Source organism: Daejeonella sp. H1SJ63, from assembly GCF_029360775.1.
Lineage (GTDB): Bacteria > Bacteroidota > Bacteroidia > Sphingobacteriales > Sphingobacteriaceae > Daejeonella.
Map to the genome: position 1 here is coordinate 690829 of NZ_JARKMZ010000028.1, position 57671 is coordinate 748499.

At 37.2% G+C, this 57671-nt stretch carries 50 protein-coding genes and 1 riboswitch (2 of these 51 only partly in view); of the genes, 23 read left to right on the forward strand and 27 right to left on the reverse strand.

Annotated elements, in window-relative coordinates; all coding sequences use genetic code 11:
• The 5 genes from P2W72_RS10755 to P2W72_RS10775 all read left to right on the forward strand — a co-directional run.
• Positions 1-383 carry the 3' portion of a deoxyribodipyrimidine photo-lyase gene (locus tag P2W72_RS10755; RefSeq protein WP_276362062.1) on the forward strand. It extends 919 nt beyond the left edge of the window, so the window shows 383 of its 1302 coding nt (coding positions 920-1302); the start codon falls outside the window, past its left edge; the stop codon is at positions 381-383.
• A gap of 200 nt (positions 384-583) precedes the next feature.
• Entirely contained in the window at positions 584-3130 is a 2547-nt protein-coding gene (gyrA, locus tag P2W72_RS10760) for a DNA gyrase subunit A (protein WP_276362064.1), read from the forward strand.
• 2 nt (positions 3131-3132) lie between these two features.
• A complete protein-coding gene (locus P2W72_RS10765; RefSeq protein ID WP_276362067.1) occupies positions 3133-4239 on the forward strand; it encodes a hypothetical protein in 1107 nt (368 codons plus the stop codon).
• A gap of 5 nt (positions 4240-4244) precedes the next feature.
• Positions 4245-5420, forward strand: a complete 1176-nt coding sequence (locus P2W72_RS10770; protein WP_276362069.1) for a hypothetical protein — start codon at positions 4245-4247, stop codon at positions 5418-5420.
• Between the two features lie 329 nt (positions 5421-5749).
• A complete protein-coding gene (locus tag P2W72_RS10775) occupies positions 5750-5950 on the forward strand; it encodes a cold shock domain-containing protein (RefSeq protein ID WP_276362073.1) in 201 nt (66 codons plus the stop codon).
• Positions 5951-6041: 91 nt separating this feature from the next.
• Here the strand turns inward: P2W72_RS10775 and P2W72_RS10780 are convergent, their stop codons facing one another.
• Positions 6042-7388 (reverse strand): PhoH family protein, encoded by a 1347-nt coding sequence (locus P2W72_RS10780; RefSeq protein WP_276362076.1) that lies wholly within the window; start codon positions 7386-7388, stop codon positions 6042-6044.
• 1403 nt (positions 7389-8791) lie between these two features.
• Between P2W72_RS10780 and P2W72_RS10785 the strand changes: the two genes are divergently transcribed.
• Positions 8792-10906 (forward strand): FUSC family membrane protein, encoded by a 2115-nt coding sequence (locus tag P2W72_RS10785; protein WP_276362079.1) that lies wholly within the window; start codon positions 8792-8794, stop codon positions 10904-10906.
• Here P2W72_RS10785 and P2W72_RS10790 read toward each other — a convergent pair.
• The 5 genes from P2W72_RS10790 to P2W72_RS10810 all read right to left on the reverse strand — a co-directional run bounded on the left by P2W72_RS10790 (position 10903) and on the right by P2W72_RS10810 (position 15798).
• Positions 10903-11550, reverse strand: coding sequence for a DsbA family protein (locus P2W72_RS10790; protein WP_276362081.1), 648 nt, complete (start codon positions 11548-11550; stop codon positions 10903-10905). The two genes, P2W72_RS10785 and P2W72_RS10790, sit on opposite strands and share 4 nt — an antisense overlap.
• Before the next feature lie 9 nt (positions 11551-11559).
• Entirely contained in the window at positions 11560-12561 is a 1002-nt protein-coding gene (gene bioB / locus P2W72_RS10795) for a biotin synthase BioB (protein WP_276362084.1), read from the reverse strand.
• Between the two features lie 84 nt (positions 12562-12645).
• On the reverse strand, positions 12646-13995 hold the full coding sequence (mgtE, locus tag P2W72_RS10800) for a magnesium transporter (RefSeq protein ID WP_276362087.1): 1350 nt from the start codon (positions 13993-13995) through the stop codon (positions 12646-12648).
• A gap of 67 nt (positions 13996-14062) precedes the next feature.
• A complete protein-coding gene (corA, locus tag P2W72_RS10805; protein ID WP_276362090.1) occupies positions 14063-15187 on the reverse strand; it encodes a magnesium/cobalt transporter CorA in 1125 nt (374 codons plus the stop codon).
• Positions 15188-15189: 2 nt separating this feature from the next.
• The gene (locus P2W72_RS10810) at positions 15190-15798 is read right to left on the reverse strand and encodes a WbqC family protein (RefSeq protein ID WP_276362093.1); all 609 of its coding nucleotides are present in this window, start codon (positions 15796-15798) and stop codon (positions 15190-15192) included.
• Positions 15799-15909: 111 nt separating this feature from the next.
• Between P2W72_RS10810 and P2W72_RS10815 the strand changes: the two genes are divergently transcribed.
• Positions 15910-16809 carry a lysophospholipid acyltransferase family protein gene (locus P2W72_RS10815; RefSeq protein ID WP_276362096.1) on the forward strand — a complete coding sequence of 300 codons (900 nt, stop codon included), beginning with the start codon at positions 15910-15912 and terminating at the stop codon, positions 16807-16809.
• The gene (locus P2W72_RS10820; protein WP_276362098.1) at positions 16793-17809 is read left to right on the forward strand and encodes a glycosyltransferase family 2 protein; all 1017 of its coding nucleotides are present in this window, start codon (positions 16793-16795) and stop codon (positions 17807-17809) included. The genes P2W72_RS10815 and P2W72_RS10820 overlap by 17 nt, the downstream gene beginning before the upstream one ends.
• Here P2W72_RS10820 and aroQ read toward each other — a convergent pair.
• The gene (gene aroQ, locus P2W72_RS10825; RefSeq protein WP_276362100.1) at positions 17804-18217 is read right to left on the reverse strand and encodes a type II 3-dehydroquinate dehydratase; all 414 of its coding nucleotides are present in this window, start codon (positions 18215-18217) and stop codon (positions 17804-17806) included. The two genes, P2W72_RS10820 and aroQ, sit on opposite strands and share 6 nt — an antisense overlap.
• A gap of 49 nt (positions 18218-18266) precedes the next feature.
• Between aroQ and xerD the strand changes: the two genes are divergently transcribed.
• Positions 18267-19166: a site-specific tyrosine recombinase XerD gene (gene xerD / locus P2W72_RS10830; protein WP_276362103.1), complete on the forward strand. Its 900-nt coding sequence runs from the start codon at positions 18267-18269 to the stop codon at positions 19164-19166.
• A 2-nt stretch (positions 19167-19168) separates the two neighbouring features.
• On the opposite strand, the gene P2W72_RS10835 is transcribed toward xerD, so the two are convergent.
• Both P2W72_RS10835 and prmC read right to left on the reverse strand, forming a co-directional pair.
• The gene (locus P2W72_RS10835) at positions 19169-20221 is read right to left on the reverse strand and encodes a nucleoid-associated protein (protein ID WP_276362106.1); all 1053 of its coding nucleotides are present in this window, start codon (positions 20219-20221) and stop codon (positions 19169-19171) included.
• Between the two features lie 15 nt (positions 20222-20236).
• A complete protein-coding gene (prmC, locus tag P2W72_RS10840; protein WP_276362108.1) occupies positions 20237-21106 on the reverse strand; it encodes a peptide chain release factor N(5)-glutamine methyltransferase in 870 nt (289 codons plus the stop codon).
• A gap of 115 nt (positions 21107-21221) precedes the next feature.
• Here prmC and ribD point away from each other — a divergent pair, with 115 nt between their 5' ends.
• The 4 genes from ribD to P2W72_RS10860 are packed head-to-tail and all read left to right on the forward strand — an operon-like array spanning position 21222 to position 24646.
• A complete protein-coding gene (gene ribD, locus P2W72_RS10845) occupies positions 21222-22271 on the forward strand; it encodes a bifunctional diaminohydroxyphosphoribosylaminopyrimidine deaminase/5-amino-6-(5-phosphoribosylamino)uracil reductase RibD (RefSeq protein ID WP_276362111.1) in 1050 nt (349 codons plus the stop codon).
• A 1-nt stretch (position 22272) separates the two neighbouring features.
• Entirely contained in the window at positions 22273-23112 is an 840-nt protein-coding gene (locus P2W72_RS10850; RefSeq protein WP_276362114.1) for an EamA/RhaT family transporter, read from the forward strand.
• A gap of 5 nt (positions 23113-23117) precedes the next feature.
• Positions 23118-23723, forward strand: a complete 606-nt coding sequence (locus P2W72_RS10855) for a YigZ family protein (RefSeq protein WP_276362116.1) — start codon at positions 23118-23120, stop codon at positions 23721-23723.
• Positions 23724-23779: 56 nt separating this feature from the next.
• Positions 23780-24646: a nucleoside phosphorylase gene (locus P2W72_RS10860; protein ID WP_276362119.1), complete on the forward strand. Its 867-nt coding sequence runs from the start codon at positions 23780-23782 to the stop codon at positions 24644-24646.
• An 11-nt stretch (positions 24647-24657) separates the two neighbouring features.
• Here P2W72_RS10860 and P2W72_RS10865 read toward each other — a convergent pair whose 3' ends face one another.
• The 3 genes from P2W72_RS10865 to mqnE are packed head-to-tail and all read right to left on the reverse strand — an operon-like array spanning position 24658 to position 27193.
• Positions 24658-25377, reverse strand: coding sequence for a menaquinone biosynthesis protein (locus P2W72_RS10865; protein WP_276362121.1), 720 nt, complete (start codon positions 25375-25377; stop codon positions 24658-24660).
• Positions 25374-26003 (reverse strand): histidine phosphatase family protein, encoded by a 630-nt coding sequence (locus P2W72_RS10870; RefSeq protein ID WP_276362124.1) that lies wholly within the window; start codon positions 26001-26003, stop codon positions 25374-25376. The genes P2W72_RS10865 and P2W72_RS10870 overlap by 4 nt, the downstream gene beginning before the upstream one ends.
• Positions 26000-27193 carry an aminofutalosine synthase MqnE gene (gene mqnE / locus P2W72_RS10875; protein WP_276362126.1) on the reverse strand — a complete coding sequence of 398 codons (1194 nt, stop codon included), beginning with the start codon at positions 27191-27193 and terminating at the stop codon, positions 26000-26002. The genes P2W72_RS10870 and mqnE overlap by 4 nt, the downstream gene beginning before the upstream one ends.
• A 291-nt stretch (positions 27194-27484) precedes the next feature.
• Here mqnE and P2W72_RS10880 point away from each other — a divergent pair, with 291 nt between their 5' ends.
• The 4 genes from P2W72_RS10880 (at position 27485) to P2W72_RS10895 (ending at position 32742) form a co-directional block, all read left to right on the forward strand.
• On the forward strand, positions 27485-28618 hold the full coding sequence (locus P2W72_RS10880) for an aminotransferase class I/II-fold pyridoxal phosphate-dependent enzyme (protein ID WP_276362129.1): 1134 nt from the start codon (positions 27485-27487) through the stop codon (positions 28616-28618).
• A 122-nt stretch (positions 28619-28740) separates the two neighbouring features.
• Positions 28741-28846, forward strand: a riboswitch (SAM riboswitch).
• Between the two features lie 238 nt (positions 28847-29084).
• Positions 29085-30389, forward strand: coding sequence for an O-acetylhomoserine aminocarboxypropyltransferase/cysteine synthase (locus P2W72_RS10885; RefSeq protein ID WP_276362131.1), 1305 nt, complete (start codon positions 29085-29087; stop codon positions 30387-30389).
• A 57-nt stretch (positions 30390-30446) separates the two neighbouring features.
• Positions 30447-31508, forward strand: a complete 1062-nt coding sequence (gene metX, locus P2W72_RS10890; protein ID WP_276362134.1) for a homoserine O-acetyltransferase — start codon at positions 30447-30449, stop codon at positions 31506-31508.
• A gap of 1 nt (position 31509) precedes the next feature.
• Positions 31510-32742, forward strand: a complete 1233-nt coding sequence (locus P2W72_RS10895; protein ID WP_276362136.1) for a homoserine dehydrogenase — start codon at positions 31510-31512, stop codon at positions 32740-32742.
• A gap of 38 nt (positions 32743-32780) precedes the next feature.
• Here P2W72_RS10895 and P2W72_RS10900 read toward each other — a convergent pair whose 3' ends face one another.
• Genes P2W72_RS10900 through P2W72_RS10915 form a run of 4 tightly spaced genes read right to left on the reverse strand, consistent with a single transcriptional unit; the run spans position 32781 to position 38777 of the window.
• On the reverse strand, positions 32781-33452 hold the full coding sequence (locus P2W72_RS10900) for a GDSL-type esterase/lipase family protein (protein WP_276362139.1): 672 nt from the start codon (positions 33450-33452) through the stop codon (positions 32781-32783).
• 47 nt (positions 33453-33499) lie between these two features.
• Complete coding sequence (locus tag P2W72_RS10905) at positions 33500-34855, reverse strand: dihydrolipoamide acetyltransferase family protein (protein ID WP_276362141.1); 1356 nt, start codon at positions 34853-34855, stop codon at positions 33500-33502.
• Between the two features lie 54 nt (positions 34856-34909).
• Entirely contained in the window at positions 34910-36157 is a 1248-nt protein-coding gene (locus P2W72_RS10910) for a competence/damage-inducible protein A (RefSeq protein WP_276362144.1), read from the reverse strand.
• Between the two features lies 1 nt (position 36158).
• Entirely contained in the window at positions 36159-38777 is a 2619-nt protein-coding gene (locus tag P2W72_RS10915; RefSeq protein ID WP_276362146.1) for a putative LPS assembly protein LptD, read from the reverse strand.
• A 56-nt stretch (positions 38778-38833) separates the two neighbouring features.
• Here P2W72_RS10915 and P2W72_RS10920 point away from each other — a divergent pair, with 56 nt between their 5' ends.
• Both P2W72_RS10920 and P2W72_RS10925 read left to right on the forward strand, forming a co-directional pair.
• Positions 38834-39700, forward strand: coding sequence for an N-acetylmuramoyl-L-alanine amidase (locus P2W72_RS10920; RefSeq protein WP_276362149.1), 867 nt, complete (start codon positions 38834-38836; stop codon positions 39698-39700).
• A 77-nt stretch (positions 39701-39777) separates the two neighbouring features.
• A complete protein-coding gene (locus P2W72_RS10925) occupies positions 39778-40722 on the forward strand; it encodes an MlaD family protein (RefSeq protein ID WP_276362151.1) in 945 nt (314 codons plus the stop codon).
• Position 40723: 1 nt separating this feature from the next.
• Here the strand turns inward: P2W72_RS10925 and P2W72_RS10930 are convergent, their stop codons facing one another.
• The 4 genes from P2W72_RS10930 to P2W72_RS10945 all read right to left on the reverse strand — a co-directional run bounded on the left by P2W72_RS10930 (position 40724) and on the right by P2W72_RS10945 (position 44049).
• Positions 40724-41635, reverse strand: a complete 912-nt coding sequence (locus P2W72_RS10930) for a ribonuclease Z (protein ID WP_276362153.1) — start codon at positions 41633-41635, stop codon at positions 40724-40726.
• 19 nt (positions 41636-41654) lie between these two features.
• Complete coding sequence (locus P2W72_RS10935; RefSeq protein ID WP_276362155.1) at positions 41655-42032, reverse strand: STAS domain-containing protein; 378 nt, start codon at positions 42030-42032, stop codon at positions 41655-41657.
• Positions 42033-42076: 44 nt separating this feature from the next.
• Positions 42077-43024, reverse strand: a complete 948-nt coding sequence (locus tag P2W72_RS10940; protein ID WP_276362158.1) for a phosphoribosylaminoimidazolesuccinocarboxamide synthase — start codon at positions 43022-43024, stop codon at positions 42077-42079.
• 62 nt (positions 43025-43086) lie between these two features.
• Entirely contained in the window at positions 43087-44049 is a 963-nt protein-coding gene (locus tag P2W72_RS10945) for a PhoH family protein (RefSeq protein ID WP_276362160.1), read from the reverse strand.
• 103 nt (positions 44050-44152) lie between these two features.
• On the opposite strand from P2W72_RS10945, the gene P2W72_RS10950 reads away from it, so the two are divergent.
• The 4 genes from P2W72_RS10950 (at position 44153) to P2W72_RS10965 (ending at position 48632) form a co-directional block, all read left to right on the forward strand.
• A complete protein-coding gene (locus P2W72_RS10950; RefSeq protein ID WP_276362162.1) occupies positions 44153-44932 on the forward strand; it encodes an SAM-dependent chlorinase/fluorinase in 780 nt (259 codons plus the stop codon).
• Between the two features lie 17 nt (positions 44933-44949).
• Positions 44950-45216: an antibiotic biosynthesis monooxygenase family protein gene (locus P2W72_RS10955; protein WP_276362163.1), complete on the forward strand. Its 267-nt coding sequence runs from the start codon at positions 44950-44952 to the stop codon at positions 45214-45216.
• Between the two features lie 115 nt (positions 45217-45331).
• Complete coding sequence (locus P2W72_RS10960) at positions 45332-47200, forward strand: ABC transporter transmembrane domain-containing protein (protein ID WP_276362164.1); 1869 nt, start codon at positions 45332-45334, stop codon at positions 47198-47200.
• A gap of 40 nt (positions 47201-47240) precedes the next feature.
• On the forward strand, positions 47241-48632 hold the full coding sequence (locus P2W72_RS10965) for an MBL fold metallo-hydrolase (RefSeq protein ID WP_276362165.1): 1392 nt from the start codon (positions 47241-47243) through the stop codon (positions 48630-48632).
• Positions 48633-48634: 2 nt separating this feature from the next.
• Here the strand turns inward: P2W72_RS10965 and P2W72_RS10970 are convergent, their stop codons facing one another.
• The 7 genes from P2W72_RS10970 to rpsO all read right to left on the reverse strand — a co-directional run.
• Positions 48635-49870 carry a DUF1015 family protein gene (locus P2W72_RS10970; RefSeq protein WP_276362166.1) on the reverse strand — a complete coding sequence of 412 codons (1236 nt, stop codon included), beginning with the start codon at positions 49868-49870 and terminating at the stop codon, positions 48635-48637.
• A gap of 45 nt (positions 49871-49915) precedes the next feature.
• Entirely contained in the window at positions 49916-50875 is a 960-nt protein-coding gene (locus tag P2W72_RS10975; protein WP_276362167.1) for a D-2-hydroxyacid dehydrogenase, read from the reverse strand.
• 60 nt (positions 50876-50935) lie between these two features.
• Complete coding sequence (serC, locus tag P2W72_RS10980) at positions 50936-52006, reverse strand: 3-phosphoserine/phosphohydroxythreonine transaminase (protein WP_276362168.1); 1071 nt, start codon at positions 52004-52006, stop codon at positions 50936-50938.
• A gap of 77 nt (positions 52007-52083) precedes the next feature.
• Complete coding sequence (locus P2W72_RS10985) at positions 52084-54507, reverse strand: carboxypeptidase-like regulatory domain-containing protein (protein WP_276362169.1); 2424 nt, start codon at positions 54505-54507, stop codon at positions 52084-52086.
• An 89-nt stretch (positions 54508-54596) separates the two neighbouring features.
• Complete coding sequence (gene rpe, locus P2W72_RS10990) at positions 54597-55250, reverse strand: ribulose-phosphate 3-epimerase (RefSeq protein ID WP_276362170.1); 654 nt, start codon at positions 55248-55250, stop codon at positions 54597-54599.
• Positions 55251-55381: 131 nt separating this feature from the next.
• Positions 55382-57526 carry a polyribonucleotide nucleotidyltransferase gene (pnp, locus tag P2W72_RS10995; protein ID WP_276362171.1) on the reverse strand — a complete coding sequence of 715 codons (2145 nt, stop codon included), beginning with the start codon at positions 57524-57526 and terminating at the stop codon, positions 55382-55384.
• 122 nt (positions 57527-57648) lie between these two features.
• Positions 57649-57671, reverse strand: the final stretch of a protein-coding gene (gene rpsO / locus P2W72_RS11000) for a 30S ribosomal protein S15 (protein ID WP_276362173.1). Its footprint extends 256 nt past the window's final position; 23 of the gene's 279 nt are visible here — the last part of the coding sequence; its start codon lies off the right edge, out of view — the gene reads right to left on this strand; its stop codon occupies positions 57649-57651.

A 57671-nucleotide genomic window follows, 5' to 3' on the forward strand; every position in this document is an offset into this window, starting at 1 on the left:
CTTTAGTTGATGCCGGAATGAGACAGCTTAATGAAACCGGATTAATGCATAATCGGGTAAGGATGATCACAGCCGGATTTCTTTGCAAACATTTACTGATAGACTGGAGATGGGGTGAGGCATATTTTGCCCATAAATTACTTGACTATGACCTCTCCGCAAATAATGGCAACTGGCAATGGGCGGCAGGAAGCGGTTGTGATGCAGCGCCATATTTCAGAATTTTTAATCCTTCAGCACAAACACTGAAATTTGACCCAAAACTATCATATATCAGAAAATGGATACCAGGCTTCAGGGCCGATTATCTTATCCCGGTAGTAGACCATGAGTTTGCCAGAAAAAGAGCTTTGGAAGTTTATAAACAGGGCGTATTGGAGTAGAACTATTTCAATATTCTGATTCACTTTGCGTTCCTTATCATCTCATAGAAAAAGACTAATTTCTGCCCGAATATTTTTCCTTCGTGGCCTTTTAAACCACGAAAATTACTAACTTCGCACTTAGGTAAATGTGAATATTTTTTTACGGCAAATCAATTCATGCCTGAGAATTTAAACAATTAATCAGAACCAATTATAACATGGCTGAAGATACAGAAAATGATAATTTAGTACCCGAGAACGACAGAATAATTCCAATTAATATTGAAGAGGAAATGAAATCCGCTTACATCGATTATTCGATGTCAGTAATTGTTTCCAGGGCTCTTCCCGATGTTCGCGATGGACTTAAGCCGGTTCACCGGAGAGTGCTTTATGGCATGTTGGATCTGGGTGTAACGAGCACTAAGCCCCATAAAAAATCTGCCCGTATTGTAGGGGATGTTTTAGGTAAGTATCATCCGCATGGTGATTCTTCTGTTTATTTTGCCATGGTTCGTATGGCTCAGGACTGGAGTTTGCGTTATCCGATGGTTGACGGGCAAGGTAACTTTGGATCAATTGATGGTGACTCTCCGGCAGCAATGCGTTATACTGAGGCACGTTTAAAGAAACTTGCTGAAGAAATGCTGGCAGATATCAATAAAGAAACTGTTGATTTTCAGCTTAATTTTGATGATACACTGGAAGAACCTACTGTTCTTCCATCCCGTATTCCAAACTTACTGGTAAACGGCGCTTCGGGTATTGCAGTAGGTATGGCAACCAATATGCCTCCTCATAATTTGACTGAAGTTGTTAATGCAACGATAGCATACATTGGTAATAATGAGATAACCGTGGCTGAACTCATGCATTATGTTAAAGCCCCTGATTTCCCGACAGGAGGAATTATCTATGGTTATTCTGGTGTTCAGGAAGCATTTGAAACAGGCAGAGGCAGAATTGTAATGCGTGCCAAGGCCGAGATCGAAGTTTATAAAGGTGATCGCGAACGGATCATTGTGAATGAGATTCCGTATCAGGTCAATAAGGCTAATATGATCGAGCAAACTGCGGGCCTTGTTAATGATAAGAAGATTGAAGGGATCAGTGAGATCAGGGATGAATCTGACAGGGATGGAATGCGTATCGTTTACGAGATCAAACGCGATGCGAACGCCTCTGTAGTACTAAATAACCTTTTTAAATATACCGCACTTCAAACTTCATTCAGTGTAAATAATATTGCTTTGGTTAATGGTCGTCCGATGATGTTAAATCTCAAGGATCTGATCAGGCATTTTGTTGATCACCGTCATGAAGTTGTTATCCGCAGAACTAAATTTGATCTTGCAGAAGCAGAGAAAAGAGCACATATCCTTGAAGGATTACTTATAGCACTGGATCATCTGGATGAAGTGATCAAATTGATACGGGCTTCAAACAGTCCGGATGATGCACGTGTAGGTTTGATGGAAAGTTTCAATTTATCCGACCTTCAGGCAAGAGCTATCCTGGATATGACTTTACGTCGTTTAACAGGACTTGAGCGTGATAAGATCAAAGAAGAATATGCAGAGTTAATGAATACCATTGAGTACTTAAAATCAGTTCTGGCTGATGAAGGTTTACGTATGCGTATCATTACCGAAGAGCTTGTTGAGATCAGAGATAAATTCGGTGATGAACGCCGCACATCCATAACCCACTCTGCAGAAGATATGCGTATGGAAGACTTCATCGTTGATGAAGAAGTTGTGATTACTATTTCTCATGAGGGATATATCAAACGTACCCCATTAACTGAGTACCGTAAGCAGGGCAGAGGTGGTAAAGGTTCTATGGGATCTCAGTCAAGAGATAAAGATTTCATAGAGCATATGCTTATTGCTTCTAACCATAATTACATGCTGTTCTTTACTGAAACCGGTAAGTGCTTCTGGCTTAGAGTATTTGAAATTCCTGAAGGTACAAGAACCAGTAAAGGAAGGGCAATTCAAAATGTGATTAATATTCCGAAAGAGGAAAATATTAAAGCATACATTAAAGTTGTAAATCTGAAAGATCAGGATTATCTGGACAACAACTTTATCATCATGTGTACCAAAAAGGGTACTATTAAAAAGACTTCGCTGGAAGCATATTCCCGTCCGCGTGCAAATGGTATTAATGCTATCAATATTAATGATGGCGATCAGTTATTGGAGGCATGTCTGACAAACGGAGAAAGTGAAATTGTGATGGCTTTACGTTCAGGAAGAGCTATCCGTTTCAATGAATCTACTGTCCGTCCTATGGGAAGAACCGCAACAGGAGTACGTGGTGTTACCCTTGCTCATGATAAAGATGAGGTTGTAGGTATGATCAGTATCAATAATCCTGAAATAACAGTACTGGTAGTTTCAGAAAATGGTTATGGTAAACGTACAGATATTGAAGATTATCGCGTTACTAACCGAGGAGGTAAAGGCGTTAAAACTATCAATGTAACTGATAAAACAGGCGAACTTGTTGCTATTAAGGATGTTACAGATAATGATGACCTGATGATTATTAATAAATCAGGTATTGTAATCAGAATAGGGGTTGGTGATCTTCGTGTAATGGGAAGAGCAACTCAGGGTGTAAGATTAATTACTCTGAAGGGCGACGATTCCATTGCGTCCATTGCAAAAGTTGAACGCGAGGAGGAAGATGAAGATAATCAGACCGGAGAGGAAGGAGAAATAAGTGATTCTGAGACCGGAGTTCCAGAAAATGAATAAATATGAATAAAGTATTCATACTTCTTGTTGGTATTGTATTTCTGACCCTTGCGAAAGCAGGGGCTCAGACACCTGTTACCAAAGATGCAATGAATAATTTTGCGCAATATACCTCCGGTAAGGATATTAAAAAGCTGGAGAATGCCCGTAAACTTATTGATGATGCTTATAAAACAAAATCAGATTCCAATACTTTTAAGAATAACCTGATTAGAACATTGGTTTATTCTACGCTGGCAAGGGTCGACTCAAACCTCAAATATTCGTATAAAAAAGATCCTTTAGAGGTTGCCCTTCATTCGCTAAAGTTTATCAATAACTCCAAATACAGAGAGGATGCAATTGCTGAAATAACTTATATAGAAGCACAGTTAAGGCAGACTTACCTTTACAGAGCTAATACTTCTTTTAAAAACAGGAAATATGCAGATGCTTTAAAGTATTTCACGATTCTCGATTCCATAGATAAAGACAATATCTCCATTACTCATAATCTTGCATTGCTTTGTCAGGAATTGGGTTATTATCAGAGGTCTGCAGGATATTATGAAAAAATGATCTCAAAAAGACCTAAACCTGAATATTATATGGTCTTAGCAAACATTTATGAGACATTAAATGATGAAAGAAATACTATCCGGGTACTTAGCGAGGGAAGTAATGCTTATCCTGCAAACCGTGATCTTGTTTTTAAATTATTGAATATTCTTCTAAACCGAAATGAGTATGGGGATATTATTAATTTTACCACTCAGGCTCTGAAATTAGATGAGAATAACATTAATTTGAACTATCTGGCAGGCTTTTCGTATGAGATGACCGGTAATATTCCAAAAGCAGAGGAGTATTATAAAGCAATATTAAATATCAATCCGAATAATTATGAAGCAAATTATGCGTTAGGATTACTTTACTTAAATTTATATCTTAAAGACAAGGGGAAAGATAATTTAATGTATTTATCTAAATTTTACCTGACCAAGGCAAATGAGATAGATCCATACGAACTAAAATCGCTTACATCATTGTCTATTTTGTATAAACATAACGGCGAAACTACTGAACTACAAAAAATCAATAACAGAATAAACCAACTCAAATTAAATTAAATAACATGAAAATTAAATCTTTCATTTTAGCAGCTGTTTTTTCAGCTTCTTCTTTACTTGCCTTTGCACAGAAAGGAGAGCTTGCAAGTGCTAAAAGTAACTATGAAAAATTCCTGGGATTAAAGGAAGCTAATTCAATGATGTTAGCTGTTCCTAATCTGCAAACTGCAAAATCATCTGTTGATAAGGCAGTGGTTCATCCTAAAACTTTAGAAGATCCTGCAGCATGGACTTATAAAGCATTGATTTATGGCGAATTAGCTTTACTTGATACAGTTCCTGCAAGTTCTAAACCATTAATTGAAGAAGCGAAAGCAGCACATAAAAAAGCAGTTGAATTAGATAAAGCCGGCGAGAACAAAGCTAACCTTGATAATGCATCAAGTGCAATTTTCAGCCAATATGAATTAAATCAGGGTGTTAAAGCATATCAAACCAGTAGTTTTGCTGATGCCTATACTTATTTCAATAATGCTTTGGCATTCCGTCCGGGTGATACTACAATCACTTATTATGCAGGTTTATCAGCTATAAATGCCAAAAATTATAAGGATGGTATTAAACGTTATGAAGACCTGATCAAAACTAATTTTTCTGCTAATAAATCAATTTATCTTGATCTGTCCCGTTTATACACCATGGAAGGCGACACAGCAAAAGCTATTAGCATTGCTTCTGAAGGCGCAAGTAAATTCAATGATTCACAATTAGCTACTCAGGAAATTGAATTAAGCCTGATGTCAGGAAAGCAAAAGGAAGTAATTACCAAAATTTCTGATCAGGCAGCTAAAAATCCAAGCAATAAATTGTATCCATATTACTTAGGTATAGCATACAGCACTATCGGTGAGGCTGTTAAAGCTGAAGAATCTTACCTTCAAGCCATTAAAATTGACGGAAACTTTGCAGATGCATATATTAACGTGGGTGGTGTTTTATTAAATAAGGCAATTAATTTATTTAATAAAGCAAATCAGCTTCCTCAGAATCAGCAAAAGGAATACGATGCAATGATTAAAGCTGCAGGTGAAGACCTTGAAAAGGCATTTCCTTATATAAGCAAGGCCAATGAACTTGATCCTAAGTCGCGAATTGCACTTGAAAATTTAAAAACATATTACATAATTAAAAAGAATCAGGCTAAGGTTGATGAGATATCAGCCCAGATTGAAAAGCTTTAATTCTTAATATATCGGTTTTAAAGAGCTTAAACAATAACGTTTAAGCTCTTTTTTTATTTATCTGTTTTAACAGGGGGCGGTATGAATATTTCAAATAAGATATTTCCTTTGGAGAACAATATATGGTCATAGAGTACTTTAAGAAGGGGGTAGATAAATATTTTATTTAACATAATATTAATTATAAGACAATAAATATTTTGAAAACAAAGACCGAAACCTTAAAAATGATGGTTAGAAATGCACTACTCAAAATAATAGACTGAAAATAATTCTTAGGTTGTCAATCTATTTAATTACCTTTGATTATTATATTAATAAATAACACAATGCAAAAAGAAGGTACAGTAAAGTTTTTTAACGAAACTAAAGGGTTCGGATTCATCGTTCCCGCAGAATCAGGTGATGAGGATGTTTTTGTTCATTCATCTGGTCTAATTGATCAAATCCGTGAGAACGATAAGGTTCAGTACGAAGTAGAGCGTGGCAAAAAAGGCCTTAACGCTGTTAATGTGAAAGTTGTATACTAATCAACATATATCATTGAACAAAGAAAAGCATGTCGAAAGACGTGCTTTTCTTGTTTAATATCAAAAATATCAGCTGATTTTATATAATTTATTAAAGTAAATCATTCGCAAGATTGGCAAGTTCACTTCGCTCACCCTTCTGTAAGGTAATATGTGCATACAGAGGATGATTTTTAGCCTTATCAATCAGATAAGATAATCCGTTACTTTCAGCATCCAGATATGGAGTATCTATCTGATAAATATCACCGGTAAATACAATTTTAGTCTCTTCACCAGCTCTTGAAATAATTGTCTTTATCTCGTGTGGTGTAAGGTTTTGAGCTTCATCTACAATGAAGAATATCTTGGTAAGGGTCCTTCCTCTTATATAAGCCAGTGGTGCAATGCTTATCTTTTCAGTTAGTATCAGTTCATCAATTTTAGCCTGTGTCTTTTCATCGTCAGCATGCTGATCTTTTATAAACTTTAAATTGTCCCATATAGGTGCCATATATGGATCAATTTTAGATTTGATATCACCAGGCAAGAAACCAATATCTTTATTGCTTAAAGGTACAATTGGTCTGGTAACAAAGATTTGCCTGTAATTTTTTCTTTGCTCAAGAGCACTGGCTAAAGCCAGCAATGTCTTACCTGTTCCTGCATTTCCCTGAATAGTTACAAGTTTAATTGCCGGATCCATTAAAGCATGTATAGCAAATGCCTGCTCCGGATTTCTTGGTTCAATGCTGTAAACTGATCGCCTGGGTATATACTGAAACACCTCATTTTTCTTATCATAATATGCGGAAACTGATCTGCGCTTATTTTTAAGAATGAGAAAACAACTTTCGCCAGGTAATTTGAAATTTGCTTCTGATACCGATATAGAACCTGATTTAACGAGTAAAGTCGAAAGTTTATCATCAAACTTATCTATTACGGTTTTTCCGGTATAAAGCTCTTCAACATTTTTAACCTTTCCGGTTTCATAGTCCTCTGAATAAAGGTTTAAAGCCTTTGCTTTTAATCTCAGACAGATATCTTTTGAAACCAAAATAACCTTTTTTTCAGGATGTTGTTCCTGCAGATTAAGAGCCGAATTTAATATCCTGTGATCAAATTTACCTTCACCGAAAACCTTTTCAGCATTAACTTTACCAGGAATGTCGTCCATAACCACCTTAAATTTGCCTCTGCCCTTCCCTTTTAACGGTACCCATTCGTTAATCAATTTGTTCCTGGAGATATCATCCATCAGCCTGATAAAACTTCTGGCTTCATAATTTCTGGTATCGTTACCACTCTTAAGATTATCCAGCTCTTCAAGTACCTGAATAGGAATTGCGACATCGTGTTCCTTAAAATTTTGGAATGCATCATGATCGTAAAGTATCACCGATGTATCGAGCACAAATATCTTAGCCTGAACCTTTATTGAATTATCTTTAGCCATCTTAACCAAATTTAGAGAAAATCGACCGAAGCTGAGTATACCTTGAAAATTTGTATAAAAAGAAAACGGAGACCATCCTCTTGCGATTCAGATCTCCGTTTCAACTTTTTTTGCAACCGTAGCTGCTCAAAAGTATTAAGTCTTCATTACTTTAATCGGGCCGCTACATCAGTTTTTTCAAACTTTTTGTTTTCGATTCCCTTTACTTTTTCATTGCAAGCATTCCGTGAAATGTTTACAACATAGGCAATGCCTGTCTTTTGAGATATTGTCTGCCAAACTTAACCTTTCGGCCAAATACTGGTTTTCAAAATTAAATTATCCGTAATCTGATGAAGCCCTGGAGCTTCGGATTCGTTAGGATATTATTTCAGGCTATCAAAGTACGAGCGACTTAACAATACTAATGTAAAGTTAATAAACGCACTTGTCAAGAAAAATCGATTGCTAATTTTAAACAAATTATTAACAATTAAATCGATGTTATTAACAATTAAATCGATTGTAAAATTGTATAAATAATTGTTTATAAGAATATTAACAAGAAAACTTCAAGTTTATTAACATATAGTTACTATTAAGTTTCTATACATTTTGATAAAAATTAAGTTTTATGAATTTGCTCAAATCTTCCTGAAAAATATGTTTTTCTTTAAAACTTTAGCGTGCAGGCAATATCATAAAAATCAGGCTTGAATATAAAAAAGAAAACGGAGATCATCATCTTGCGATTCTGACCTCCGTTTCAACTTTTTTCACAACCGTAGTTGTTCAAAAGCATAAGATGTCCGTGGTTTAACCGGCTCATGGTTTAACATTCTTTCGAACGCAATTACCTGTCACCTTCATTATCCTTACAACCTCTTCCATAGAATAATGTTGTAACTCAATTTCTGCCTGTCATTCTGACTTCAAAACTTCAGCCCTTCATCTTGCGATTTCGAACATCAGGTTCTGAGTTTAAATAATCCGGGAAAAACTGAAGTCCGAAAACTCAGCATTCCTATGGATCTTTTTTCAGGCTGTCAAAAAACGTGCGTCTTATTATAACTAAGGTAACAGACAATATTTCTATGTCCAAATATTATCAGAATATTTTATAAACAGCTTATAAACAATTAATTATCATTTATTAACATCCAATAAGCTTATAAAAAGCACTTAAATTGATCTGTTTTTAAGCTTTCCGGTAAATTCTGATAAAATAATTAACTATCTGATAATTAGAAGTTTTAAACATTTTCCTGATTCTTTTAAATAAAAAAACAAAAAATATTCTTGTATTTAATTTTGTCTTCCCTGAAAGCTTAACATAATTAAACAAATACACCGGCAGATTTATAATCTAAATAGAGTATTTTAGCTGATAAGCAATCATTCTGCTTTCCTCATTCATAATCAGTATGAAGCAATCGCGTGAGATTAAATCTTTTATTTTCGGTCAGTATTTTACTGATGGATTGCGCATTACTATAGGGGTACTACTCCCCTCTCTAATATTTTATCATCTTAATTTGCTGTCTGTTGGATTAACCATTTCCCTTGGAGCAGTTTGTATCAGTATTGCAGATACTCAGGGTCCGATTAATCATAAGCGAAATGGGATGCTCTATTGTAATATTCTGGTATTTCTTACAGCTCTTCTTACAGGACTTTTAAATCGCTATCCTGTCCTGATTGGACTTGAAATACTCGTTTTATGTTTTCTGTATTCCATGCTCTCTGTTTATGGCAACAGGGCATCTTCCATTGGTACAGCGGCCTTACTCATCATGATACTTACCATAGATCAGGAAGCCATTTCCTCGAATGGTGTTTGGAAACATTCATTATATATTCTTTGCGGGGGTATCTGGTATATGATTTTAAGTTTATCATTATCTCAGATCAGACCTTTCAGACTTGCTCAGCAGGCAATGGGTGAATGCATCAGGGAAGTTGCCAGGTATGTAAAACTGAAAGCTGATTTTTATGATATACATAGTGATTTTGATGAAAATTATAAAAAGCTTGTTGCCCAACAGGTTATAGTTCATGAACAGCAGGATTCAGTCAGGGAACTCCTGTTTAAGACCAGAATAATGGTCAAGGAATCGACGCCTGTGGGACGCTTACTCATTGTGGTATTTGTTGATATTGTAGACCTTTTTGAACAAACAATGGCTACACATTATGACTATCAGGCCATCCGCAACACTTTTGGAAAGACGGAATCATTACATGAATTCAACAGGATTATCATAAAAATGGCTGATGAGCTTGAAAACTTAAGCTATTATATCATAAGTAATGATAAACCTCAGCCATTATACGATTTCAGACCCGAACTCGAGAAATTAAAAGCCGGTATTGATAAAACTGAAGAATCAGGTATAAATGTACTGGTGCTTAAGAAAATTCTGATCAATGTCAGAAATATGCTGAACAGGGTTGAGAAAATATATGCCTATTTCAATCAACAACAAATCAGCAACTTAACTGATGTTGATTACAGTAAATTCGTATCGCATCAGGACTATGATACAAAAATATTAAAAGAAAATTTCAGTCTTAAATCGTCTGTTTTCAGGCATTCTGTCAGAGTATCATTAATGTGTTTTACAGGATTCCTTATTTCAAAGCTCTTTCCTGTCGGATACCATAGTTACTGGATACTGCTAACTATTCTTGTTATCTTAAAACCTGCCTACAGCCTGACCAAACAAAGAAATATAGAACGGGTTATCGGAACAGTAATTGGAGGATTGCTGGGTGCATTGATTTTGTATCTGGTTAAAGATCAAACCAGCAGATTTATATTACTGATGATCTTTATGGTTGGAACCTATAGCTTTCAAAGGCTGAATTATATTGTAAGTGTCTTATTCATGACACCATATATCCTGATTCTTTTCAGTATTCTCGGTGCCAATAACATTAATATTGTTAAGGAAAGAGTTTTGGACACCTTTATCGGATCGTTCGTTGCCTTGATATCAAGTTTTGTGGTATTACCCAATTGGGAATATTATCAATTAAAGGATATAATGAAGGATGTATTGATTGCTAATTACAATTATCTGTATCAGGTGGCTCAAAAATTAAGTGGTAAAACACCGGATATAACCTCATTTAAACTGGTCAGGAAGGATGTGTATGTAAGTTCAGCCAATCTGGGAAGTGCGTTTCAGCGTATGTTATCAGAGCCTAAAAGTAAACAGCAGAATATCAAAGACATTCATAAATTCGTGGTTCTGAACCATATGATATCATCCTATACCGCCACTCTGATTATGAATTTGAATCAATATGAGTCAACTATTGCAGATATTTCTCACATAAGAATGATCCGTAAATCTTTATATTCTTTATCAGAACTGATCAAGGCTATGGGTGTAACTGATTTTAAGGAACTTGAAATCAATGTCCCTGAGATTGCTTCTGTGCCAAACCGGTCTAATGATTCAAAATTACTTTATGAGCAGTTGGAGCTAGTTAATAAACTAATTCAGGATATCCAGAAATTGAATAAAATTTAAATACCTGCTTCCTTTATTACATTATTAATCCTTAATTCGAGGGTCTCCGGATCAGTATAACCTTTCGCGATCAGGTAGAAGGAAGTTTCGCTTAATTGCATCAGTACTGCCGGGAATGATTCAACTCTGAGCTGTTTAGCGAGTGCAAAATCGTAATAAGCGGCTTCTTTAAATTCTTCCAGCCTCATTTTGTTCTCAAATTCGTCTGGATCAATCCCGAAATTTACTGCCAGATAGCGGTATAAGCCAAAATCATTAGGATCTTTTCCATCAAAATAAATGGATTGCTGCAGGTCGTGTACAAATGGAACAGATAATTGGGGTTTAACAGACTTAAATACAGAAAGGGCAATTGAGGGTATTTCGGAATTAAGAATCATGGTTCCTTCCTCCAGATGCTTTAAATAAGGTTCGCCAAACTTAACTCCGCACATACCTTCAATAGTATGATAAGCTGTTTTACTATAAGGTGCTGCCTGATTAATAGAGCCGGCTTTTTCACCGGTCATCATACCACCGCTGATTACCTCAAAGTCAAAATCATTTACATGCTTTTCATAACAATCCTTAATAACCCGGCTAAAACCATAACACCAGCCGCAAAAAGCATCATAAACATAAATGATTTTAATTCTTTGTTCCATTCGGGGAAATTATGCTTCAGCTGAAATCTCAGACCACTTTTCGGGACGGCCATTTTTGAATGCTTCCCTGGGCTTTAAACCCAGAATTTCAAACATCTGCATATCCTCATTAAATGCAGGATTAGGTGTTGTAAGTAGTTTATCTCCGGCAAAAATTGAATTAGCGCCTGCCATAAAGCACAATGCCTGATCAGAAAGACTCATCTCTGTTCTGCCTGCAGATAAACGCACCACAGTTTTAGGCATAATTATTCTGGCCGTGGCAATCATTCTTACCATATCCCAAACAGAAACTCTTGGCTGATCGGCTAATGGAGTGCCTTTAACCGGTACCAGTGCATTTACAGGAACCGATTCAGGATGCTTTGACATATTCGATAAAGTTTTCAGCATTGAGATCCTGTCTTCAACTGTTTCCCCCAATCCAATAATTCCTCCACTGCAAACAGTTAATTTGGCTTTTCGGGCATTATCAATTGTTTTTAAACGATCATCATAGCTACGGGTAGTAATGATACGTTTATAATCATCTTCTGAGGTATCAAGATTATGGTTATATGCATACAAACCGGCATCGGCCAGTCTCTGTGCCTGCGATTCAGTTAACATACCCAAAGTACAGCATACCTCCATGTCTAAAGAATTAACAGACTTTACCATATCAATAACACGATCAAAGTCTTTATTATCTCTGACTTCACGCCATGCAGCACCCATACATAAACGTGATGCACCCGCGGCTTTAGCCTTTTGAGCTGCATCCGTAACCTGCTCAACAGACATTAATGCCTGTACTTCAAGATCTGTATGATAACGTGCCGCCTGAGGGCAATATGCACAGTCTTCAGGACATCCACCGGTTTTTATAGATAAGAGGCTACTGATCTGTACCTCTGAATAATCCTTGTTCTCTCTGTGTACGGTTGCGGCTCTGTAGATTAAATCCAGCAAGGGACTATTATATATTTCAGCAATTTCTTCTTTGGTCCAGTTATTTCTGATCTCAGCCATATAAATGATTCCCTTAATAGGATTAGGGCAAATTTATAATAATATCGGCAACCTTTAAAGGGAAACGGTCAGAAGAGATAGATTTTATAAAATCAGACTGCTGGCAAGTCCCAGTAGCAATAGGAATCCAAACACATCTGTAAAGGTTGTAATAATGATAGAGGAAGCTATTGCAGGGTCAATGCCTACTCTTTTAAGCATAAGCGGGATTGATGAACCGGCAATCCCGGCGATAATCAGATTTCCGGTCATCGCAATAAAAATAACCAGTCCAAGTAAAGGATTATGGTCGTAAAATAAGGCAAACAGAAAAACAATACATCCTACTACTGCACCATTAATCAGGCCAACTGTAAATTCTTTCAAAACAGTACGATAAGCCTGGTTATCAGTAAGGTCATTCAGTGAAATACGTCTTACCGTTACCGCAAGTGCCTGTGTTGCGGCATTTCCACCCATGCCAGCTATAATAACCATATATCCGGCAAGTAATCCCATCCGGGCAATAGTGGTATCAAAATATCGTATTATTGAAGCCGCTAAAAACGCCGTTCCCAAGTTTAAAACAAGCCAGGGTAGACGGCTTTTGACAGCCTCCATCCAGTTACCTGCCAGTTCCTCATCTTCAGATACCCCGGATATTTTCAGGATATCCTCAGTATTCTCTTCCTCCATAACATCAATCACATCATCAAATGTGATTCGCCCAAGAAGGTGCATATTGTCGTCAACTACCGGTATGCTGGTTAGATTATACTGTGAAATTAACTTTGCAACTTCCTCCTGATCGGTATCTGCTTTAACATAAACAAAATCTGCTTTAATCAGATCCTGAATCCGTACATTATTACGGGCCTTAATGATATCCTTTAATGATACAATCCCTTTTAATATATTATTGTCGTCGATAACATTGATGGTATAGAATTCTTCCATCTCTTCCGATTGCCGGATTACCTCTTCCAGTGCATCTTTTTTTAACAGAAATTCATTTATCCGGATGACCTGGGTATTCATTAATCCCCCGGCAGTATCTTCCTCATATTTTAGCAGAGAACGGATATTGGAAGCATCTTCTTCATCAAGCTCCTGAAGAATTTCCAGTTGCTGCTCTTCAGGCAACTGACTGATAATGTCAGTTGCATCATCATAGTCAAGTTCCTCAACAATCTCAGAACGTCTTTCAGGATTTAAGTTTTCCAGAAGTCGCTCAGGATGGAATTCTGCGTCCATTTCAGAGATGATATCGGAGGCAAATTCAGCTGGAAGTATGCTGATGATACGTTCGCGTGATTCCTGGGAAATGCTTTCAAAAAGGATAGCAATTTCTGAAGGATGATATTCTGAAATCAGATCTTTCAAGACATAATCATCCTCTTCGAGGGCCTTTTTGATTTTAAGAAGGTCTGATTTATCTAGCTCAAAAGACTGCATATAATAAAAGTAGGAAATACTTTGAAATATGAAGATTAAAACCCTTTTATTGTACTGATTTAATTTATCAATTCTTATTGAACCATCCCTTTCGCCAGAAATAAATCAGCTGTAAAATGGCAATTAAAAGCATCACCACCATCGTATAGACATATCCATTCTCTGAATAGAGCTCAGGCATATTATTCCTTAGAATCTTGCCGGTCTGAGGATCCTCAAAAGCGAAATTCATACCATAAATTCCGGCTATAAACGTCAGCGGAATAAAAATGGAAGAAATGATGGTTAACACTTTCATAATCTCATTCATCCTGTTGCTGATTAATGAAAGGTTTAAGTCTATAAGACTTGTTGTCAAATCTTTATACCCCTCAACCAGATCAATAACCTGCATGCAATGATCATAGGTATCTTTAAGATAAGTTTTGGAAAGCTTCGTAAGTAATTTTGATTCAGTTCTGAGGAGATCATTAATTTTGTCGCGTTCAGGCCACGCACATCTTCTGATCATGATCATCTCCCTTTTAATGTTCTGTATTTGAAACATCAATGTTTTATCTGCTTTTTTATAGAGAAGATCCTCGATTGTTTCAAGTTCATCCCCTAATTTATAAATCAAAGAGAAGTAGTTATCTATAATCACATCAGTCAGGGCATACATCAGATAAGATGGGCCTCCGATTCTAATATTACCCTTCCCCCCTTTCAATCTGTTAATTACCGGCTCCATCAAATTAGCATAACTATCCTGAAAACTAATCAACAGGTTTGAAAAAAGTATAATCGAAAATTGCTCGTTTTCAATTTCAAGATCAGGGTTAACGTAAAGCATTCTGCTCACAGAGAACATATACTCTCCATATTCATCAAGTTTTGGTCTTTGACGGCATTCCGCAATATCCTCTATTAACAGCTTACTGATACTAAATTTATTCTGCAGATATATTAATAAATCTGAATCTCCAATTCCTCGAATATCAATCCACATTTTCATTTCAGAAAATTGCGATAACCGAGTTTCAAGTTCAGTGATATAATTTACCGGGATGCATTGGTATTCTTCTGCATTATATATATGTAAGTTAATTGCCGGCTTTAAAGCATCCTTATATAATTGAACAGAACCCGGACTTAAACCAATTGCAGGCTCATACTTTTTAGATTTTAATCTGATTCGCCTGATCTTTGCCATATTTATAAATATTTAATGCTCTGCGGACCCTGATTAAACAATAAATCAACAATACTTAGGTTCGGAATAAAGCCATTTTTCTCTTCAAAAACCTGAAAGTAGGGTTTAAAAATCATTCCTGAGTGCTTTTTAGGGTGTATACTGCTACGGAAATCATCAAAGCCGTTATAATTTTTCTCGAATGTACCGGTGTAAGAACAGGTGATATTTATCTTAAGAAATTTTAAAATTAAAGCCAGCATTTCTTCGTTATAATCAAACAGAAAATCCCATTTCCTTTCATAAAAAATGGATAGATCATCCTCATAATATTCAAAATATGCTGAACTTCTGTAACAGGTCTGTAAGCTCATTAAATGCAGCCTTTGCCATCTGAAATCATAGCTAATCTTAACATCTTTTACTTTGGTATGTACTTTCGAGCCTTTTATAACCGGAACAACCAGATCCAGTTTGCCATTTGGTGAATGAATACTTGCACGATTTCTGTAACTCTGTTTTTGAAAATGTTCTGCATTTTCAATTAAAATAGCAGATCTGTATTCAGAAAGTTTACTGAAATACTCAATAGGTGGAAGATAAAATAAAGGGAAGACTGCTCCTTTTTCCATCGTTTGTTTAAGTTTGTGTAAAGATGCAGAAATTAACAAAAAATCGATCATAACCCATAGAATGTTCTGATTGAGTGATTCTGTTTTGTATTCTTAATTTTGTACCATCAGATGAACTTAATTACATTCAGACTCATTTCAGGGCTGCTCTATTTAATATCCTTGCTTCCTTTCTGGATACTTTATCTGATTTCGGATTTCCTTTATTTTATTCTCTATTACCTTACCGGCTACCGAAGGAAGGTCGTTTTTAATAATTTGAGGAATTCTTTTCCTGAAAAATCTATAGATGAGCTTAAATCTATAGAAAAACGTTATTATCATTATCTGGCCGACCTGATCGTTGAATCCGTTAAGTCATTCACAATAAGTTCTGAAGAGATCAGAAAACGTTTTGTTTTCAAAAATTTATCTGCGATTAGTTCAAATCTGGACGCCGGAAGATCAGTAATCGCGGTCTCCGGACATTATGGTAATTGGGAATGGGCTTCTATAGCGATAGCGCAGCAATTAAAGGAGGATGTGCTCATTGTTTATAAACCATTAAGCAATAAGCGGTTTGAAAAATTAATTAATTCAACAAGGTCAAAATTCGGTGCAATCATGGTACCCATGAAAAACACCCTGAGAAAGCTTACTGAATACAAAAGTAAACCTTATGTATTGGCTCTGGTAGGTGATCAAACGCCGCCAAGAGAAGAGTCCAACTATTTTACAGGTTTTCTGAATCAGCCAACTGCGGTATTTTTAGGTGTAGAAAAAATTGCAGTAAGGTATAATAACCCTGTTATTTATTTTAATATAAATCGCATAAAAAGAGGTTATTATGAGTGCGCAATTGAACTAATAGTAGATAATCCTAAATCGACTAAAGAATTTGAAATTACCAACATTCATACTAAAGAGCTGGAAAAAAACATATTAGTGGCTCCCGAATTCTGGTTATGGTCACATAAGAGGTGGAAATTTAGTCCATCAGATTTAAAACTAAAAAATGACAGATCAGCCTAAAGTTGCAGTAGTTATCCTGAATTGGAATGGTTTGGAGTATCTGAAAAGATTCCTCCCTTCAGTTTTTAAATCAACCTATCCGAATCTGGATATTATTATAGGTGATAATGCATCCACAGACGCATCAGTATCCTTTGTGTCTGATAATTTTCCAGATGCCAGGATTATTGAAAATGATCAGAATTATGGGTTTGCGGGTGGTTACAATAAAATTCTGGAGCAATTGGATCACGACTATTTTATCCTGTTAAATTCAGATGTTGAAGTAACTGAGCATTGGATCGAACCGGTAATTTCACTAATGGAAAGCGATACCCTGATCGCAGCAGCACAACCTAAACTATTAGCGTATGCTAATAAACACCTCTTTGAATATGCAGGGGCTGCAGGTGGATTTATCGACAAATATGGATATCCATTTTGCAGAGGACGAATTTTTGATACTGTAGAAGAGGACAAAGGACAATATGATGGTAATTCTGAAATCTTTTGGGCTTCAGGTGCGGCCTTATTTATAAAAAGAAGTAAATGGATTGAAGCAGGTGGATTGGATTCAGATTTCTTTGCCCATATGGAAGAAATTGATCTATGCTGGCGCTTAAAAAATCTGGGTTATAAAATTATGTACTGTTCTGATTCTAAGGTATATCATGTTGGAGGAGGCACACTTAATGCCGAAAATCCGTTCAAAACCTATCTGAATTTCAGAAACAATCTGGTTTTATTACTAAAAAACCTCCCCTCAAATAAAACACTACCCATAATTTTTATCAGGTTCTGGCTCGATCTGATTTCACTTATAAAGTTTTTGCTGGATGGTAAGCCCCAAAATGCAGGGGCCGTAAGCAAAGCACATGTTTACTTCTTTAAAAACTTATTGAAGAATATGCAAAAGGCCCGATCTATCAGTAAAAACCAATTTAATCAGGCCGGTATGTATAATAAAAGCATTGTTTGGCGATACTTTGTAAAAGACATTAAAAAATTCAGGGATTTATAAGAAACTTTCCAAAGCCAGACGATAGCCATTGAGACCGAATCCGGTAAGTACACCTTTACAATTTTTCCCGGTCAGAGAAACATGTCTGTATTCTTCCCGTGCATATATATTTGAAATATGGACTTCCACCACAGGAGTTTTTATCCCGGCTATTGCATCAGATATAGCTACCGATGTATGGGTGTATCCACCTGCATTCAGGATAATACCATCGTAACTAAATCCAACTTCATGAAGTTTATTGATAATTTCTCCTTCAACATTACTTTGAAAATAATCAATTTCAATAATGCTGTATTTTGATCTGAGTTCTTCTAAATAAGTTTCAAAACTACTGTCTCCGTATATTGATTTCTCGCGAACACCCAGTAAATTTAAATTTGGACCGTTAATTATCTGTATTTTCATGGACTATTTCGGTATTTAAGCTTTTTAATACTCAAACTTATAAAATAATTTGGATTGGAAGTCAGCACTTGGAAGCTTTAAATCATATTTAAAATTAGAGCGTTCATTATCAGCAAATACAATTGATGCATATTTGCGTGATGTAGAAAAACTTTATCAGTATTTTCAAACAAATTCTGTACAAAATGTTCCTTCAGATGTCAATTCTGAGGATCTCAAGCAGTTTTTGGTATGGGTAAATCAACTTGGGATGCTTCCGCCCACGCAGGCAAGGGTATTATCCGGCTTAAAAGCATTTTTTAAATACCTTATTCTGGAAAAACTGATCAAAAATGATCCTTCTGCCCTGCTTGAAAGCCCTAAATTGAGCAGAAAATTACCCGATACCCTGAATATTATTGAAATCAATAAGCTAATTGATTGCATTGATCTCTCCAGACCTGAGGGAATGAGGAATAAAGCAATACTTGAAATCTTATATGGCTGCGGCTTAAGGGTATCTGAACTAACGGGGCTTAAATTGTCGAATCTTTATCTTGACATTGATTTTATTAAGATTACCGGAAAGGGTAATAAAGAACGTCTTGTACCGATTGGTTCAGAAGCAATTAAGTATCTGCGAATATACATTAATGAAATCCGGGTTCATATACCTGTAAAAACAGGCAGTGAGGATTTTGTTTTTCTGAACCGGCGCGGAGGCCCATTATCCCGGGTAATGGTATTTCTGATCATAAAAGATCTTGCACAATCTGCCGGAATCAAGAAAAGTATTAGTCCGCATACCTTCAGACATTCTTTTGCCACTCACCTGATTGAAGGTGGCGCTGATCTAAGAGCGGTTCAGGAGATGCTGGGGCATGAAAGTATCACTACAACCGAGATCTATACCCATCTCGACCGTGATTATTTAAGAGATACCATTATTCAGTTTCACCCGAGAAGCTGATTCTAATTTTCTTCTTTATAATAGACTTTATAATAATTCATTGCACGGTTATCGTCAAAGCCTTTTTCAATAAGCTCCTTATTTCCATGAATATAAATATGGAAGTTCTTGTCAAGTTTAAGGACACTTTTAAACACTCTGGCCTGCTTTTTAACTGCTGCATTTGAAATATCGAACGACTGATCAAGTCCGGCATCGAACTCTTCACTGTAATCACGGCTAAAATTTTTGAAAGATTCAATAGCTTTTGGATTTCCGATCACTTCTTCTGAGAATTCATCTATATCAAAACTTTCCTTTTCCTTGAAATACTTCATTGAACGATTCAGTAAATCGATTTTATCCGCTTTAGTGATCTCAAAATCATCCTGCAGCCTTGTAGTGATAAAGTCTTTGCAAATTCCTAAAGTAGTATTGGTTTTATTAAAGCTATCGTTTCTGATCTTCAACTGCAGAAATTCATCCTTCCAGTAGACGGCATCTGTTCTGTTGGTCTGATCAATCACCATTACTTTATAGCCATCCTCCATTTCAGTATTGAATATCAGACATCCCTTATCCAGCTTTTGGATGTTGATAGCATCTTCCTCATAACTTAAGCTAAATCCGCCTTTATCTGGATTAACTTTAAGATAGCTTTCTTTGGTTTCAGATTTAAATATTCCGATAGCATCCACAAGCTCCCCCTCCAGTTGCAGATCCTTAAAAATAGCAACATACAATTCGCCTGACTTAATTTTAGGATGGTTTGAAACATTGAACAAATGCCTGGTAATATTGGCACTTTGCTCATGAAATGAATCAGGATCTGCAAATATCAGAGAGCAGAAATGAAACACTTCATTCAAATTCAGATCATCGCTCGAATGCATAAACCGGTAAACTTCATTACCTTTTTCAAATGGTGATAAAAAATACTGCATTAAGAGTGTTTTCAGTGTTTCATCCTGAATTTGCAGAGGAAGATCAGACAGAATATAAAACTCATTCTGGAGCTTATTACCTGTACGATGGACTGAAAGTTGCTCAAGAGCTGCTTCAAAAGAAGTTACCATATTGTATAAATGAAATTATTTTAAGGATGCCTTGATCATTCTGTCTTTACCACGAATATCCTGACGTAATTCAATGTTTTTAAAACCCTTTTCAACTAACATTTTACAGGTTTCTGTACCCAGATTTTCATTAATCTCCAGAAGCAGATAACCATCATCCTGAAGATTGTTGAATGCGAAATCAGCTATACTTTTATAAAACAACAATGGATCCGAATCGGGAACGAATAAAGCTGTATGAGGCTCATGATCAATAACATTTTTCAGCATTTGCTGCTTTTCAGAATCCCTTACATAAGGCGGGTTGCTTATAATCAGGTCAAATTTTAAGCCAGGAAGAATATCATTTACCGGATAAAGAATATCAACCTGAATAAAGTGTATTTCAGTTTCATTCAACAAGGCATTTTTCCGGGCAGTTGCCAAAGCACCTGATGAAATATCCAATGCATAAACTTCAGGATCAGGGAAAAACTTTTTAATTGCAACAGGGATGCATCCGCTTCCGGTTCCGATATCGAGAATTTTTAAATCAACCGGATCTTTTTCTATTCCACGCAGGGTTATTAATGCCCAGTCAACAAGTTCTTCTGTTTCTGGTCTGGGAATAAGTACATCAGGATTCACTAAAAAAATTAATCCATAGAATTCTGTTTCCCCTATAATATACTGAAGCGGTCTTCCGCTTGCTAATTCATTTTGAATATTATAAAGTGCCTGCATGTGTTCTGCAGGCATTTCTTCATTCTTAATACTTAAATATTTAGCTCTCTCAAGTTTTGATACATGATTCATTGAAAGCCAGGCCAGGCTCTTCGCTTCCAGTGGGTCATATAGTGTACTGATATTATCAATAAATGATTTTTCTGCTTCAGAATAAGTCATGTCCGCAAAGTAAACTAATTAGCTCGAGAATTCCGCGGGCCAAAGTTTTTACAAGGGTCAGAATTTAAAAGTCCAATAAGAAACAATTAAGAATCTCATATGTTATTTTTGCAGCATGGTTGAAGATCAGAAATATCTGAAGCGTTGCATTGAACTTGCCCTTCAGGGTGCCGGATATGTAAGTCCGAATCCCATGGTTGGATCAGTAATTGTTTATGATAATCAGATCATAGGTGAAGGTTATCACATGAAATTTGGTCAGGCTCATGCCGAGGTGAATGCAGTAAATGATGTCTTTGCGAAACATGAAAATGCAAAAGAACTGCTCCGTAGTTCTACTATTTATGTAAATCTGGAGCCCTGCTCTCACTTTGGCAAAACTCCACCCTGTGCCGATCTGATCATTTCAAATGAAATACCAAGAGTTATTGTAGGTTGCCGCGATCCGTTTGATCAAATTAATGGTAAGGGCATAGAAAAACTAAAAAATGCTGGTATAGAGGTAATTGAAGATATTTTAACTGATGAATGCCTGAAATTAAACAAACGTTTTTTTACCAGAATTCAAAAGCAAAGACCCTATATTATCCTGAAATGGGCCCAAACATCAGATGGATATTTTGCACCAAACAATGGTTCACAACAATGGATAAGCTCTGCAGCATCAAAAATTCTTGCACACCGCTGGAGAACAGAAGAAGATGCAATCCTTGTCGGGAAAAACACAGTACTGGCTGATAATCCAAGATTAAACTCAAGAGAATGGCCGGGTAAAGACCCTATTCGCATTGTAATTGACAGAAGACTTGATTTAAATTCCGATCTGCATATTTTTGATCAAACCCAGGAAACCATCATCTTTAATGAAAAGAAAACAGATATTGATGGAAAAATAAAATATCTGGAAGTAGAAGATTTTGACAATTACCTTCCGCAGCTGATTGCCTATCAACTCTATCTTATGGATGTTCAATCCTTAATAATTGAGGGAGGTGCAGAAACTCTTAATTTGTTTATAAAAACCGGGCTATGGGATGAAGCCCGTGTGTTTACAGGGCCACAGATATGGAATGAAGGTCTAAAAGCGCCTCTAATTACCGGAGAGCCATATGAAGAACTAAACATAGATACCAATATTTTGAGAATCTGGCATAATCATACTTAATATGATCTATATATTACTGAGTGTTTGCTGCAGTGTATTTGTTTCAGTTCTGCTGAAACTTGCAAAAAGGTATGAAATAGATAATAAACAAGCTATCACCTGGAATTATTCGATTGCAGCTTTGTTAACATGGCTCATCTATAAGCCTGAAATTCCTGAAATCAGTGCCCTTTATGTTTCTTTAGGAGTTTTATTGCCATCAATCTTCCTTGTGCTGGCTCTTTCAGTTCATTATACAGGAATTGTCAGAACAGATATTGCTCAGCGCCTATCCCTGTTTATTCCGGTTCTGGCTTCATTCATTCTATTTTCAGAAATACATTCAATACTCAAAATAATTGGGATATTAATTGCCTTTGCTGCTATTATTTTCTCAATTCCATGGCAAAAAGAGAATAAAAAAGCCCGTAGCAGCTGGCTTTACCCCTTAATTGTTTTTGCAGGAATGGGTATCATTGATATTCTATTTAAACAAATCGCTAAAACCACCTCGATACCGTTTACATCTTCACTGATCATTGTATTTCTTCTGGCATTTCTTGTTTCAATTTCATACCTGCTTTATCTTTATTTAAGAGGCAGAATGAAGTTCAGTCTTATCAATTTAATCTGCGGATGGATATTGGGAATTGCTAATTTTGGCAATATCCTGTTTTATCTCAAAGCGCATCAGGCTTTGGCAAATTCACCTTCCATGGTATTTTCATCGATGAATATCGGAGTGATTATTTTGGGCTCGGCTGTAGGGGTTCTTATCTTTAAAGAAAAACTTAGCCGTTTAAATTATCTGGGTATTGTTTTAGCTTTGATTTCGATCACAGTTTTATATTTCTCCAATTAAATTTCATGTTGTTTGATGATACTTATAAAACTATAAAAGCACCATCTGAAGGTGTTTTTAAGGATAAAGGGAGCAAATTTATTGCTTACATCTACCCTATCAAGTCTGAAACAGAGCTAAAGGATATTATAGCAAGTCTGAAATCCCTGCATCCTAAAGCCCGGCACCATTGCTGGGCTATGCGTTTAAGTCCTGACAGAACTGTTTTTCGGATAAATGACGACGGAGAGCCTTCAGGAACTGCCGGAAGGCCAATATTGAATACACTCCTGTCTCATGACCTTACAGATGTACTTGCTGTTGTAGTAAGATACTTCGGTGGAACTCTTTTAGGGGTTCCGGGTTTGATAAATGCCTATAAAACAGCAACACTTGAAGCTGTTAAAGAGTCTGAGATCATCGTAAAAACAATTAATGTTATTTGCAGAATTAATTTCGGGCATCCTCAAATGAATGAGGTTATGCGCATAATTAAAGAAGAAGATATCCGGATTTTCAATCAGAATTTTGACCTGAATTGCTCATTAGACCTTGAAATCAGACAATCGCAGGTCAATAAAGTAACTGGCAGGCTTGAAAAAATTGAAGGCTTGACTCTTAAATATCAATAATTAGAAGACAAAATCAGAAATTGTATCCTGGCAATACTTTATAGAAATTATACATTATGAATAAAATATCTGAAGCCGATCTGATTATAAATCCTGACGGAAGCATTTACCACCTTAACTTAATGCCCGAAGATATTGCGGATACCATTATTACAGTTGGAGATCCCGATCGTGTGACTGAAATAAGCAGATATTTTGATAGTATTGAATTAAAAAAAGGTAAGCGTGAGTTTATAACCCATACCGGATATCTGGGTAAAAAGCGTATTACAGTGCTTTCAACGGGCATAGGGACAGATAATATTGATATTGTTCTGAATGAGCTGGATGCCCTGGTCAATATTGATTTTGATAATAGACAGGTTAAAAAAGAACTGAAAAGTCTGGACATTATTCGCATTGGGACTTCCGGTTCTGTTCAGGAAGATATCCCGATTGGAAGTATTCTTATCTCAGAGTATGGATTAGGGTTTGATGCACTGATGAATTATTATCTGCATGAATTAAGCGGTGATGAGTGTATGTTACTTGATGCTGTTAAATCTCATTTTCATCATCACAAAGGCCTTTCTCCGTACATCACGGCTGCAGATACCCGGCTTTTTAAAATTATAGGAAAAGATTTAATGAGCGGTATAACACTTACAGCTCCGGGGTTTTATGCTCCGCAGGGACGGGAAGTAAGAGCCAAAAATGCTTTTCCTGAAATGATTCATCTGATTCAGAAATTCTCTTCAGGAAAACACAGAATCAGTAATCTTGAAATGGAAACTGCAGGTATCTATGCACTGGCAAAAGCCCTTGGGCACAGGGCAGTTTCTGTTAATGCGATACTGGCAAGCAGAGTTAAATTTGAATTTTCTCCCGAACCCCATAAAATAATAAATCAGGCCATTGAACTTGTTTTAAGTCGCCTGACTTAGTTTTTTTCAGATCAAAGAGCTTTGATAAATTCATGAAATTTGCTGATCGCAATTAATTTTTTATCATCAAGGTTAAAATCAACCTTATTCATCAAATAATCATCAAGATCAAAATTCCCGATATTTTCAATTTGTTCAATCACTTCTTTTCTGTGATCAAGACCCAACTTCAAAGCTGCATTAAATGATCCCTTAAAATCTTCAGGAATAGGTTTATTTGATGCCCAAACAGCAAAAGCAAATGGAAGTCCGGTAAACTTAAACCATTCTTCTGCTAAATCATAGTAGTATGGATATAGGTCTTTTTTACCAAAAGTGCGATCGCCAATTTGTACAAAAGCATCAGCCTCTCCTTCTGTTATAAAATCCGGACTTATCTTCCAGTAATTTTTTAATAATACTCTTGAAAGATTATTTGAGGTACGCGACTGGGGATCAAGTTTTATTTTTTCTATTTCGCTTATTGGTTTCTGACTGAAGATAAAAACAGAATCTACGGCTCCGACAGCACCAATACAGTATTGAGATACAATCTGATAATTATCAACATGAAGCAGGGCAGCAACAGGGACAAGACCTATATCTACCTGATTATCAATCAATTTATTGGCGCAATCTGAAGGAATATCTAAGCTTAATTCTATACTTTCCAATATGCCTGAATGAAGCAGGCCATAGACAAAGGGTTTAGAATTGGTATATGATACTGCGGATACTTTTATCTTATTCAAAACTGATCAAATGGGTAATTTAAATGGCTGGTATTATTAAAATCGACGATATGAAATTTCTCTCCATCAAATTCAACTTTGTAAAGAGTGGTATTTGAATGAGGGAAACTATCCATTTCTGAAAGCGGACGATCAGTTAAAAGGCATAGAAATAAGCGCATTGCACGACCATGCATACAAATAAGGATATTTTGATCATCATTATCCTCTATCAGATGTTCAAGCACAATTAATTGCCTTTCTTTAACATCCAGAGGGCTTTCACCCCTTTCTATTTTATGATGCAGTTCACCGGCTCTCCATTTATTGATCAATTCATGAAATTCAACTGATATCATTTCGGTATTTTCTTTTCCTTCATGAATGCCCCAGCCCAATTCATCTAAACCAGGATATTGAACCCAGGGAATATTGCTGTCAATAAACTTATGAACAGTTTGGTGAGTACGTTTTAATGTGGAAGTATAAATTTTATCAAATGGAATATGCTTATAAGCACGATAAAATGCTTCGGCCTGTTCTTTGCCCTTTTGATTTAAGCTGGTGTCCATTCCACGTCCTTGAACAATACCCAGTTTGTTCAGATCTGTTTCACCGTGACGGATGATATAGATAGTTTTATTCAATTGATGACTGGTAGTTTATAGAATTCAGGCTTTTTCTCTTCCGGGAAATTATAATTCTGGTAATCAGTAACCACATTATACAATGTATCACGCTCAACCGGATGTCTGCCAACTTGCTTGATAAGATCTACCAGTTCTCTGGTACTCATTGCCGGATGCTGTTCTTCAGCACCAGCCATAGAATAGATCTTTGTAGTATCATCGAGGGTGCCATCAATATCGTCAACGCCAAAGTTAAGCGACAATTGCGCAGTACTTCTGCTGATCATAGCCCAATAAGCTTTTATATGGTCGAAATTATCAAGATAAATTCTGGAAATCGCATAATTCCTGAGATCTTCAATTACTGAAACTTCGGGTACATGCGACATCTGATTGTCCTGATTTCTGAATTTCAGAGGAATAAAGGTTTGAAAACCACCTGTTCTGTCCTGAAGCCGGCGTAATTGATCCATATGATCAACTCGGTGTTTAAACTCTTCAATATGACCGTAAAGCATTGTTGCATTAGATCGCATTCCCAGTTTATGCCATTCTTCATGAATCTGAAGCCATTGCTCACCGGTACATTTATCTTTAGCGATTTTTTCCCTGATTTCAGGTGCAAAAATCTCAGCGCCTCCACCGGGAATTGAATCCAAACCGGCTTCTTTCATCAGCTTCATGCCTGTAGCATAATCGATTTTTGCCTTTTTGAATATATAATGATACTCAACAGGGGTTAATGCCTTAACATGAAGATCTGGTCTGTGATTATGAATAGCTGTGAACAGGTCTGAGTAAAATTTAAGATCATACTGCGGAAGAACCCCACCAACAATATGAACTTCCGTTACAGGCTGTGAATCATACTTTTTAACGATATCCAGCATTTCATCCATGGTATACTCCCATCCTTCTGAACGCTCCTTGATTAATACGGAGTATGAACAGAATTTACAGTCGTAAACACAAAGATTAGTGGGTTCAATATGGAAATTCCGATTAAAATAGGTTTTGTTGCCATGGCGTTTTTCACGAATATAATTGGCAAGGACGCCAAGATATCCTAATTCGGCTTTTTCATACAGCAATAAACCCTCGTCAAAGGAAATACGCTCATTTGACCGTACTTTTTCAGCAATTTTTTTAAGTTCAGCAGGAAGATTTTCATCCCGGATCAGCAGATCTATATTTGGCTCGCCGTTCATTATTTTCTTTGCACAAAAATACAATATTGTACTTCAATCATTATCATTTGCTTGTAAAAGGCAGTAAATTTTGTAAAAAATCAAAATACACAATGTCTGCAATAAATCAATTATTTCTGATATCGTTTAATCTTTAATTAACTTGCCTGAAATTTGTTCAGGAACGTTAAATCTGATGATATGAACCCATCATGATTTTGCTTAAACCCGCAGGGGTATGATTATCAAATCATGAGCGCGCTGCCTATCTACCGGCAGGCAGGTTCGTCTCCATTAAAAAAAAATAAACAGATGAAAATTGAAACTATTGCAATTCATGCAGGAAACAGAAAAGATAAGGATACCCATGCAGCAATTCAACCCATAACCCTGTCAACTACATTTGAACGTGGTGAAGATGGTGATTATCCGGGAGGTTTCATTTACTCAAGAATTGATAATCCAAACCGAAGCGCACTTGAGAATGTTATTGCAAAGTTGGAAGGTGCAGAAGATGCAGCGGCTTTCTCTTCAGGAAATGCCGCCGGATCTGCAGTATTTCAGGCATTAGGTACAGGTGCTCATATCATTGCTCCTGATGATATGTATCATGGCCTCAGAAATCAGCTACTTCAGGTTTTCAAGGGCATTATTGATGTCTCATTTGTTGACCAGAGCTCAATTGAAGCCATAAAAGCTGCCATAAGACCGGAAACAAAGTTAATCTGGATTGAGACCCCATCTAATCCATTATTGAAAGTTTGCGATATAAGATCAATCGCAACACTGGCAAAAGAAAAAAATATCATTATTGTCTGTGATAATACATTCAGTACCCCCATTAACCAAAGGCCTCTTCAGCTTGGATGCGACATTGTAATGCATTCAACAACAAAATATCTGAGCGGGCATAGTGATGTGATAGGCGGGGCACTTGCATGTAATACAAACAATGACTTCTGGAAAAAAATCAGGAATGTTCAGGTGCTTGCAGGAGCAGTCCCCTCTCCCTTTGATTCATACTTAACCGTTAGAGGAATTAAAACTTTACCTTATCGTATGAAGGGACACAGTTCAAATGCAGCTATTGTAGCAGAATATCTGAATAATCATCCTCTTGTTGAAAAGGTATTTTATCCCGGATTAAAAGATCATACAGGTTATGTTATAGCCAAAAGTCAGATGAGTGCTTTTGGCGGAATGCTTTCATTCCTTGTAAAAGGAGGCTCTGATGAAGCCAGAAAAGTAGTTAATTCTGTTAAAATATTTACGCAGGCTACCAGCCTTGGAGGAGTTGAAAGTCTGATTGAACACAGAGCATCAATCGAAGGACCTGAAACTAAAACACCGCAAAACTTAATTCGTGTTTCTGTCGGGCTGGAAAACGCTGATGATCTTATAGAGGATCTGGGAATGGCTCTGTTAAAGATTGGCAAAATTAAGTAGCTGTAAAACAAGTGTTTACATAAATAATAAGAATTAAATTTGGTTTCAATACCTGATTAAATATATATTTGAAATAATATTTGGTAGCAATACCAATCTGTCTTCAATAAAGTTGTTTTATTGATTTATACAGAAGTGGCGAGAGATCAGGCTCTATGACCCACTGACAACCCCCCGCTTAATTCGGGGAAGGTGCCAATTCCTGTCCCGTTTGGGAAACTATAAATTTATTTTAAGATGAAACAAGTAACAAGATCCACTCCCGTATTTCCGTTACCGGATGCTTCGGCAAAAGGCCAAGAATTTCTTCAAGAAACTTGTGCAACAATGTGTTGTATGTGTATGTCTGAATATTATTGTTGTTAGTGCATTCCTTTCCGGAAAAAAGCCCTAATAACAATTCAGTTTGTTGAGCTAAGCTCGATTTCTATTCAATATTTTTTTCATAAACTATAAAAACATTATCATGTCAGCACAAAACTTAAAATTTGAAACTTTACAACTACATGCAGGTCAGGAAGTAGATCCAACAACAGGATCACGTGCCGTACCTATTTACCAGACCACTTCTTACGTTTTCAAAAACTCAGAGCATGGAGCTAATTTGTTTGCGTTAAAAGAATTTGGGAACATCTATACCCGTTTGATGAACCCAACTACAGATGTATTTGAGAAGCGCGTAGCTGCCCTTGAGGGTGGTGTTGCTGCTTTGGCAGTATCATCCGGCCAGGCTGCGCAGTTTATTGCTTTAAACAATATCCTGCAAGCCGGAGATAATTTCGTATCCTCATCATTCCTTTATGGAGGTTCTTATAATCAATTTAAAGTGGCTTTCAAGCGCTTAGGGATTGATGTGCAATTTGCAAATGGTGATGATCCGCAAAGTATCGGATCATTGATTAATGAAAAGACAAAAGCTATCTATGTAGAAACTATCGGTAATCCAAGTTTCAGTATCCCTGATTTTGAAAAAATATCGGCGATTGCAAAAAAGCATGATCTCCCTCTTATTGTAGACAATACTTTTGGTGCGGCAGGTTACTTGTTCCGTCCTATTGAGCATGGAGCTAATGTTGTTGTTGAATCAGCTACCAAATGGATCGGCGGGCATGGAACCAGTATTGGAGGTGTAATAGTTGATGCGGGAAATTACAATTGGGGAAATGGAAAGTTCCCGCAATTTACAGAGCCTTCTGAAGGTTATCATGGCTTAATTTTTAATAGTGTATTTGGAATTGGCGGTCCATTCGGCAATATTCAGTTCATAATAAGGGCTCGTGTTGAAGGCTTACGTGATTTTGGCCCTTCACAATCGCCATTTAATTCATTCCTGCTGCTTCAGGGACTTGAAACTTTGTCGCTTCGTGTTCAGCGTCATGTAGACAATGCCCTGGAACTGGCAAAGTGGCTTGAAAGTCATCCCCGGGTTGATAAAGTTGTTTATCCCGGACTTCCAAGCAGCCCTTACCATGAGAAAGCTAAAAAATATCTGAAAAATGGATTTGGAGCCGTCCTGTCGTTTGAAATAAAAGGCGGTAAAGAAGCTGCAATCAAATTCGTTGATAACCTTAAACTGATCAGTCATCTCGCAAATGTTGGCGATACAAAGACCCTGATCATTCAGCCAAGCGCTACCACGCACCAACAATTAAGTGATGAAGAGCAATTAGCTGCGGGTGTTAAACCGTCTTCACTTCGGGTATCTGTAGGAATTGAGCATATTGATGATATAAAGGCAGATATTGAACAGGCATTTGCTGCTGCAAAATAATCCGGAATTAAAGAAATACCATGCCTGATCGATGATCAGGCATGCTTAAAGAATAAAATGAATACTGTAAAATCATATAAGCATAAAAAAACTTTCAGTCTGGAAAGTGGTAAAAAAATTAAAGATCTCGAGATTGCTTATCATACTTACGGATCATTAAATGAGAAGAAAGATAATGTCATTTGGGTCTGTCATGCATTAACGGCAAACTCTGATGTTTTCGATTGGTGGAAAGGTCTTTTTGGTGAGAACTGTTTATTTAACCCAAAAGATCATTTCATTGTATGTGCAAATGTTCTTGGTTCTAATTATGGCACAACTTCCCCCCTAAGTATAAACCACACTACCGGACTACCCTACTATCTTTCATTTCCTGAGTTTACAGTACGAGATCTTGCTGCTGCCCATAAAATTCTTGCTGATTATCTGAACCTTGAGCAAATTGCCATGGTTATTGGCGGTTCCTTAGGTGGACAACAAGCCATTGAATGGTCTATTCTGGAGCCCCACAGAATAAAAAGGCTGGTACTTATAGCCACAAATGCACAGCATTCACCCTGGGGAATTGCATTTAATGAAAGTCAGCGTCTTGCTATCACTGCCGATCGTACATTTTATTCCCAAACACCTGATGGTGGAAGTAAAGGGTTAAAAGCTGCACGTAGTTTTGCACTTCTTTCATACAGAACCTACGAAATATATGCTACAACCCAGCTGGAGATAAATACTGATAAAGTAAGTGATTTTAAAGCCTCTTCATATCAGAGTTATCAGGGCGAAAAACTTGTAAATCGCTATAATGCTTACAGTTATTGGTACTTAACTAAAGCAATGGACAGTCATAATATAGGTCGTAAGCGAGGAACTGTAGAAGAAGTTTTAAAACAAATAAAAGCTAAAACGCTTGTCATTGGTATACCTAACGATGTTCTTTTCCCTGTTCAGGAACAAGAATTTATGGCAAAATATATTCCTAATGCCCAGTTTGCGGAATTAAATTCCCTGTACGGACATGATGGGTTTTTAATTGAAACAGAAGTACTTACACATATTTTAGGAATTTTTTTAAAAACTGCTGATTCTGAAAATCCGGTGATCAGCCTGCATAAAATAGCATAACATGAGTAAAAGATTAACAATTGGATTATTTGGATTTGGAGTTGTAGGTCAGGGTTTACATGATATCATAAGTACTAAAGATCTGAATATTGAGATCCGAAAAATTGCAATAAAGAATCCCGAAAAACAAAGATCTCTTCCAGCATCATTATTTACGACTGATGCTGATGAAATATTAAATGATCCGCAGATTAATACTGTAATTGAGCTCATTAATGATGCCGATGCAGCGTTTGAAATTGTTTCAAGAGCTTTGTCCGGAGGAAAAAATGTTGTTTCTGCTAATAAAAAGATGATTGCCGAGCATTTGGATGAGTTGGTTGAATTACAGGAGAAGTATGGTACATCATTGCTTTATGAAGGTGCAGTTTGCGGAAGTATTCCAATTATCAGAAACCTGGAAGAGTATTATGATAATGAACTGCTCCACTCTATCAGTGGTATATTTAATGGTTCATCAAATTATATTCTTTCAAAGATTGCCAATGAAGGATTGGAATATTCTGATGCTTTAAAACAGGCTCAGGACCTGGGTTTTGCTGAAAAAGATCCCCTTCTTGATGTTGGTGGTTATGATCCGAAATTTAAATTAATTATTGCAGCGGCTCATGCTTATGGTGTTTTTGTCAGACCTGAAGAAGTCCTGAATATTGGGATTCAGAATTTTTCATCTGCAGATTTACATTTTGCACAGGAACATAATCTTAAAATTAAACTGGTGCCAACGGCAAAGAAACTAAATGAAAAAGAGCTTGCATTATATGTTATTCCTAAGTTGGTTCCAAAAAGCGACTTCCTGTATAATGTAGAGAATGAATACAATGCAGTATCAGTTAAAGCTGCATTTGCAGATCAGCAATTATTTTACGGTAAAGGAGCCGGAGGCCATCCAACCGGTTCGGCGGTTCTTTCGGATGTTGCTGCATTACGATATGATTACCGTTATGAGTATAAGAAATATCATCAGGAATCGAAATTAAAACTTCAAAATGATCATGTTATCCCTGTTTATATCCGTTATAACCATGATGATCTGATTAATGATATTCATTTCGAGTTCATTGCTGAACAGCACAAGAGTATGGAAATTAAGTATGTACTTGGCGGTGTTAAGATCAGTGAATTGATCTCTAAAAAATATCAGATACTTGAAGATGGGGCCTTCCTTGCCCAGGCTGGTGCACTTACCGAAAAGTTCGAAGAATTAAAAGGTATAAAGCTTGAAAAAGCATAAATAAAAAAAGATCCTCCAGGAATTATGGAGGATCTTTTTTATTTTCTGAGAAAAGGGTTAAATGCCTTCTGCCATATCATATACCCTTTTTTGTTCATATGGAGTTTGTCCTCAAGAAAGATATCGGTCATGGGACTTCCATCCTTAAGAATCATTTTCGAATAAACGTCAATAAAAGCAGTGTTCGTCTTTTTCTTCAGGAATTTTTCGATCATTTCATTTCCACGTCGAAATTCAGCCAGATATTTTGATCTGGAGGGGCTTGGTTTCATGGAAACATATACAATTTCTGTTTTAGGCAGCTTTGTTCTGATCATATTGAATAACCTTGAAAAACGGTAAAAAACAGTATCTGCAGTTATATTTATACCTGATGGGAAATCATTTTCTCCACAATAAATCAAAACCTGTGAAGGCTGATACGGATAAATTATCTCAGGTGCAAAGCGAATTACATCCGGTAAGCTTGATCCACCAAATCCGCGGTTTATTATGGTATGACCCGGAAAATAACTTTGAACGTCTTTCCAGTTTGTGAAAGAGGAACTACCTACCAATAGAATTGCTCCTTTAGGCGGAAAGTTTATGCTATCCTGCTTCCTGAAAGCATCTATTGAACTTTGAAATGGGATTTTCTGCTGAGAAAAGACATTGGTACAGATACCCTGAAACAGGAATATTGTGAGTATGAATAACTTCATTTTTTTCATACAGCAATATATACTCTTCCTGAATTAATTCAAAGGCTGATAATTGATTATATCTCCCGGTTCACATCCCAGGCTTCAAGATAATCTGCCACTCTTCTAACAAACGACCCGCCCAGTGAGCCATCAACTACACGGTGATCATAAGATAATGAAAGAAACATCATATGTCTGATCGCTATCACATCACCAAACTCAGTCTCAATAACAGCTGGTTTTTTCTTAATCGCACCTACAGCCAGAATTGCTGCCTGAGGTTGATTAATAATCGGGGTACCCATCACATTTCCGAATGTTCCAACATTTGTTAAGGTAAAGGTTCCACCCTGAGTTTCATCAGGTTTTAATTTAGCTTGACGAGCCCTTGATGCAAGATCATTTACAGCTTTAGTTAATCCAAATAAATTAAGCTGATCAGCATTTTTAATTACAGGAACAATCAAATTGCCACTGGGCAACGCTGCAGCCATTCCGATATTAATATCCCTTTTCTTTATGATTTGAGTTCCGCTTACTGAAATATTAATCATTGGCAGATCTTTAATTGCTTTTGCCACTGCCTCAATAAAAATCGGAGTAAAAGTTATCTTCTCTCCTTCCCGCTTTTCAAAACTGCTTTTCACCCGATCACGCCATGCAACAAGATTAGTAACATCGGCCTCCACAAATGAAGTTACATGCGGAGAAGTTTGTTTGCTCATCACCATATGATCGGCAATAAGTCTCCTCATTCGATCCATTTCAATGATTTCGTCACCACCTGATACTGAACTCACCGGGGCAGATGAAGTAACAGTTGATGGCCTTGACTGCTGTGTAATCGCAGGTTCAGGAGCCATCGCAGGCTTAGCGGCTGCAACAACATGACCCGAACTTTGTCTGTTCTTTAAATATTCAGTAATATCCTGTTTTGTAACACGGCCTTCTGAACCCGAACCCTGAATTGTATTAAGCTCGGCCAGGCTAATCCCCTCCTCCGCTGCCATACTCTTTACAAGCGGAGAGTAAAAACGACTTGCACCACTAAAATCTGCTTTATCTGACCTTACCGGCTGAGCAATTGTTGCGGTTTGAACCGGCTGAGTACTGATAAGCTGTTCGGCAATAACCGGCTGTTGTATATCCTGAACAGGCTCTGCCTTAGATTCCATAATCTGAGAAGAAGCATCAGTCTCAATTGTAGCAATAACAGCACCTACCTGAACTATATCATCTTCCTTAAAAAAGGTTTTAATTAGCTTACCCGCAACTGGTGAAGGAACCTCTGAGTCAACTTTATCTGTGGCTATTTCAAGTACAGATTCATCAATTTCAATCATATCCCCCGGTTGCTTCACCCACTTTATGATAGTAGCTTCAGCAACACTTTCACCCATTTTAGGCAGAACTAATTCATATAAAGCCATATTCGAATATTTTAAAAGAATTGGTTAAGTATTGGCAAAATTAAACTTTTTCGCTTAAGCCTGTTCTTCTTTGAGTAATTTAAAAAGTAAGGTAAGTGCACTGATTGCTGCTCTTTCTATGTTCTGCGCTCTTTTATTACCGAAACTAAATCTTTTACTGATTGTTTTTGTTTTGCCGGCAACTGCTATCCAGACTGTTCCAACGGGTTTTTCTTCACTGCCTCCACCCGGGCCTGCAATACCGCTAACAGACAAGGAATAATCTGAATTGTAGTTCTTCTTTGCACCATCAGCCATTTCAATCACAGTTTGTTCACTTACTGCACCATAATTGATTAATGTTTGGTCAGAAACTCCGAGCATACTGATTTTTAAATCATTGGAATAGGACACAGCTCCACCTTTAAATACCTTGCTGCTACCGGCATGCTGAGTGAGTAAATGAGAGATATAACCTCCTGTACAACTTTCGGCTGCAGATAAACTTAATCCTTTTGACTCCATAAAATCCAGAATAGCCTTTTCGAGAGCTATATCAATTTCAGCAATTACGAATTCAGCAATTAGCCGGATTATCCTTTTAGCGTAATCATTGATCTCATTTTTCAATAGTTCAGAATCAGATCCGGTACCGCTTAGGCGCAGGCGAACCATTCCCAGTTTCGGAAGATAGGCAAGTTTGATATGTTGAGGCAATGAGTCTTCAACTGATTCTATACGCTCGGCCAGCATTGACTCACCAATACCGGCGGTCAGAATGGTATGATGATAAATTTTGGGTAAACTAAAGGTCTCCTGCAATTTAGGAATTACGAGGTCTTCCATTAAATACATCATTTCAAAAGGCACTCCGGGCATGGAAACATAAACCTTGCCTTCATGACTGATCCACATTCCGGGGGCTGTACCATTAGTATTAACAAGGGTAATACAATTATCAAGAACCTCTGCCTGTTTAATATTGATATCAAGTAATGGAGCTTTATACCTGGAAAATATTCTTTTTACAACCTCGAGCTGATCATAATCGGTTCTGAAACCACAGCCAAAATATCCGGCAAGTGTTTTTTTGGTAATATCATCTTTTGTAGGTCCTAAACCTCCGGTGATCAGAATAATTTCTGCTCTTTGGGCAGCCTGATCCAGGGCATCAAGTATATGCTGACGGTCGTCAGATACAGAACTGATCTGTTTTACCCTGATACCGGCAAGATTAAGCTTTTGAGCCATCCAGGCAGAGTTGGTATCTACTATCTGCCCAATCAGTATCTCATCTCCTATTGTAATAATTTCAGCTATCATGTCAGAAGTTGTTATAAAAATCGCGTCTCTTGCTTAGTTTCAGATCCTGTAATATTGAGGCTTTAACCCTCAGATCAACACTGTAAAATTTGTAAGTACCTAACGGCGACCAGCGAAAAGAAAGATCCCAGCAATGCAGATCACGGTAAATTGAAAACTGAGTCAGACTGAGCTTGTTCAACTGAAAATCATATCCTGAGGTATACTGAACTTTCCATTTAGGTGTCACATTAAAATCCCCGAAGAAATTCAGGGTATTTGATATACTGCTCTGAAGTCCATTTGTTGAGTAATTAAAACTATAAGCTGCACTAACATTCCAGGGAATATTAAAATCCACAAAAGCATTGGGATCACGGCTGATCGCATTCAATTCTGCCTGCTGTTCTCTCGACAGTCCCTGCTTTAGGCCGTCTATTTCTTTCAGATTTTCATTTCTTTTCTGGGCAGATTTTGAATTAAGACTAAAATCAGTAGAGAGTCCGAAATTGGTCAGCCTGGCCAGTTTACCTGATTCAATTGTATATTTGTTGATCCTGTTTCCATCGGCATCGATTTTATAAGGATCCAGGGTGCCATAAAAATTGACACCAATCTTCTCCTTAAAAAATGCTGTTCTTCCTGAAAAGCCAATGGTCGACAACTTAAAATATTCAGCCGCAAAATTATAATTACCACTAAAAGAAAGACTTTGCAGGATAGGTATATTCACTGAGTTCTTGCTTGAATCTGCCGTTGATCTTACTTTAGCTTCAACATTATTATCAACACTGAAACCGATGCCTGCAACTCTTCCGGCAGAAGGAGCAGAAAAAACAGTATTACCATAAATGGAATAGCGGTCACCTAATCTGGAGGTATCTCCCTGAATATTGCGGAAGTACCCATACTTGCTTGAGCCAAAATCAGGTCTGTAATTAAAATTCACAGTGGGGGTCATTACATGCCTTATTGCCATCAAATTCCCCTTTTTGAAATTGAATTTACCATAAAGCTTGGTAGCTAATCCTGAGCTCATATTGTAATCGTATGCTCTGCTGAATCCCTGAATAGTATCAGTTACCATATCAAAACCCGATGCAACCGGATTAAGCCGTTTTCTGAAGGTTTGTAAAAACCATTTTTCACTGTATTGTATCCCTGAAGTGAGTTGAAAATATTTCAAAACATTAAATGAAAGACTGATCGGGATATCATGCTGAATACCATTTTTGAAATCTTTCAATGACTCCTTTCTGAATAATTTATATTCTTTGGTATCAATTGAATTTCTACCCTGCATACTGTAACCAAGACTTAAGCGCTGATACCATTTTTGCTCTCCAGTTCGATCTTTAGAATCAAAAGGATTAATCGTAGTCATATTCAAGCTAAAATTTGGAAGTTCCAGATATACAGACTGTTGCTGAATATCCTGCCGATGAGAAAGACTGGAAGAAAAATTGAATAGTCCATTAGCGAATACCTTCCCGTAACTAATACTTGAGGAAAGGGTATTTCTTGTCATTTCTATCGGATTATAAGTACCAGCAGCTGCGGAATTGGAAAAATAAGACCCTGTTCCGGCATTTACAGAAGCGCTGAATGTGGTTCCGGGGTTTGCAAGAGGGCTTTGTGTGTGACTCCAGGTCAGGTTGAAATCCTTATTTGGAGTTTTATAGGATGAAGTGCCCTCAACTCCATTTTTGGTTGAAGCAAATCTGAAATTAAGATTACCGTCGTATTTATAATTTTTTCTGTACCTGGCAGATGTACCTAATTCATAAGAACCTTTAGAGTACAGGGTACCACGGGTAGAAAGATCCCAGTAATCATTCAAACCAAGATAATAACCCAGATCCCGCATAAAAAATCCCCTCGTATCTTCACCAAAGGTTGGAAATAAAAGTCCGCCTGATCTTCTGTTAGGCTTTGGGAAGAATCCAAATGGCACCCCAAGCGGCAAAGGAATATCCTCGATAACAAGAAAAGCAGGACCTGTGATAATTTGCTTGTCGGTAGCAATTCCGCGGGTTATATGTATCCCGAAGTGAGGGTGAGGAAGGTTACAGGTACTGTAGATACCCTTTTTAAAAAATCCCTCATCATACTCATTTTTCTTGAACTGATTAGCCTGAAGAAAACCACCTTCAACATCGGTAAACACCCCGTATGATTTGCCCTTTTTGGTTTTATAGTTAAAAAACAGTGAATCAGTTGTCAGGGGTGGTTCAGATCCCTGAGTTAAAAGTGGTTTCCCATTATACTTTTTGGTTTTAGGGTCTGTTAAACCACTCGCGAACATGCTGTTGTTCTTTTGATCAAGTCTGATATAGTCGGCTTCAAGTTCGAAATCTTCATACTTAACCTTAGCCTTTCCATACAAAAAGACTATATTGTTAGGCATATCGGCAATGATAGAATCCTCAGCTGAATAAGTAACTTTAGAGTTCAGAGAAGCTGATTTATTTATTTTCTTTGTTACAGTATCTGTTTTTACAGTATCTGAACGCAATCTTACACCAGATGAAGCGTTATCAGGACGTAGACGCGGCTGTTGAGCATTAGAGGGAATAACAGAACCCAATACAAGGTAGCCTACTACAGAAAAATAGATAAAAATGGGCCTAATAAATTTCAAATTCGATGATGAATACTATTTTTGCAATGTTAGATAATAATATGCCCTCAAAATTAATGAAAAATATACCATTGATCAGACACAAATACGTATTACTAACTGTCTTATTACTATCCTGTTCCCTTTCTTTTGCTAAGTCGCTGAATGATACACCCTATAAAATCAAAACAATTGTTGTAGATGCCGGTCACGGAGGCACTGACGGTGCTACCAGAGGTATATTTTCCAAAGAAAAAGATATAGCATTACAGGTCGCTCTTCGTTTAGGCAAAGCTATTGAAGAAAATGTCAAAGATGTTAAAGTAGTTTATACCCGATCTACAGATATTTTCATTCCATTGTATGAACGTATTGGCTTAGCAAATCGTATTAAAGCTGATCTTTTTATTTCGATACACTGTAATTCAATGCCAATTAAGAAAGTGATCAGCGGATATAGAAAAGATAGTCGCGGAAGAAGAGTTCCAATTTATAAAACTGTTCAAAGTACTTCCACAAAAGGAACCGAAACTTTTGTGTCGGGTTTTGGACGATTAGATGAGCAGGATGTTGTTATGCGGGAGAATGAATCTATTCTACTGGAAAAGGACTACAAGAATAATTATGAAGGTTATGATCCTAAAGATCCTGAAAGTATAATTCTCTTATCTTTAATGAAAAATGCATTCAGAGAGCAAAGTATTAAACTGGCATCCTATATGCAGGAAGAATATGTGCAGAGTGGCAGAATTGACAGAGGGGTTAAAGAACAAAGTCTGGCTGTGCTGGCAAAGGCCGGCATGCCTGCGGTTCTGACAGAAATTGGTTTTGTGTCAAATCCCGAAGAAGAAGAATATCTGAATTCTGAGCTGGGTCAGAATGAAATAGTAAGCAATCTTCTGAAAGCGATTCAAACCTATAAAAAGCAGGCAGAGTTGGAATAAACTCAGTCATACACAATAATACAAGCTTCATATTATTTTCCTGATGTAATTATCCGGAAATGAAATAAATGAAATTAATGAAAATAACGAATGAAACTAAAGTCGGTGCATTAGCCGCAGTAGCAATTGCAGTACTTATTGTAGGCTACAGTTACTTAAAAGGTAACGACGTATTTTCAAGAGAAAATGAGTTTTATGCTAAATATGATCGTGTTGACGGACTTACTGCATCCAAACCTGTACTTGTAAACGGATATCAGATTGGTCGTGTTTCGCAGCTTACCTTACTCCCTAACGGGCAGATCCTGGTTCAGTTTAAAGTCCGTCCTGAGTTTTCAATTCCTAAAAATACTGTCGCGAAACTTGAAAGTACTGATCTTTTGGGTGGCAAGGCGATAGTCTTTCAATTGGGAACCGGAAGTGACTATGCAATAAATGGTGATACTTTAAATGCCAACGTTCAGAAAGATCTGATGCAGCAGGTAGAACCTGTTCAGAAGAAGGCTGAACAAATTATTGCACGTATGGATTCAATACTTTCATCTGTTAACAGTACACTGAATCCTGAATTCCAGAGAAATTTTGACAGAAGCTTTGCCAGCATTGCAAGGACACTTGAAAATCTGGAAAAAACAAGTAAAACGGTTGATGGTTTAGTCAGCGGACAAAGCTCTAAAATATCCGGTATCATGAGTAATCTTGAATCAATTACTGCCAATTTTAAAAACAATAATGAAAAAATTTCTGCCATCATGAATAATCTTGAAAAGGTTTCAGATGATGTGGCCAGAGCAAATTTTGCCCAGACAATCAATGAGGCAAACAAAGCCGTAGCAGATCTTCAAACCATTGTATCAAAAATCAATTCAGGAACCGGAACACTGGGCCAGCTGATCAATGATGAACGTATGTATAACAATCTGAATAATGCGGCCGGCAATCTTGACAAGTTGATGATTGATCTGAAAGCAAATCCTAAACGATATGTGAGCTTCTCAGTATTTGGTGGTAAGAAAGAATAGATCAGATTTCGAAAGTCTTACCCTCTATTGCCAGTTGTGTATCAGAGAAAACAGTCTTTGCTTCTTCAAGTAATGGTTGTAAGTCTTTATATCTCGCTGAAAAGTGACCTATAAGCAATTTTTTTACATTGGCTTTTTGTGCTATTTCACCGGCCTGTAATGCCGTTGTATGGAAAGTCTCCTCTGCTCTGCTGAGCATATCATGCATAAAGGTTGATTCATGATACAGCATATCTGCATTTTCAATGTTTGACAAATATTTCCAGCTGCAAACAGTATCAGAACAATAAGCATATACCTTAGGCTTGTCTGCTTCAATAGTTAAATCTTCTGCCTGATGAACCTTTCCGTTTTTATCTGTGAAATTATACCCCTTTTTAATTAATGGAATCATTTCTGTTGGAATAGAAAGCTCCTCAATTTTAGACTTAATAATCTTTCTGAGTCTTTGCTTTTCAGTAAACTTAAAACCAGTACAGGGAATACGGTGATCAAGTGGAAATGATTCTACAATCACATCATAACTTTGAAAAATTTTTTCAGGCCCGTCAGATCTTGTAGCCCGGAAATTGATTGGATATTTTAATTCAGTTTGAGAATGTTTGAACTGAATATTCATTATTTCTGTCAGCTCTGATGGACCAAAAATATCCATTGGCTTAGTGCGGCCATTTAAATGAAGGGAGGATAATAAACCGACTAATCCAAGATAATGATCGCCATGAAGATGGCTGATAAATATCTGATCTATTCTGTTGGCTTTCAGCCCAAAATGCAATAATTGATTCTGCGTAGCTTCGCCGCAATCAATCAGTATATACTTCTCATTAATATTTAGAAGCTGAGCGGATGGATTTCTGTTAAATACCGGAGTTGAAGAGCTGCTACCTAAAATAGTGACTTCAAATTTCATCTGTTTTGATTAAGACTGATTAATTCGGATCCCTTTTCAATTCTTTCTCAATCTCTTCCATGAAAATCAGATCTACCGCTTCGTCTACACTGGCCACAATATTCAAAATATTCTCTAACTGAGATATCGCAATCAGTCTGTTAATATTATCGTTTATTCCGGTCAGAATAAACATACCATCAGAGTTCTTACATATTCTGTGACCAACTAAAAGACTACTCAAACCCGATGAATCAGAATATTTCACATTGGAAAGGTCCAGAATTATATTTCGTTGCCCTTCAGAATTACTCAATATCAACTCAGATTTCAATTGTGGAGAAATCAAACTATTAAGCTTGTCCTCATCAAGTTTAATCAGAACATACTTTTCGTGCTTATCTACTGTAAATTTCATTATTCTTTTAATTTTAATAAACAATCACTATTTGGCTGACATAATCATGAAAGTCTTTTAAGAGCTTCAATTATATTATTTTCAACTCTTTTTAAAGCATCAGAATGATCGTGTTTAATAAACTTATCTCCGGTGATATGTTCATATAGTTCAATGTAACGCTCTGAAATCGATTTTACAAATTCTGGTGTCATTTCAGGAACTACCTGATCCTCTTTACCCTGAAAACCGTTATCAATAAGCCATTTACGAACAAATTCTTTGGATAATTGCTTTTGCGGCTCGTCCTTAGCCTGGCGCTCCTCATAACCTTCCTTATAAAAATAACGGGAAGAATCAGGAGTATGAATTTCATCAATCAGCGTGATACGGCCATTAGCCTTACCAAACTCATACTTGGTATCTACCAAAATCAATCCCAGATCTGCCACCATCTCTGTTCCTCTCTGATATAATGCTTTGGTATATTTCTCAAGCAAAATATAATCTTCTTCAGATACTATATTTCTACTGATGATCTCTTCTCTGGAAATGTCCTCATCGTGCCCTATAGCAGCTTTAGTTGTTGGAGTAATGATTGGCTCAGGAAGCTTATCATTTTCTTTTAGTCCCTCAGGAAGTGTAACCCCGCAGACGGAGCGTCTTCCTGCCTGATATTCACGCCATGCATGGCCTGCAAGATAACCTCTGATAACCATTTCAACCTTAAAGGGTTCGCAAATCTTTCCAATAGTTACATTCGGATCAGGAACATCAAGTACCCAGTTCGGAACAATATCAAGTGTAGCCTGCAGAAATTTTGCAGCAATTTGATTCAGTACCTGGCCTTTAAAGGGAATAGGCTCTGGCAAAACAACGTCAAACGCTGAGATACGGTCTGTTACAACCATAACCAGAAATTTATCTTCTATAGTATAAACATCACGGACTTTGCCTTTGTAAAAATGACTCTGACCCGGCAAATTGAAGTGTGTTTCTTTTATTGCGCTCATGTAAATGGCTATTTTATTTTTGTGTAAAAATCTGAAAAATATCCCTAATCTGAGAATATTTATTACTGGATATCGCCGTAAGCTCTCAGAATATTTTTAACCAGTTTATGCCTTACCACATCATCTCCATTCAGGTAAATGATATCAATTCCCTTGATCTCACCCAAAATCCGAAGTGCTGTATGTAAACCGGATTGCTGCTTTTTAGGAAGATCTATCTGAGTAACATCACCGGTAACTATAAATTTTGCAGAAGGCCCCATTCTGGTCAGGAACATTTTTAGCTGCATATCTGTAGCATTCTGTGCTTCATCCAGAATTACAAAACAATTATCTAAGGTTCTTCCCCTCATAAAGGCAAGAGGTGCAATCTCTATTGTTCTGTTTTCAAGAAATACTTTTAGTTTTTCAGCAGGAATCATATCATCTAATGCATCATACAGAGGACGCAGATAGGGATCAATCTTCTCCTTAAGATCACCTGGTAAAAACCCAAGATTTTCTCCTGCTTCAACTGCAGGTCTGGTTAAGATAATTCTCTTTATCTCCTTGTTTTTCAAGGCTCTGACTGCTAAAGCAACAGCCGTATATGTTTTACCAGTACCTGCCGGGCCGATAGCAAAAATGATATCATTATTGCTGATACTGTCAACCATTTTTCTCTGATTAGCAGTTCTGGCCTTCACAACAATCCCGTTGGGGCCAAAGACAATTGGTTCTCCACCTCCGCTGCTTTTACCGGCCACACTATCTTCTGCAGTTTTAACCTGAACAGATGTACCCAGAATATGCCCGAGATCATTGGTATTCAATGATTGAAATTTATCGATATGATCGATAATCTCCTGAAATTTAATTTGAAACTGTTTCAGTTCATTCTCATCACCCAGCACTTTGACCTCACTTCCCCTCGCTACAATTTTTATTTTGGGGAAATGCTTTTTAATTACCTCAAAATATTCATTGTTAGAACCCCATAATACTATAGGATTTACATTATCAATTGTTAGGATCAGTTCGTTCAAGTTATGGTTATTTTTAAGACAGGGCTGTTTATTTGAGATTAAAATTCAATATTTGTAGCACTATTATCTATCGCAAGGATAACAATAAATATTCACATTTTAAATGGCAATAATTACTTTAACAACCGATTTGGGGCATAAAGATTTTTATCAGGCTGCCTTAAAAGGCAGCATCCTGAGCCAGCTTGCGACAGCTAATATTGTGGATATAAGTCATGAAATTTCTGCATTTAATATCCCACAGGCAGCATTTATTTTAAAAAACTCATTCCATTATTTCCCAAAAGGTACTGTACATCTGATCGGGATTGATTCAGTTTTTAACGAAAATACCAAATATCTTGCTTTGAAATATCGCGATCATTATTTCGTAGGCTCTGATAATGGAATTTTCTCTTTGCTTTTTGATGAAAAACCAAGCGAGATCGTTGAGCTTAATATTATGCAGGATCTTAAATTTCTGCATTTCCCGCTTTCAGATATTTTTCCTAAAGCTGTAAGTCACCTTGCAAAGGGAGGAAAATTAAGCGAGATCGGTATTCCTGTGTCTGGAATAGAAGAGAAAATGACCCTGCAGCCTGTCATTGAGCGTGATATGATTCGGGGAAGTGTTATTTACATTGATATATTTCAAAATATCATCACAAATATTACCAAGGAAATATTTACAAAGGTTCAGAAAAACAGGGACTTTACCCTTCATTTTAAACGTAATGAAACAATCAAGCAGCTTAGCTGGCATTATAATGAGGTACCGGAAGGTGAAAAACTTTGTCTTTTTGGTATCAGCAATCACCTGGAGATTGCCATTAACAAAGGAAATGCCAGTGGCCTGCTTGGGCTGAACCTCAATGACATCGTAAGAATTGAATTCAAATCATGATCACCCGAATTGTGAAAATGAGTTTTAAGCCAGAATGTGCTGAAACTTTCAGAGAAATTTTTGATGGATCCCAAAAAATGATCAGTGAATTTGAGGGATGTTTAAAACTGGATCTTTTCAGGGATTTGAGCGATGACTCTATTTATTTTACGATAAGTTTGTGGAGTACTGAAAATGACCTGAATAATTACCGGGATTCTTATCTCTTCAAAAGTACCTGGTCTAAAGTAAAACCTCTTTTTTCAAAAAGGGCTGAGGCATGGAGCCTTGTAAATGCTGATTAATCAATTGTTCTTTTTAATAAAATTACGATGATCTGATAAGTAAAACTTAAAAGATGATCAATTTAAGCTATTTTTGATCCCGCTATTGAACTAGCAAAATTACTTTTAAGAAAGAATGGCACGTGCTCGATTAAACAGCGGTAACGCTCAGGCTGAAGAACTTCCGAAAGCTAAAATCAATAAAGACAGTATAAAACAGGTAATGAGGTTATTAAAGTACCTCAGACCATACCGGACCAAATTTTTCCTCGGATTTGCATGTCTTATTCTATCCAGTGCAAGTACCTTTCTGTTTCCTCTGTTACTGGGTCGTTTGATTGGGAATGGTGTTCAGGCAGGTCAGAGCACAAAAATGGTTCCGAATGAGATTCTTGATGTATTCCCTACAGAAATCAATTCGGTTGCATTAATCTTGATGGCGGTACTGTTTATTCAATCAGTATTTTCATTTTTCAGAATTAACCTGTTCGTAGAAGTAGCAGAAAAGGGTCTTGCAGATATACGAAGAGACACTTATCATAAACTCATTACCTTACCTATGAACTTCTTTTCACAAAGACGCGTAGGTGAATTAAACAGCCGTTTATCTGCTGACCTTTCACAGATACAGGATGCAATTACTACCACATTGGCAGAGATGATCAGGCAAATCATCACTTTCACAGGTGGTATTATTTTTCTGGTGCTGGTATCAGGTAAATTAACATTAATGCTGCTTGCTGTTTTACCTGTTCTTGTTACAGTTGGAGTAATATTTGGAAGGTTTATAAGAAAACTAAGCAGACAGGCTCAGGATAAACTGGCCGAGTCGAACACTATAGTTGAAGAAACTTTGCATGGAATTTCAAATGTAAAAGCTTTTGTAAATGAATCATTTGAGGTTAACAGATATAATAAAAGCATCCGGGAAGTGGTAAATATAGCCATGCGTGGCGCCAAATTCCGGGGTGTATTTGCCTCATTTATTATCTTCTGCTTGTTTGGGGCCATTGTTTCTGTAGTATGGTATGGTTCCCACCTGGTTCAAAACGGTGAAATCAGTTTATCAAGCATGGTCACCTTTATTCTGCTTTCAACGTTTGTAGGGGCGGCAATGGGCAGCTTTCCTGAATTATATGCCACCATGCAGAAAGCAGTTGGTGCCAGTGAACGGGTTCTGGAAATTCTTGCTGAAGTGAATGAGCCTATCTTCATGGATGAAGAAAAAAATGCCATCAGCAGGAAAATTGAGGGTAATCTTGAATTCAAAGATGTCAAATTCGCCTATCCCTCAAGAAAGGAAATTACTGTTCTTAATGGAGTATCCTTTAAGGCAGGGAAAGGTGAAAAAGTGGCAATTATTGGTCCAAGTGGTGCCGGCAAGTCAACCATTGCAGGTCTGATACTTCGTTTCTATGATGCTCAGGATGGTTCAATATTGTTTGATGGAAGTGCATCAGACAATTACTCTTTAACAGATATCAGAAAACAAGTTGCAATCGTTCCTCAGGATGTGTTATTATTTGGAGGGACGATCAGAGAGAATATAGCTTACGGCAGACTAAACGCAAGTGAAGAAGATATTATTACAGCTGCAAAAAGGGCTAATGCCCACGATTTTATTTGTGGTTTTCCTGAATCATACGACACCATGGTTGGTGAACGCGGAATAAAACTATCAGGAGGACAACGTCAGAGAATTGCTATCGCAAGGGCACTTCTGAAAGACCCCGCAATTCTTATCCTTGATGAAGCAACATCTTCACTGGATTCAGAATCTGAAAGACTTGTACAGGAAGCTCTTGAAGAACTGATGAAGAACAGAACTTCCATCATTATTGCTCATCGTCTTTCAACCATCCGCGAAGCTGATAAGATTGTTGTACTCGAAAAAGGTAAAGTTGTTGAAAGTGGTAATCATTCAGAATTGATGAATAATGAAGAAGGATTGTATCGTTACCTTAGCCAGCTGCAACTGGAAAGTCAGGAAACAAAAACAGAATAAATCAGAATTCCAAAGACATAGATCCGTTCGTATTTAGCTTATGAAACTCACAGTTTGGGGTGCTGCACAACAGGTTACAGGAAGCATGCATCTGTTGGAAACAGACAATTACAGCATTCTGATTGATTGCGGTCTGGATTATGAACGTGATACCTGGCAGGAGGAGAATGAACAATTTCCGTTTAATCCATCCGATATTGATCTGGTCATACTTACACATGCTCATATTGACCATTCAGGCAATTTACCCACGCTTATTCGCTTTGGATTTGAGGGGCAGATTTTATGTACCCCTCCTACTGCCGACCTGGCAGAATTGCTCTTGCTTGATTCGGTTAATATCTTTCTGAATAAACAAAGAAGACGCCGTAAGGGAAAAAGAGGAACCGAATCGGGTCCGAAACCTTTATACCTGCAGAAACATGTTATGGAAACGGTTGACCGCTTTGTAACCATCGCTTTCAATAAAGAGTTCAGAATTAACGGCGAAATCAGTCTGAAATTTATTCCCGTAGGCCATTTACTTGGCGCTGCCGCTGTTGTGCTCACCGTTGAAGAACACAGCATTCAAAAAACCATCGCTTTCAGCGGAGATATCGGCCGCATGAATTATCCTGTACTCAAAGATCCGGAAATACTACCTCAGGTTGATTATCTGGTTTGTGAATCAACTTATGGGGGGAGATTGCATCAGAGCAAACAGAGTATTGATGAACTTCTGGCAGAAACAATAGAAGAAACCTGTATAAAATCGCCGGGAAGGTTAATTATTCCCGCATTCAGTATTGGCCGTACACAGGCATTGGTCTATTCATTAAACAAACTATTCAGCAAAGGTTTGGTCCCTCGTGTAAAAGTATTTGTAGATAGTCCGCTTGCCTCCTATGCCACTGATATTTTCAGAAAACACCATCATCTCTTAAACGACGAAGCTCAGGAGTTTTACAGGAAATCGGGTGATGAATTTGAATTTGAAAATCTGGATTATGTAGAGGATATGAATGCCAGTAAAGCCATATCCAATTACTTTGAGCCTTGTATTATTATTTCTTCAGCCGGAATGCTGGAAGGAGGCCGGATTCAGGATCATCTTTATTATAACATTTCCAATTATTACTGCACTATACTTTTTATTGGTTATTGTGCCAAAGGAACACTTGGTCATCGTTTACTTAGGGGCGATCCGATAATTACTTTAAGACACCGGGAACTATCTGTATTCGCTACAATTAAGCAAACTGATCTTTTTAGTGGCCACGGCGACCATAAAGACCTGCTGAACTTTGTTAAACAGCAGGATCAAAACAAGCTTCGCAAGGTTTTTCTGGTTCACGGAGAAAGCAATTCTTTGCAAGCACTTCATGAAGCATTGAATAATGAAAATTATAATGTTGAAATTGCAAAGAAGGGATTTTGTTATCAGCTGGATTAATTTTAATTAATCTCATGGATCAATAGTCCGACTTCAAATTTAGGCTCAAAACAGGTCGATTTAGGTGGCATCACCTCTCCCTCATCAGCAACTTTCATTAACTGGTCAATACTTGTTGGATATAAAATAAAAGCTATATCATATTTACCTGAATCAACCTGAGCTACCAGATTAACGAGTGGTGTTGAACCGCTGGAATAGCTTATCCTTGGGTCTGTTCTCGGATCATTAATATTTAACAGCGGACTCAAAACATGATCGTGTAAAAGACTAACGTCCAGAGCTGTAAGCGGATTATCATCCTGAATAATAATCTCCCTTGCAATCAGGCTATACCATTTACCTCTCAAATACATTCCAAACTGATGGATCTGTTCAGGGATAAAGTGGCTTTCAGCTTCATTTATTACAAAACAAGCAGAAATTTCATTAATGAGTTCTTCCTCAGATAAACCGTTTAGTCCCTTTACAATTCTGTTAAAGCTGTAAATGCGGAGTTGATCTGTACTCATATAAACAGAGCTGAAGTAATTATATTCCTCGTTCCCCTGATGTTTCAGATTCAATTTACGACGCTGGATACCTAACAAAGACGCCGCAGCTGCCCTGTGATGACCATCTGCGATATAACTTGATGCCAGATTAGCAAATAAACCGGTCAATTCAAGAATTATATGATCTTCATCGATTTTCCACAAACTATATCCTGATCCATTCTTTGAGAACTCAAGTTCAGGATTACTCCGGGTTGACTGAGCAATAATCTGATCAATCCCGGGTATTGCCTGATAGGTAATTAAGACAGGATTAGCATCAATGCCGGTTTGCTGCAGGTATTCAATAAGCGATTCTTCACGATCCCGCTTAGTCAATTCATGTTTTTTTACAACATTACTAAGATAATCGTCAATCGACGTGGTTACCCATATTCCGGTTTGAACTATACCTGAGTTAATGTATTTGTAGATATAAAATGAAGATTTTGGATCGCGTACCAGAATACCTTTCTCAAGAAACTCCTCGAAGTTCTCATTGATTTTTTTGTAGGCAAGTTCATTTTTTGAACCCAATAAAAAAAGGTTATCCAGCTTTGGAACAACCATATTCACGTACGAGTATGGATTTTCCTGCTGAATAACCTTTGCATCACTGATACTTAAATTTTCGAGGTTTACAATTACCTGATCAGCAATTTGTCTGACAGGATGAATTCCTCTGAATGGTTTGATCTTAGGCATCAGAATTTAAATTATACCATTCCGGTATCAAAAACCGAAAAAAGATCAGGCTTTTAGATTATTAAAATAATCAATAATCAAATTTGCCAGTTCGGTTCCAATACGTTCCTGAGCCTCATTGGTCGAAGCACCAATATGTGGTGTCAGAGAGATCTTAGGATGAGTTAATAAATCGGCACGTGGACTTGGTTCATTTTCAAATACATCCAATCCCGCAAAAGCTACTTTACCTGAATTTAAAGCTTCAAGTAATGCATCTTCATCAATTGTACCACCACGTGAGCAGTTAACCACTCCCACACCATTTTTCATTTGCGCAAATTCTTCTTTACCTAATACCGGCTTTTCAGCAAATGGAACATGAAGACTGATAAAATCTGATTCACGGATCAATTGTTCAACTGATACGGAATTAACCGGACAACTCACCTTAACATTACCACCAAGAACAAGTTCAATTTCAGATGGAACCGCAAAAAGGTCATAGGCAAGAACTTCCATTCCAAGTCCTAATGCAACTTTGGCTGTTTCACGGCCTATTCTACCGAACCCGATAATACCAATCTTCTTGCCACGCAATTCAATACCCTTTGCATAAGCCTTTTTAAGGTCATTAAACTTTGTATTTCCCTCAACAGGCATTTTACGGTTAGAGTCCTGTAAAAAACGAATACCGGTAAATAAATGTGCAAACACAAGTTCTGCTACAGATAATGATGAGGCCGCCGGAGTGTTTACAACAGCAATGCCTTGTTCGCGGGCATAGTCAACATCAATATTATCCATACCTACACCACCCCTGCCTATTAATTTGATATTAGGGCAGGCATCAATAAGCTCTTTTCTAAGCTTTGTTGCACTTCTGACGGTTATTCCATCATAGTTCTTCAAACCTTCAGCAAGTTCTGCCTGAGGAATATGGGTAGTATCTACCTGAAAACCTGCTTTTTCTAATAATTCTTTACCTATTGGGTCAATGCCATCGTTGGCGAGTATACGGAACATAGAATTGTATTTAAATACTTTAAAATTTATAAAAAGATTAACTAAAGAACATTGATTGAATTATGCCCTATGCTTTTCTTCAAATTCCTGCATTGCATCGATCAAAGCATGAACACTTGTTATTGGCAATGCATTGTACATAGAGGCACGGAACCCACCAACACTGCGATGGCCTTTAATCCCGATAATATTACGCTCTTCTGCAAACTTCAGGAAAGGCTTCTCCAGTTCAGGATTTTCCATCACGAAACAGACATTCATTCTGGATCTGTCTTCAATACGGCAGGTTCCTTTGAATAATGAATTACGGTCAATTTCCTTGTACAATGCTTCTGATTTGGAGATATTTTCCTTCTCAATAGCCGCTACACCGCCTTTGGATTTTAACCAGCGAAGATTAAGCATTGATACATAAATTGAAAATACAGGAGGCGTGTTATACATTGATCCTCCATCTATTTGGACTTTATAATCAAGCATTGATGGAATATTACGCTCAACTTTACCGAGAATGCTGTCTTTCACAATTGCAAGGGTAACTCCCGCCGGACCCATGTTCTTTTGAGCACCGGCATAGATCAATTCAAACTGGGATACGTCTATCACTCTGCTGAAAATATCTGATGACATATCACAAACTACAGGTACCTTAGTTTCAGGTACATCAAACAACTCGGTTCCGTAGATAGTATTGTTTGAAGTATAGTGGAAATACGCTGAATCAGCAGGAATTTCAAAATCCTTTGGAATATAGGTGTAGTTCTCTTCTTTTGATGAAGCAACAACATTTACATTACCGAATAATTTTGCTTCTTTCAGTGCCTTTGATGCCCATACTCCTGTGTTAAGATATGCAGCAGTCTGGCCCTCACCCAATAAATTCATTGGAACCATAGAAAACTGCAAACTTGCCCCGCCCTGTAATAAAACCACCGAATAACCTTCCGGAACATTCAATAATTCCTTAACTAAACGAACCGTCTCATCAACAACAGCTTCAAACTCAGGTGTACGGTGTGATATTTCTAAGATAGATAAACCTGTACCATTAAATTCCAAAACAGCCTGTGATGCCTGCTTGAAAACTTCCTGAGGTAAAATGCATGGACCTGCACCAAAATTATGTGTCATAACGTGAAATTTTTATGCTGCAAAAATAACAGAATAATTTGAGAGATCAGTGGTTTTTGAGGTCTAATTACGAATATTTACCTGCTTTTGATTTTGGCAATCACCCTGAAATTAAATTTTCTGAATGTCAGGTAATTCGGCACAGCGTACTGATTATTCTTCTTGTCGTTTAACCAGAGATATGAACCGGTATTTTTGAAATTCAGAAGATTGAATAACTCAGCATGCAGGCTCAGCATTGAAAAATGTTTTTTTAAAAAAACTGAGGCCTTTTTACTTTCCGGAGCTACAAGATCTTTGGAGAAACCAATGTCAACCCTCTTGTATGCCGGAATTTTAAATACATCAGTATGACGATCAGGTCCCGGCGGACCAACAGGAAGGGATGACGAATAAATCAAATTTAAGTGAACCTTATAAGTCGGATTATCAGGTAGTTTATCCTGAAACATCATTCCAACATTAAACAACTGATCTGAGGGACGTTTTAACTTACCCGGGTATACTATTTCCTGACTACCTGATGGATTTTTAGTATAGTAAAAGTCGTTCTTGATATCCTCTTCAGTTTTCATGAGAGATAATCTGAAAGTAGATTCAAGATCACTCGCAAAATTGCCCGAAAGACTAAAATCAGCGCCTGCTGCATAACCTTCAGCATACTTATCTGAAAGATATCTGACTTTAAGATCTTCGATTTTATATGGTGTTATCCTGCTCAGCAATTTGTAATAGATCTCAGAACTAAATTTTAACCTTGCGCCTAAACCATTGAACTTATAATCTGTTCCGGCAATAAACTGATAAGATCTCTGCGATCTGGCATCCGCATTCAGTATACCATTGTAGTTTTTCAGCTCTCTGTAAAATGGAGCCTGAATGTATGAGCCGGCAGAAAATCTGAATAAAAACTCATCCTTTACAGAAGGATAATAAATGATTGAAACTCTCGGACTTATTAAATTTTCTTTAGAGTAGTTATTATAATTAAACCTGATTCCGGCTGCCATGGTCAGATTAGGAATAATGTTGAAGGTGTTCTGCACAAAACCGGTCAGACGCTGAATTTCAACAATATTATCCTGTCTGATCTGTCCTGAATACATCCAGTTGCCTGAGGCAGGGAAAGAATAAGAAGTGGTATCAAAGGAGGTGAATTCATCCAGAATATCTTTTACCTTATCCGATTGAAAACGAAGTCCTGTTTCAATAAATGAATTCCGGAGCTGCTTATACATACGCAGTTCTGAGCTATATATCTTGGTTTTCAGAAAATTATCAGCATAATTATGATTTGAACCCCTGCCAAGTAAAGAACCAGTATACATCGGGTCGAGGCCTCCATCCTTTTCATTGAATGAATACCATCCTAACAAATCTGAATTTTCATATTCACTACTTCCTGAATAGGAACTTATCCATTTTAAATTCAGGCTTTTACTAAAATTGTACCCAAAGGTCATTGCACTGGTAAGAGATTTATATTTGCTGCTTTCATCTCCACTGTAATTAACAAAAAGCCTTAATACATCATCAGATGTCCCAAACTCTGTTATTCTCTTTTCAGGATTTATCTTTAACTCCCCTCTATTATAATCAGTAAAAAAAGTCAGACTGAATTTTGAAGTAATATTCTGCTTGTACAAAATCTGATAATCAGAAAAATCTGAATGATAATTACCATCAATATACTGTCTGCTTAAATAGCTTTGGTTTCTTTTGTTTCTGATACCGGCCAGAATATAGCTGCTTTTTAACGGGAGTTTAAAACTTACAGAGTTTGCAAGAAAACCAGCCTGAACATCAACCGAGAATGTATCAGGCTTGCTGTATCTTACATCCAGAACAGATGATAGCTTATCTCCGTATCTTGCCTCAAAACCTCCGGCAGAAAAATGAACACTTGATGCCAGATCGGGATTTATAAAGCCCAGGCCCTCCTGCTGTCCTTTACGAATAAGCATTGGCCTGAAAATCTCAACATCATTCAGATAGACCAGGTTCTCATCAAAGTTTCCTCCTCTTACAGAATATTGTGAACTGAGTTCATTATTCCCCGAAACTCCGGGAATATTCTTCAGAAAACTTTCAATACTTCCTGTTGTCTGAGGGAATACCCTAAACTTTGCGGGATCAATAATTATGGAATTACTACTACTAAACTTTTCAGTAATATGAATCTCATCAAGTGATTGTATATCAGTTATTAATGAAATATTTCTAATATTTTCCTGATTCGGGATCAAGTCAATTTCAATACTTAGATCTTTGTAACCCAGTCTGCTAAACAGGATAATTGCATTTACAGAAACCTTGGTAAAACTATATTCACCATTACGGTTAGTTTGCGTAATAAGATTGGAATTTTTTATTTGAACTGTAACTCCGCTAAGAAGTTCTCCGTCCTCAGAACTAATGATCCCCCTGAGTGATGCCAGTTCCTGTCCAATGGATTTTTCAGGAAATAACAGAATGAAGCAACAGAAAATAATTTGTAGCACAGGTATCAAATACCCGCAGACAGGTTGTAGAAATAATAGCCCTCTGAAAGATTTGATTTTATGCTTCACATTATAATTTTCTCATAAGCTCATGACAATCTTTTCAATACTGAGATCTCAAATACCGGATCATTAGCCGAAAAAACAGCATTTCCTGCAACAAGAACATCCGCTCCTGCCTGAATTAATTTAAGTGCATTAGTATTAGATACCCCTCCATCAACCTCAATAAGCAGATTATCATTCCTGCCTGCAGCCATTGCTCTTAAAGTACGAATCTTCTTATAAGTATTCTCAATAAACTTCTGTCCGCCAAAACCCGGATTTACAGACATCAGACATACCATATCAAGGTTTTCGATGACATCTTCCAGTAAATCAACTGAAGTATGCGGATTTACAGCAACCCCTGCCCTGCAACCCAGATCTTTTATCGCATGCAGGGTTCTGTGGAGATGAGTACACGCTTCAATATGAACAGTAATATTTTCTGCTCCTGCAGCTTTAAATTCTGCCAGATAACGGTCAGGGTCAACAATCATCAAATGCACATCCAATGGTTTCAGTGCATGCTTCTGAATGGCTTTAAGAACAGGAAATCCAAAAGAAATATTAGGGACAAAAACACCATCCATAATGTCTATGTGAAACCAGTCGGCTTCACTGTGGTTAATCATTTCAATATCATCCTGAAGATTAGCAAAATCAGCAGATAAAACGGACGGCGCAATTAGGTGTTTCATAAGTCAAAAATACGATTTTGATTGAAATTTAAAGTTCCAATCCTATCGGCATTGTTATTATTATCGTAATAGTTAAATATAAAAAAACCTGTCCGCAAGCGAACAGGTTTTAAAAGATGTTAAAAAACGGATTATTCGGCCGCCTTTGTTTCTTCAGGTTTAGGAGGACGAGGAATTAATGCTTTACGTGAAAGCTTTAATTTACCCTGTTTATCTACTTCCAGAAGTTTTACTTTAACAATATCGCCTACATTCAATACTCCATCCATTGACTCATAACGTTTCCAGTCAATTTCCGAGATATGAAGTAATCCGTCTTTACCAGGCATGATCTCAACAAATGCACCGAATGGCATAATTGTTTTAACCTTACCCTCATAAACTTCACCCACTTCAGGTTTAGAAGCGATAGCTTTAATACGGCCCACAGCTTTATCAATAGCTTCTTTATTATCTGCAAAGATCTGTACAATACCTAAGTTATCTTTTTCTTCGATAGCAATGGTAGCACCGGTTTCACGCTGCATTTCCTGAATAATTTTACCACCCGGACCGATAACAGCGCCGATGAATTCCTTATCTATCTTCAGGGTAACAATACGTGGTGCATGTGGTTTGTAATCCTCACGCGGAGCTTCAATTGTTTTCTTCATTTCATTCAGGATATGAAGACGAGCCTCATTTGCCTGTTTTAATGCAGCAGTTAAAACTTCCCATTTCAGACCATTGATCTTTAGATCCATTTGACAGGCAACAATACCCTTTTCAGTACCAGTTACTTTGAAGTCCATATCTCCCAAATGATCCTCATCACCCAAAATATCACTTAAAATAGCATATTTACCGGTCTTCTCATCAGAGATCAATCCCATTGCTATACCCGATACCGGAGCTTTGATCTTCACACCGGCATCCATTAATGCAAGCGTACCTGCACAAACTGTAGCCATTGAAGAAGAACCATTAGATTCAAGAATATCAGAAACAACACGAATTGTATATGGATTTTCATCACCCGGTAATACTTTCTTTAAAGAACGCATTGCAAGATTTCCATGTCCGATCTCACGACGGCCGGTACCACGGTTAGGACGAGCCTCACCTGTAGAGAAAGCCGGGAAATTATAATGTAATAAGAATTTCTGGTAACCGTTGAAGAAAGCACCATCAATAAGTTGCTCATCAGATTTAGCTCCAAGAGTTACAGTAGTCAGCGACTGAGTCTCACCACGGGTAAAAATAGCAGAACCATGAGCTGAAGGAAGATAACCTACTTCAGACCAGATCGGACGAACAGTACGTGAATCACGGCCATCCAGACGAATTCCTTCATCAAGAATCAGGTTACGGATAGCATCATACTGAACATCGTGAAAATATTTCTTTGAAAGATATTCAGTAGTTTCATCAATTCCCTCTCCAAGAGAAGCAATAAATTCAGTAATTACAGTAGTAAATTTGTCTGAACGCTCATGCTTCGCTGATTTTGATTTAGCAATTGCATAAACCTTATCATAGGTAGCTGCATACACTTTTTCTTTAAGATCAAGATCATGAACCTCATGACTGTAAACACGCTTTTCAGTTTTACCAACCATTTCGGCAAGTTCTCTCTGAGCCTGAACCTGAATAGCAATAGCCTTATGAGCAAATTCAATAGCCTCCACCATTTCTTCTTCAGAAATTTCATCCGATTCGCCTTCAACCATCACGATATCTTTATCAGTACCGGCAACGATCAGATCAAGTGTAGCATTTTCAAGATCGCTCAGATATGGATTAACAACCAGCTTACCATCAATCTTTGCAACTCTAACTTCTGATATCGGTCCGTTAAACGGAATATCAGAAACTGCAATTGCTGCAGATGCAGCCAAACCGGCAAGGCAGTCAGGCATAATATTTTTATCAGCAGAAATCAGAGAAATCAATACCTGAACATCTGCATGATAATCTTCAGGGAACATCGGACGTAAAGCACGGTCTACCAAACGGGAGATCAATACTTCATAATCAGACAATCTGGCTTCACGACGAAGAAATCCTCCGGGGATACGACCGGTTGCAGCATATTTCTCCTGATAATCAACCGATAAAGGTAAAAAATCTGTTCCCGGCTTAGCACCGTGCGGAGATACCACAGTTGCAAGCAGCATGGTATCACCCATTCTTACCACAACTGAACCATCAGCCTGTTTTGCAAGTTTTCCGGTTTCAATTTCGATCATACGACCATCGCCGATGTCGAATGTTTTTTTAATTGCGTTATAACTCATTTGTTTTAATTGCGACATGCTTTTCCTCTTTTGAGCACATCATTTTTTATGTTGATTTAATTTTTTACAAAGTAAAAAGCCATCCCGCATATTGAGGATGGCTTTACAAAGTATTGCTAAGATTATTTTATAATATCTCTTAACT

Excerpts from the sequence above, each read along its gene's own strand:
- gyrA (WP_276362064.1), top strand. The coding sequence starts at position 584 with ATGGCTGAAGATACAGAAAATGATAATTTAGTACCCGAGAACGACAGA.
- P2W72_RS10765 (WP_276362067.1), top strand. The coding sequence starts at position 3,133 with ATGAATAAAGTATTCATACTTCTTGTTGGTATTGTATTTCTGACCCTT.
- P2W72_RS10770 (WP_276362069.1), top strand. The coding sequence starts at position 4,245 with ATGAAAATTAAATCTTTCATTTTAGCAGCTGTTTTTTCAGCTTCTTCT.
- P2W72_RS10775 (WP_276362073.1), top strand. The coding sequence starts at position 5,750 with ATGCAAAAAGAAGGTACAGTAAAGTTTTTTAACGAAACTAAAGGGTTC.
- P2W72_RS10780 (WP_276362076.1), bottom strand. The coding sequence starts at position 7,388 with ATGGCTAAAGATAATTCAATAAAGGTTCAGGCTAAGATATTTGTGCTC.
- P2W72_RS10785 (WP_276362079.1), top strand. The coding sequence starts at position 8,792 with ATGAAGCAATCGCGTGAGATTAAATCTTTTATTTTCGGTCAGTATTTT.
- P2W72_RS10790 (WP_276362081.1), bottom strand. The coding sequence starts at position 11,550 with ATGGAACAAAGAATTAAAATCATTTATGTTTATGATGCTTTTTGCGGC.
- bioB (WP_276362084.1), bottom strand. The coding sequence starts at position 12,561 with ATGGCTGAGATCAGAAATAACTGGACCAAAGAAGAAATTGCTGAAATA.
- mgtE (WP_276362087.1), bottom strand. The coding sequence starts at position 13,995 with ATGCAGTCTTTTGAGCTAGATAAATCAGACCTTCTTAAAATCAAAAAG.
- corA (WP_276362090.1), bottom strand. The coding sequence starts at position 15,187 with ATGGCAAAGATCAGGCGAATCAGATTAAAATCTAAAAAGTATGAGCCT.
- P2W72_RS10810 (WP_276362093.1), bottom strand. The coding sequence starts at position 15,798 with ATGGAAAAAGGAGCAGTCTTCCCTTTATTTTATCTTCCACCTATTGAG.
- P2W72_RS10815 (WP_276362096.1), top strand. The coding sequence starts at position 15,910 with ATGAACTTAATTACATTCAGACTCATTTCAGGGCTGCTCTATTTAATA.
- P2W72_RS10820 (WP_276362098.1), top strand. The coding sequence starts at position 16,793 with ATGACAGATCAGCCTAAAGTTGCAGTAGTTATCCTGAATTGGAATGGT.
- aroQ (WP_276362100.1), bottom strand. The coding sequence starts at position 18,217 with ATGAAAATACAGATAATTAACGGTCCAAATTTAAATTTACTGGGTGTT.
- P2W72_RS10835 (WP_276362106.1), bottom strand. The coding sequence starts at position 20,221 with ATGGTAACTTCTTTTGAAGCAGCTCTTGAGCAACTTTCAGTCCATCGT.
- prmC (WP_276362108.1), bottom strand. The coding sequence starts at position 21,106 with ATGACTTATTCTGAAGCAGAAAAATCATTTATTGATAATATCAGTACA.
- ribD (WP_276362111.1), top strand. The coding sequence starts at position 21,222 with ATGGTTGAAGATCAGAAATATCTGAAGCGTTGCATTGAACTTGCCCTT.
- P2W72_RS10850 (WP_276362114.1), top strand. The coding sequence starts at position 22,273 with ATGATCTATATATTACTGAGTGTTTGCTGCAGTGTATTTGTTTCAGTT.
- P2W72_RS10855 (WP_276362116.1), top strand. The coding sequence starts at position 23,118 with ATGTTGTTTGATGATACTTATAAAACTATAAAAGCACCATCTGAAGGT.
- P2W72_RS10860 (WP_276362119.1), top strand. The coding sequence starts at position 23,780 with ATGAATAAAATATCTGAAGCCGATCTGATTATAAATCCTGACGGAAGC.
- mqnE (WP_276362126.1), bottom strand. The coding sequence starts at position 27,193 with ATGAACGGCGAGCCAAATATAGATCTGCTGATCCGGGATGAAAATCTT.
- P2W72_RS10880 (WP_276362129.1), top strand. The coding sequence starts at position 27,485 with ATGAAAATTGAAACTATTGCAATTCATGCAGGAAACAGAAAAGATAAG.
- P2W72_RS10885 (WP_276362131.1), top strand. The coding sequence starts at position 29,085 with ATGTCAGCACAAAACTTAAAATTTGAAACTTTACAACTACATGCAGGT.
- metX (WP_276362134.1), top strand. The coding sequence starts at position 30,447 with ATGAATACTGTAAAATCATATAAGCATAAAAAAACTTTCAGTCTGGAA.
- P2W72_RS10895 (WP_276362136.1), top strand. The coding sequence starts at position 31,510 with ATGAGTAAAAGATTAACAATTGGATTATTTGGATTTGGAGTTGTAGGT.
- P2W72_RS10900 (WP_276362139.1), bottom strand. The coding sequence starts at position 33,452 with ATGAAAAAAATGAAGTTATTCATACTCACAATATTCCTGTTTCAGGGT.
- P2W72_RS10905 (WP_276362141.1), bottom strand. The coding sequence starts at position 34,855 with ATGGCTTTATATGAATTAGTTCTGCCTAAAATGGGTGAAAGTGTTGCT.
- P2W72_RS10910 (WP_276362144.1), bottom strand. The coding sequence starts at position 36,157 with ATGATAGCTGAAATTATTACAATAGGAGATGAGATACTGATTGGGCAG.
- P2W72_RS10920 (WP_276362149.1), top strand. The coding sequence starts at position 38,834 with ATGAAAAATATACCATTGATCAGACACAAATACGTATTACTAACTGTC.
- P2W72_RS10925 (WP_276362151.1), top strand. The coding sequence starts at position 39,778 with ATGAAAATAACGAATGAAACTAAAGTCGGTGCATTAGCCGCAGTAGCA.
- P2W72_RS10930 (WP_276362153.1), bottom strand. The coding sequence starts at position 41,635 with ATGAAATTTGAAGTCACTATTTTAGGTAGCAGCTCTTCAACTCCGGTA.
- P2W72_RS10935 (WP_276362155.1), bottom strand. The coding sequence starts at position 42,032 with ATGAAATTTACAGTAGATAAGCACGAAAAGTATGTTCTGATTAAACTT.
- P2W72_RS10940 (WP_276362158.1), bottom strand. The coding sequence starts at position 43,024 with ATGAGCGCAATAAAAGAAACACACTTCAATTTGCCGGGTCAGAGTCAT.
- P2W72_RS10950 (WP_276362162.1), top strand. The coding sequence starts at position 44,153 with ATGGCAATAATTACTTTAACAACCGATTTGGGGCATAAAGATTTTTAT.
- P2W72_RS10955 (WP_276362163.1), top strand. The coding sequence starts at position 44,950 with ATGAGTTTTAAGCCAGAATGTGCTGAAACTTTCAGAGAAATTTTTGAT.
- P2W72_RS10960 (WP_276362164.1), top strand. The coding sequence starts at position 45,332 with ATGGCACGTGCTCGATTAAACAGCGGTAACGCTCAGGCTGAAGAACTT.
- P2W72_RS10965 (WP_276362165.1), top strand. The coding sequence starts at position 47,241 with ATGAAACTCACAGTTTGGGGTGCTGCACAACAGGTTACAGGAAGCATG.
- P2W72_RS10970 (WP_276362166.1), bottom strand. The coding sequence starts at position 49,870 with ATGCCTAAGATCAAACCATTCAGAGGAATTCATCCTGTCAGACAAATT.
- P2W72_RS10975 (WP_276362167.1), bottom strand. The coding sequence starts at position 50,875 with ATGTTCCGTATACTCGCCAACGATGGCATTGACCCAATAGGTAAAGAA.
- serC (WP_276362168.1), bottom strand. The coding sequence starts at position 52,006 with ATGACACATAATTTTGGTGCAGGTCCATGCATTTTACCTCAGGAAGTT.
- rpe (WP_276362170.1), bottom strand. The coding sequence starts at position 55,250 with ATGAAACACCTAATTGCGCCGTCCGTTTTATCTGCTGATTTTGCTAAT.
- pnp (WP_276362171.1), bottom strand. The coding sequence starts at position 57,526 with ATGAGTTATAACGCAATTAAAAAAACATTCGACATCGGCGATGGTCGT.